This is a genomic window from Rhodopseudomonas sp., from assembly GCF_013377015.1.
GTDB lineage: Bacteria > Pseudomonadota > Alphaproteobacteria > Rhizobiales > Xanthobacteraceae > JARJEH01.
Window position 1 is genome coordinate 1668891 of sequence record NZ_JACABA010000001.1, and the last position, 55578, is coordinate 1724468.

General features: G+C 65.3%; 55 protein-coding genes and 1 tRNA gene (2 of these 56 running past the window's edge). 23 read left to right on the top strand and 33 right to left on the bottom strand.

All coding sequences use genetic code 11. The features are described 5' to 3' along the window. Positions 1–91 carry the 3' end of a phospholipase gene (locus HXX15_RS07980; protein ID WP_296514588.1) on the top strand. It extends 986 nt beyond the left edge of the window, so 91 of the gene's 1077 nt are visible here — the last part of the coding sequence; its start codon lies off the left edge, out of view; it ends in the stop codon at positions 89–91. Here the strand turns inward: HXX15_RS07980 and HXX15_RS07985 are convergent. Then, positions 48–455, bottom strand: a complete 408-nt coding sequence (locus HXX15_RS07985; RefSeq protein WP_296514590.1) for a hypothetical protein — start codon at positions 453–455, stop codon at positions 48–50. The genes HXX15_RS07980 and HXX15_RS07985 overlap by 44 nt on opposite strands. Positions 456–656: 201 nt before the next feature. Between HXX15_RS07985 and HXX15_RS07990 the strand changes: the two genes are divergently transcribed. Next, on the top strand, positions 657–863 hold the full coding sequence (locus HXX15_RS07990) for a hypothetical protein (protein WP_296514593.1): 207 nt from the start codon (positions 657–659) through the stop codon (positions 861–863). A 7-nt stretch (positions 864–870) separates the two neighbouring features. Here HXX15_RS07990 and HXX15_RS07995 read toward each other — a convergent pair whose 3' ends face one another. The 4 genes from HXX15_RS07995 to HXX15_RS08010 all read right to left on the bottom strand — a co-directional run bounded on the left by HXX15_RS07995 (position 871) and on the right by HXX15_RS08010 (position 3401). Further along, positions 871–1569: a DsbA family protein gene (locus tag HXX15_RS07995; protein WP_296514595.1), complete on the bottom strand. Its 699-nt coding sequence runs from the start codon at positions 1567–1569 to the stop codon at positions 871–873. Between the two features lie 125 nt (positions 1570–1694). Then, the gene (locus HXX15_RS08000) at positions 1695–2417 is read right to left on the bottom strand and encodes an LrgB family protein (protein ID WP_296514597.1); all 723 of its coding nucleotides are present in this window, start codon (positions 2415–2417) and stop codon (positions 1695–1697) included. Next, the gene (locus tag HXX15_RS08005; protein ID WP_296514599.1) at positions 2414–2800 is read right to left on the bottom strand and encodes a CidA/LrgA family protein; all 387 of its coding nucleotides are present in this window, start codon (positions 2798–2800) and stop codon (positions 2414–2416) included. The genes HXX15_RS08000 and HXX15_RS08005 overlap by 4 nt, the downstream gene beginning before the upstream one ends. Positions 2801–2894: 94 nt before the next feature. After that, on the bottom strand, positions 2895–3401 hold the full coding sequence (locus HXX15_RS08010; protein WP_296514601.1) for a hypothetical protein: 507 nt from the start codon (positions 3399–3401) through the stop codon (positions 2895–2897). Positions 3402–3579: 178 nt separating this feature from the next. Between HXX15_RS08010 and HXX15_RS08015 the strand changes: the two genes are divergently transcribed. Continuing rightward, the gene (locus HXX15_RS08015) at positions 3580–3834 is read left to right on the top strand and encodes a PsiF family protein (protein WP_296514603.1); all 255 of its coding nucleotides are present in this window, start codon (positions 3580–3582) and stop codon (positions 3832–3834) included. A 110-nt stretch (positions 3835–3944) separates the two neighbouring features. Then, positions 3945–5018, top strand: coding sequence for an AbrB family transcriptional regulator (locus HXX15_RS08020; RefSeq protein WP_296514605.1), 1074 nt, complete (start codon positions 3945–3947; stop codon positions 5016–5018). Here HXX15_RS08020 and HXX15_RS08025 read toward each other — a convergent pair. Continuing rightward, the gene (locus tag HXX15_RS08025) at positions 5015–5506 is read right to left on the bottom strand and encodes a disulfide bond formation protein B (RefSeq protein ID WP_296514902.1); all 492 of its coding nucleotides are present in this window, start codon (positions 5504–5506) and stop codon (positions 5015–5017) included. The genes HXX15_RS08020 and HXX15_RS08025 overlap by 4 nt on opposite strands. 218 nt (positions 5507–5724) lie before the next feature. On the opposite strand from HXX15_RS08025, the gene HXX15_RS08030 reads away from it, so the two are divergent. After that, a tRNA-Leu gene (locus HXX15_RS08030) sits at positions 5725–5809 on the top strand. Positions 5810–5979: 170 nt separating this feature from the next. Beyond that, positions 5980–7539, top strand: coding sequence for an acetyl-CoA hydrolase/transferase family protein (locus tag HXX15_RS08035; protein ID WP_296514607.1), 1560 nt, complete (start codon positions 5980–5982; stop codon positions 7537–7539). Between the two features lie 15 nt (positions 7540–7554). On the opposite strand, the gene HXX15_RS08040 is transcribed toward HXX15_RS08035, so the two are convergent. Together HXX15_RS08040 and HXX15_RS08045 are read right to left on the bottom strand one after the other, a co-directional pair. Continuing rightward, positions 7555–8538: a zinc-dependent alcohol dehydrogenase family protein gene (locus tag HXX15_RS08040; RefSeq protein ID WP_296514609.1), complete on the bottom strand. Its 984-nt coding sequence runs from the start codon at positions 8536–8538 to the stop codon at positions 7555–7557. Positions 8539–8617: 79 nt separating this feature from the next. Then, on the bottom strand, positions 8618–9676 hold the full coding sequence (locus HXX15_RS08045) for an acyltransferase family protein (RefSeq protein ID WP_296514612.1): 1059 nt from the start codon (positions 9674–9676) through the stop codon (positions 8618–8620). 254 nt (positions 9677–9930) lie between these two features. Between HXX15_RS08045 and hrpB the strand changes: the two genes are divergently transcribed. Both hrpB and HXX15_RS08055 read left to right on the top strand, forming a co-directional pair. Further along, a complete protein-coding gene (hrpB, locus tag HXX15_RS08050; RefSeq protein WP_296514614.1) occupies positions 9931–12468 on the top strand; it encodes an ATP-dependent helicase HrpB in 2538 nt (845 codons plus the stop codon). A gap of 133 nt (positions 12469–12601) precedes the next feature. Beyond that, positions 12602–13111, top strand: a complete 510-nt coding sequence (locus HXX15_RS08055; protein ID WP_296514617.1) for a TIGR02281 family clan AA aspartic protease — start codon at positions 12602–12604, stop codon at positions 13109–13111. Between the two features lie 20 nt (positions 13112–13131). On the opposite strand, the gene HXX15_RS08060 is transcribed toward HXX15_RS08055, so the two are convergent. From HXX15_RS08060 to HXX15_RS08080, 5 genes are all read right to left on the bottom strand, one after another. Continuing rightward, positions 13132–14601, bottom strand: coding sequence for a methyl-accepting chemotaxis protein (locus tag HXX15_RS08060; protein WP_296514619.1), 1470 nt, complete (start codon positions 14599–14601; stop codon positions 13132–13134). A gap of 2 nt (positions 14602–14603) precedes the next feature. After that, positions 14604–14951, bottom strand: coding sequence for a hypothetical protein (locus HXX15_RS08065; RefSeq protein WP_296514621.1), 348 nt, complete (start codon positions 14949–14951; stop codon positions 14604–14606). Between the two features lie 104 nt (positions 14952–15055). After that, a complete protein-coding gene (locus HXX15_RS08070; protein WP_296514623.1) occupies positions 15056–15925 on the bottom strand; it encodes an EamA family transporter in 870 nt (289 codons plus the stop codon). 188 nt (positions 15926–16113) lie between these two features. After that, positions 16114–16839, bottom strand: coding sequence for an acetoacetyl-CoA reductase (gene phbB / locus HXX15_RS08075; RefSeq protein ID WP_296514625.1), 726 nt, complete (start codon positions 16837–16839; stop codon positions 16114–16116). A 288-nt stretch (positions 16840–17127) separates the two neighbouring features. Next, positions 17128–18306, bottom strand: coding sequence for an acetyl-CoA C-acetyltransferase (locus HXX15_RS08080; RefSeq protein WP_296514628.1), 1179 nt, complete (start codon positions 18304–18306; stop codon positions 17128–17130). A 296-nt stretch (positions 18307–18602) separates the two neighbouring features. On the opposite strand from HXX15_RS08080, the gene phaR reads away from it, so the two are divergent. After that, complete coding sequence (phaR, locus tag HXX15_RS08085; protein ID WP_296514629.1) at positions 18603–19211, top strand: polyhydroxyalkanoate synthesis repressor PhaR; 609 nt, start codon at positions 18603–18605, stop codon at positions 19209–19211. 86 nt (positions 19212–19297) lie between these two features. Here phaR and HXX15_RS08090 read toward each other — a convergent pair whose 3' ends face one another. Further along, a complete protein-coding gene (locus HXX15_RS08090) occupies positions 19298–20962 on the bottom strand; it encodes a bifunctional diguanylate cyclase/phosphodiesterase (protein ID WP_296514903.1) in 1665 nt (554 codons plus the stop codon). 302 nt (positions 20963–21264) lie between these two features. Here HXX15_RS08090 and HXX15_RS08095 point away from each other — a divergent pair, with 302 nt between their 5' ends. Beyond that, positions 21265–21573, top strand: a complete 309-nt coding sequence (locus HXX15_RS08095; protein ID WP_296514631.1) for a hypothetical protein — start codon at positions 21265–21267, stop codon at positions 21571–21573. 43 nt (positions 21574–21616) lie between these two features. On the opposite strand, the gene HXX15_RS08100 is transcribed toward HXX15_RS08095, so the two are convergent. The 4 genes from HXX15_RS08100 to HXX15_RS08115 all read right to left on the bottom strand — a co-directional run bounded on the left by HXX15_RS08100 (position 21617) and on the right by HXX15_RS08115 (position 23754). Further along, a complete protein-coding gene (locus tag HXX15_RS08100) occupies positions 21617–22240 on the bottom strand; it encodes a hypothetical protein (protein ID WP_296514634.1) in 624 nt (207 codons plus the stop codon). Positions 22241–22444: 204 nt separating this feature from the next. After that, entirely contained in the window at positions 22445–22630 is a 186-nt protein-coding gene (rpmF, locus tag HXX15_RS08105) for a 50S ribosomal protein L32 (RefSeq protein WP_296514637.1), read from the bottom strand. A gap of 165 nt (positions 22631–22795) precedes the next feature. Continuing rightward, positions 22796–23461: a monofunctional biosynthetic peptidoglycan transglycosylase gene (gene mtgA / locus HXX15_RS08110; protein WP_296514639.1), complete on the bottom strand. Its 666-nt coding sequence runs from the start codon at positions 23459–23461 to the stop codon at positions 22796–22798. Beyond that, positions 23458–23754 carry a DUF1330 domain-containing protein gene (locus HXX15_RS08115; protein WP_296514641.1) on the bottom strand — a complete coding sequence of 99 codons (297 nt, stop codon included), beginning with the start codon at positions 23752–23754 and terminating at the stop codon, positions 23458–23460. Before HXX15_RS08115 ends, mtgA begins: the two co-directional genes overlap by 4 nt. Positions 23755–23855: 101 nt before the next feature. On the opposite strand from HXX15_RS08115, the gene HXX15_RS08120 reads away from it, so the two are divergent. After that, positions 23856–24782, top strand: a complete 927-nt coding sequence (locus HXX15_RS08120) for a polyprenyl synthetase family protein (RefSeq protein ID WP_296514644.1) — start codon at positions 23856–23858, stop codon at positions 24780–24782. 5 nt (positions 24783–24787) lie between these two features. Further along, on the top strand, positions 24788–25474 hold the full coding sequence (locus tag HXX15_RS08125; protein ID WP_296514646.1) for a DUF1345 domain-containing protein: 687 nt from the start codon (positions 24788–24790) through the stop codon (positions 25472–25474). Positions 25475–25485: 11 nt separating this feature from the next. Here HXX15_RS08125 and HXX15_RS08130 read toward each other — a convergent pair whose 3' ends face one another. Both HXX15_RS08130 and HXX15_RS08135 read right to left on the bottom strand, forming a co-directional pair. Then, complete coding sequence (locus tag HXX15_RS08130; protein ID WP_296514905.1) at positions 25486–25929, bottom strand: BLUF domain-containing protein; 444 nt, start codon at positions 25927–25929, stop codon at positions 25486–25488. Positions 25930–25957: 28 nt separating this feature from the next. After that, positions 25958–27610 (bottom strand): bifunctional diguanylate cyclase/phosphodiesterase, encoded by a 1653-nt coding sequence (locus HXX15_RS08135; RefSeq protein WP_366558567.1) that lies wholly within the window; start codon positions 27608–27610, stop codon positions 25958–25960. A 252-nt stretch (positions 27611–27862) separates the two neighbouring features. On the opposite strand from HXX15_RS08135, the gene HXX15_RS08140 reads away from it, so the two are divergent. Both HXX15_RS08140 and HXX15_RS08145 read left to right on the top strand, forming a co-directional pair. Then, complete coding sequence (locus HXX15_RS08140) at positions 27863–29470, top strand: Na+/H+ antiporter (protein WP_296514649.1); 1608 nt, start codon at positions 27863–27865, stop codon at positions 29468–29470. Between the two features lie 73 nt (positions 29471–29543). Then, complete coding sequence (locus HXX15_RS08145; RefSeq protein ID WP_296514651.1) at positions 29544–30791, top strand: hypothetical protein; 1248 nt, start codon at positions 29544–29546, stop codon at positions 30789–30791. A gap of 71 nt (positions 30792–30862) precedes the next feature. On the opposite strand, the gene HXX15_RS08150 is transcribed toward HXX15_RS08145, so the two are convergent. The 4 genes from HXX15_RS08150 to HXX15_RS08165 all read right to left on the bottom strand — a co-directional run bounded on the left by HXX15_RS08150 (position 30863) and on the right by HXX15_RS08165 (position 34292). Beyond that, on the bottom strand, positions 30863–31372 hold the full coding sequence (locus tag HXX15_RS08150; RefSeq protein ID WP_296514654.1) for a hypothetical protein: 510 nt from the start codon (positions 31370–31372) through the stop codon (positions 30863–30865). A gap of 57 nt (positions 31373–31429) precedes the next feature. After that, positions 31430–32725, bottom strand: a complete 1296-nt coding sequence (gene ispG, locus HXX15_RS08155) for a flavodoxin-dependent (E)-4-hydroxy-3-methylbut-2-enyl-diphosphate synthase (RefSeq protein WP_296514656.1) — start codon at positions 32723–32725, stop codon at positions 31430–31432. 51 nt (positions 32726–32776) lie between these two features. Next, positions 32777–33694 carry a DMT family transporter gene (locus tag HXX15_RS08160; protein WP_296514657.1) on the bottom strand — a complete coding sequence of 306 codons (918 nt, stop codon included), beginning with the start codon at positions 33692–33694 and terminating at the stop codon, positions 32777–32779. 88 nt (positions 33695–33782) lie between these two features. Continuing rightward, entirely contained in the window at positions 33783–34292 is a 510-nt protein-coding gene (locus HXX15_RS08165) for a Fur family transcriptional regulator (RefSeq protein WP_296514659.1), read from the bottom strand. Positions 34293–34504: 212 nt separating this feature from the next. Here HXX15_RS08165 and HXX15_RS08170 point away from each other — a divergent pair, with 212 nt between their 5' ends. From HXX15_RS08170 to HXX15_RS08180, 3 genes are read left to right on the top strand one after another with little or no spacing between them, the layout of a single operon-like run. Further along, positions 34505–34987, top strand: a complete 483-nt coding sequence (locus HXX15_RS08170; protein ID WP_296514661.1) for a MarR family transcriptional regulator — start codon at positions 34505–34507, stop codon at positions 34985–34987. Further along, positions 34980–36146, top strand: coding sequence for an HlyD family secretion protein (locus HXX15_RS08175; RefSeq protein ID WP_296514663.1), 1167 nt, complete (start codon positions 34980–34982; stop codon positions 36144–36146). The genes HXX15_RS08170 and HXX15_RS08175 overlap by 8 nt, the downstream gene beginning before the upstream one ends. A 3-nt stretch (positions 36147–36149) precedes the next feature. Further along, complete coding sequence (locus HXX15_RS08180) at positions 36150–37712, top strand: DHA2 family efflux MFS transporter permease subunit (RefSeq protein WP_296514665.1); 1563 nt, start codon at positions 36150–36152, stop codon at positions 37710–37712. A 57-nt stretch (positions 37713–37769) separates the two neighbouring features. On the opposite strand, the gene pcaF is transcribed toward HXX15_RS08180, so the two are convergent. Then, positions 37770–38978 (bottom strand): 3-oxoadipyl-CoA thiolase, encoded by a 1209-nt coding sequence (pcaF, locus tag HXX15_RS08185; RefSeq protein WP_296514668.1) that lies wholly within the window; start codon positions 38976–38978, stop codon positions 37770–37772. 174 nt (positions 38979–39152) lie between these two features. Between pcaF and mutS the strand changes: the two genes are divergently transcribed. Next, positions 39153–41873, top strand: a complete 2721-nt coding sequence (gene mutS, locus HXX15_RS08190) for a DNA mismatch repair protein MutS (RefSeq protein ID WP_296514671.1) — start codon at positions 39153–39155, stop codon at positions 41871–41873. 14 nt (positions 41874–41887) lie between these two features. Here the strand turns inward: mutS and HXX15_RS08195 are convergent, their stop codons facing one another. Together HXX15_RS08195 and HXX15_RS08200 are read right to left on the bottom strand one after the other, a co-directional pair. Beyond that, entirely contained in the window at positions 41888–42607 is a 720-nt protein-coding gene (locus HXX15_RS08195) for a GrlR family regulatory protein (RefSeq protein ID WP_296514909.1), read from the bottom strand. Between the two features lie 158 nt (positions 42608–42765). Then, complete coding sequence (locus HXX15_RS08200) at positions 42766–43692, bottom strand: peptidylprolyl isomerase (RefSeq protein ID WP_296514673.1); 927 nt, start codon at positions 43690–43692, stop codon at positions 42766–42768. Between the two features lie 342 nt (positions 43693–44034). On the opposite strand from HXX15_RS08200, the gene secA reads away from it, so the two are divergent. Beyond that, a complete protein-coding gene (gene secA, locus HXX15_RS08205; RefSeq protein ID WP_296514676.1) occupies positions 44035–46878 on the top strand; it encodes a preprotein translocase subunit SecA in 2844 nt (947 codons plus the stop codon). A 204-nt stretch (positions 46879–47082) separates the two neighbouring features. Here the strand turns inward: secA and HXX15_RS08210 are convergent, their stop codons facing one another. The 4 genes from HXX15_RS08210 to HXX15_RS08225 form a co-directional block, all read right to left on the bottom strand. Then, positions 47083–48564 carry a L,D-transpeptidase family protein gene (locus HXX15_RS08210; protein WP_296514679.1) on the bottom strand — a complete coding sequence of 494 codons (1482 nt, stop codon included), beginning with the start codon at positions 48562–48564 and terminating at the stop codon, positions 47083–47085. Positions 48565–48817: 253 nt separating this feature from the next. Continuing rightward, on the bottom strand, positions 48818–49780 hold the full coding sequence (locus tag HXX15_RS08215; RefSeq protein ID WP_296514681.1) for an acetyl-CoA carboxylase carboxyltransferase subunit alpha: 963 nt from the start codon (positions 49778–49780) through the stop codon (positions 48818–48820). A 165-nt stretch (positions 49781–49945) separates the two neighbouring features. Then, positions 49946–50902: a site-specific tyrosine recombinase XerD gene (xerD, locus tag HXX15_RS08220; RefSeq protein WP_296514684.1), complete on the bottom strand. Its 957-nt coding sequence runs from the start codon at positions 50900–50902 to the stop codon at positions 49946–49948. A gap of 16 nt (positions 50903–50918) precedes the next feature. Beyond that, positions 50919–51065, bottom strand: a complete 147-nt coding sequence (locus HXX15_RS08225; RefSeq protein WP_296514687.1) for a histidine kinase — start codon at positions 51063–51065, stop codon at positions 50919–50921. A 174-nt stretch (positions 51066–51239) separates the two neighbouring features. Here HXX15_RS08225 and HXX15_RS08230 point away from each other — a divergent pair, with 174 nt between their 5' ends. The 3 genes from HXX15_RS08230 to HXX15_RS08240 are packed head-to-tail and all read left to right on the top strand — an operon-like array spanning position 51240 to position 54329. Further along, the gene (locus HXX15_RS08230) at positions 51240–51860 is read left to right on the top strand and encodes a shikimate kinase (RefSeq protein ID WP_296514689.1); all 621 of its coding nucleotides are present in this window, start codon (positions 51240–51242) and stop codon (positions 51858–51860) included. Beyond that, complete coding sequence (aroB, locus tag HXX15_RS08235) at positions 51857–53005, top strand: 3-dehydroquinate synthase (protein ID WP_296514692.1); 1149 nt, start codon at positions 51857–51859, stop codon at positions 53003–53005. Before HXX15_RS08230 ends, aroB begins: the two co-directional genes overlap by 4 nt. 13 nt (positions 53006–53018) lie before the next feature. Beyond that, on the top strand, positions 53019–54329 hold the full coding sequence (locus HXX15_RS08240; protein ID WP_296514695.1) for an HlyC/CorC family transporter: 1311 nt from the start codon (positions 53019–53021) through the stop codon (positions 54327–54329). Positions 54330–54363: 34 nt separating this feature from the next. Here the strand turns inward: HXX15_RS08240 and HXX15_RS08245 are convergent, their stop codons facing one another. After that, on the bottom strand, positions 54364–54636 hold the full coding sequence (locus HXX15_RS08245) for a BolA family protein (RefSeq protein ID WP_296514698.1): 273 nt from the start codon (positions 54634–54636) through the stop codon (positions 54364–54366). A gap of 106 nt (positions 54637–54742) precedes the next feature. Between HXX15_RS08245 and HXX15_RS08250 the strand changes: the two genes are divergently transcribed. Further along, positions 54743–55402 (top strand): DnaJ domain-containing protein, encoded by a 660-nt coding sequence (locus HXX15_RS08250; RefSeq protein WP_296514701.1) that lies wholly within the window; start codon positions 54743–54745, stop codon positions 55400–55402. Positions 55403–55503: 101 nt separating this feature from the next. Here HXX15_RS08250 and HXX15_RS08255 read toward each other — a convergent pair whose 3' ends face one another. After that, positions 55504–55578, bottom strand: the final stretch of a protein-coding gene (locus HXX15_RS08255) for a superoxide dismutase family protein (RefSeq protein WP_296514704.1). 435 nt of this gene lie beyond the right edge of the window; the window shows 75 of its 510 coding nt (coding positions 436–510); the start codon falls outside the window, past its right edge; its stop codon occupies positions 55504–55506.

Below are 55578 nucleotides of genomic sequence, written 5' to 3' on the forward strand. Positions count from 1 at the left end.
GACCTTGCGCGAGATCGACGACCTCAGCCATTGCTACCCGCGCGAGATCAACGCTGCGTTGCTGGACTGGCTGGGCGCATCCGCCGCTTGATCGACCCGATCAACGGGATCAGCGGATTGCCCTTGTTCGCGACGTCGAGTTCGAATCGTTCGCTCAGCAGCACGATCGCGCAGCCCGCCGGGAGCGATTCCCTGCGGGCGAAGGCGAACGCCGAAGCCTTCAGCAGGAACAGGCCGCCGATGCTGTCGCCGGCATCGCGGGCGACCCAGAAACCATCTCGGTTGCGGCCGACGAAATAGACCGGGATCTCCTCGTTGAGGACGCCGCTGTCGGGACGGCGCAGCGTTTGATCCGTGGAATTCCTTGAAGGCGGCGCCAGCCGGAAGCTGTGGTTGCTGGTATTGGGATGGGTGGCGCTGGCATGGCCCGCGATCTCAATGGCGATGGCAGTCATGGAATCATTCCTCGATCGGATAGCGAGCAATAGATGCCGCTGTCGCCATATGAATTCGAGATCGAGCGGCGCGGCATCTTATAAGCGGCGCATAAAGGCCGCGGCCGGGTCTGCATCGATACGGGGACTTTGCCACGTTGCCGGCGCCGCCGGGAACCATTGCGGTCCGGGGCGCGTTGGTGGCGGTGATGGAGGATTGCGATGCGCTTGCTTCTAGGAATGATTTTGGGCGCAGCGATGCTGATTGCCGGCGTCTACATCTACGACTCGATGTCGACCTCGACGGTGGCGAACGGTCAGGGGGCGCAACCGGGGCGCACCATCGTCAACTGGGACGTCGCGGCGACCGACTGGGAAGCGCTGAAAGTCAGCGCCCAGCGCAATTGGGTCAAGATCTCCGAAAAGTAATCGTGCGCTATTTCTTCGCCGCGGCTTTGCGGGCGTCGCGGATCGCCAGCGCGAACTGCTCCTTGGTCAGCGGACCAGGTACCCGGAACTTGCCGATGATGAAGGCTGGCGTTCCCTGAAAGCCGAAGGCCTGTGCCTGATCGTCGGCTCGTTTCAGGATAGCCGCGATCGCCGCGGTATTGGTTTCGAGATCGCGCACGGCGCGATCGATGTCGATGCCCGCCTTGGCGAGGCGATCGCGGACACCGGCCTCGGTCAGCCGGACATCGAGCCCGATAAGCGCGTCATGCGCCTCGATGAACTTGTCCTGATATTTGGTCGCCAATGCGAGCCGCGAGGCATAGACCGAGACCGGTCCGAGGATCGGCCAATCCTTCAGCACCAGCCTGATCTTGCCGTCTTCGGCCACGACCTGATGCAGATCGGGCGCGAGCTTGCGGCAATACGGGCAGTTGTAGTCGAAGAATTCGACGATGGTGATGTCGCCCTTGGGGTTACCGGCGACTGGAATCTCCGGATCGCGCAGCACCTTGGCTTCGGTGAGGACGTTGCCGTCATCGCTCTGGGTCTGGCTGCGCGCCGCCACCGGCGCGATTTCGAGACCGAGCAGCACCGCGCTGGCGGCGAGCAGCCCTAGCGTTTCGCGCCGGCTGCGCCGATTGAACTGCGCACGCAGCGGGGCGGCCGGATCGGCGGGTTCGGTCATCGCAATCTCCAGGGAGCCCGAACGCGACGGTCGCTGTTCGGCATGGCGTCAGGTCGGGCCCACATATAGCCGGCCGGCGGGATATGGATAGGCGCAATGACGACGGCCGGGACGTAACTTCTGCGTCAGCGCAGCAGCAGCGTCGCCGCGACCGGAACCAGCAGCGAGGTCACCAGCGCATTCAGGCTCATCGCGATGCCGGCAAAGGCGCCAGCCAGCGCATCGACCTGAAACGCGCGCGCTGTGCCGAGGCCGTGCGACGCCAGCCCCACGGCAAAACCGCGGGCACGGAAATCCCTGATTCCAAGTGCGTTCATCAGCGGCGTCACCGCGATCGCGCCCATGATGCCGGTGATGATCACCGCCACCGCGGCGAGCGACGGGTCGCCGCCGAGCGATTCGCTGATGCCCATCGCCACCCCCGCGGTGACCGATTTCGGCGCCAGCGACAACACTACGGTCTTGGGCAGGCCGGCGGCCTCGGCCAGCAATACAACGGAGACGATCGCGGTGACGCAGCCGACCATCAGCGCTGCGATCATCGGCAGGATCGAAGCCACGATCACCTCGCGATTTTCATACAGCGGCACCGCCAGCGCCACGGTGGCGGGGCCGAGCAGGAAATGCACGAACTGCGCGCCGCTGAAATAGGTGGTGTAGGAGGTGCCGGTCAGCCACAGGAACACGCCGACGATCCAGATCGAATGCAGCACCGGATTGGCCAGCGCATTGCGGCCGGTGGCTTGCGACACCGCGTCGACCAGCGCGTAGACCAGCAGCGTCATGGTCAGCCACAGCAGCGGCGTCTGCGACAGATAGACCCACAGCGCGAAGGGATCGGCCTTCACCTTGCGCCCCGCAAGCGTGCGATCAGCCAGGCCGAGGCCAGGAAGGTGGCCACGGTCGCCAGCAGGGTGATCACCACCGAGGCTGCGAGCACCAGGGTGATTGCGACGCCGCGGTCGGCAATCAGATCGAGCTGCTGGACCACGCCGACGCCGGCCGGCACGAACATCAGCGACATGTGGCGCAGCAGGCCTCCGGCCGCTTCCTCGACGCCGTCATTGCGGAGCGGTCCGAATTCCAGAACCGACAACTGGTCACGCGCCAGCAACAACGCCAGCAGCAGCGCGAGGCCGATCACCGGCGCCGGCACCGGCGCGCCCAATCCCCGCACGATGGCCTCGCCGGCCAACTGGCACAGCAGAATCAGGCTCAGACTTGCGATCATCAGTCACCTCGCGTCGAACGACAGCGACCGATGCGGCGTATTCGCCCGCCTTGTCAATGTTGCGCAGCGGCCGGCGTTTCGCGGCGCGTGGCGCTCAGCCCTTCAGCTTCTTGTTGCACTCGCTCCAATAGCCGCCGCCCTTTTGAATCCAGCGCAGGCCGCCGGTGGTGTTGGCAGCTTTGTTGGTCTTCCAGCTTTCCGCGCAGGTGTGCAGCCGGGCCCTGGCCGCAGGCTCTTTGGCGAATTTCGCATCCACCGCGGTCGGGAACGTCGCGGGGCCGGCCGACGGTGGGGCCGCCACCGGCTTAGCGACGGATTTGGCGGCGGATTTATCCGGCTTGGCCTCGGATTTGGTTTCAGCCGTCTTCGGCGCCGAGGCATCCGAAGCGGCAGGCGCCGCCGCAGCGTCGGACCCGCATTGCGCCTTGCGGAAGTCGTTCCAGCTCTGGCCGCCAAGCGTGCCGGCGGTCTTGGCGGCCTGATATTTCGCACTGCACTCCTGCGCCGTCAGCGCGCTAGCCGACGACGACGCGCCGAACGACAGCAATCCTGCGGCCAACAAAGTTGTCGCGACGAGGGATGGGTGATTTCGGATCTTCATTGCGGCTCTCCCTGAACCCCTGAGAACGGAAGGGCCTCCATCCTAGCGAATCGCAAAGCCGAGACAATGCAATCCGCGGTTGCTTTCGTCGAAAAGATGTGGCGGACGTGCGGTATTCACCGGCGGTTAAGTATCCAGCCGCGAGGGTGGTGATCCCACCAACGACAAGGTCATTTCCATGAACATTTTGTCCCGCTGCGCCGTTGTTTCCGCCGTCGCATCGCTGCTGTTGACCGGCTCGGCCTTCGCCCAGGCCACCACGCCGGCGCCGAAGCCCGCCCCTTCGGCGATGGCGCCGGCCGAGAAGAAGGCCGAGAAGCCGCACACCGCGATATCGCTGGACTGTTCGAAGCAGGCCGATGCCCAGGGTCTGCACGGCAAGAAACGCAAGGCGTTCCGCAAGACCTGCATGAAGGACGCCAAGCCGAATTGAACCTCGCCAACCGCGCCAGTGCCGGACATCCCGGCGCTGGCGCCGCTGGGCGCATGGCCGCGCGCGCGGTGCGCATTTGTCGCACGCGACGGTATTTGCCATAACGGCGCGTGACCGAGAAAAACAAGCCTGCCGGCATTCAATCCAAAATCCTGAGCTTCATCGAGACCGCGCTGATCGGCATCGGCGGCGGCGCGCTGTTCTATTGGGCGCAATTGCCGGGCGGGTTGATCACCGGTGCGATGGTCGCGGTGGCCGCGGCTGGGCTCGCCGGACGCAAGATGGGCCTGCCGCAGCCGGTGGCGCATGTCATCCTGATGACGCTCGGGCTGTCGCTGGGCTCGATGGTCTCGCCGGAGATGATCCACAATCTCAGCGCCTATCCGGTGACGATCGCGCTGCTGGCAATCGCCACGGTTTGCTCCACCTTCGGCAGCAGCCATTATCTGCAATGGGTCCATGGTTGGGACCGCACCTCGGCGCTATTGGCCGGCAGCCCCGGCGCGCTGTCGCAAATCATCATGCTGGCGACCGAGCGCAAGGCCGACGTGCCGGGCATCGCGGTGGTGCAGATCATGCGGGTGATCATCCTGACCGGCGCGGTGCCGATGTTGCTGGCGGCCTCCGGCATGACGGGCCACGGCCCGCTGCCGTCGCGCGGAGCGGTGGCCTCGCCGCTGGTGCTGGCCGAACTGGCCGCGGTCGCGGTGGCGGCGGCGTTGCTGCTGCGCTGGCTGAATTTTCCCGCCGCCTGGATGTTCGGGGCGATGCTCGGCTCCTCGGTGCTGCATGGCGCCGGGCTGGTCGAGGGCACGCTGCCGCAATGGGCCTATGTGGGGGCGCTGATCGGGATCGGCACCTTGATCGGCTCGCGGTTCGGCGCGATCAAGCTGCGCACCATCGCCAGCCACATCGGCGCGGCGCTGGGGTCGTTCGCGGTGGCGATCGCGATCTCCTCGGTATTCGTCGCCGCGATCGCGCTGACCACCGCGGTGAAATTCAGCGACGTGGTGGTGGCGTTCGCGCCCGGCGCGATGGACGCGATGCTGGCGCTGGCGCTGACCCTGCACATCGATCCGGTGTTCGTCGGCGCGCACCATCTGTCGCGCTTCATCTTCGTCTCGATCGTCACCCCGGGGATCGTCCACCTGTTCGGCAAGGCGCGGGACGATCTCGACGATTAGTGCGAGGTCCTGCGCAGGCCCCAGCCGGCGATCGCCGCCATCAACAGCGAAATCAGCACGTTGTAGCCCGCCAGCGACAGCCCGAGAAAGCGCCACTGCACCTCGTCGCAACGCACCACCTTGACCGAATCGAGCTGCGCCAGCAGGCCGCCGGCCTTGCCGAGGCCAGTCTTGCCGAGATCGACGATCGGACCGCTGCACTCGGTCGGCCCCGCCCAAAACCCCCATTCGACACCTGCATGATAGGCGCCCAGTCCGGCGTTGCCGAGCGCGGCCAGCGTCAGGATCGCCAGGCCTGCCAGCAGTACGGCACGCGGAGCTCCCCAGTTCGCCGCCAGCGCGATCAGAAAGCCGAGCGGAAACAGCAGGTAATAAGCATAGCGCTGCTCCAGACAGAGCGGGCAGGGCACCAGCCCCTGCACCAGCTGGAAATACCAGGCACCGGCCAGCGTCGCCGCGGCGATGCTGGCGACGGTCAGCCCGGCCATTTGCGTCGGGCGCAATGAGGCGGCCGTGGCGCTTGATTTCAAGGTGATGTCGGCAGTCACGGCGATCTCCGGTTGGGATTGCGTCCTATCCCGCGACCATGGCGCTGTCGAGACGCCGGTCGATCACACCGAGGTGTAGGGCCGGCGCGGGTTGACCGGTGATCCCCGGCCGCTATATTCCGCCGGCTTCGCACCCCGACGTTCGGCGGCGGCGAAAAGCCCCTGTGGCGGAATTGGTAGACGCGCTCGACTCAAAATCGAGTTCCGCAAGGAGTGCTGGTTCGATTCCGGCCAGGGGCACCAGAAGCTCAGCGCGATCCCGACAACGCTCAGATCTCCGCCTTGCGCTGGCTCAACACCCGGCCGCGCGGCTTCGCCGATGGTTGCATGGGCCAATTCAAGCCAACCGATTACAGCTGCAAGATCAACCGGTTTGGCCCGGAACGGCCGGATCGCCAGCAGAGAGACCCACGATGTCGACCCCCTCCCGCGTTCTCGCTCCGCATCTCCGCTCCAAGATCATGTCGGCCGCCGAGGCCGCAGCGCTGATCCCGTCCGGCGTCCATGTCGGCATGAGCGGTTTCACCGGCTCCGGCTATCCGAAACTGCTGCCGGTGGCGCTGGCCGAACGCATCAACGCGCACCACGCCCGCGGCGAGAAATTCAAGGTCGGAGTGTGGACCGGCGCCTCCACGGCGCCCGAACTCGACGGCGCGCTGGCCAAGGTGGACGGGATCGAGATGCGGCTGCCGTATCAGTCCGACCCGACCTGCCGCGAACGCATCAACGCCGGCAAGATGGAATACATCGACATCCATCTGTCGCATGTCGCCCAGGACGTCTGGTTCGGCTTTCTCGGCAAACTCGATATCGCGATCGTCGAGGTCGCCGGCATCCGCGAGGATGGCACCCTGATCCCGTCATCCTCGATCGGCAACAACAAGACCTGGCTCGACCTCGCCGACAAGGTGATCCTGGAGGTGAATTCCTGGCAGGACCTGCGATTCGAAGGCATGCACGACATCTATTACGGCACCCAATTGCCGCCGCATCGCAAGCCGATCCAGATTCTCGCGACGCCGGACCGCATCGGCGAGAAGTATTTTCGCTGCGATCCGAACAAGATCGTCGCCATTGTCGAGACCAATCTGCCGGATCGCAATTCGGCGTTTTCCCCGCCCGACGAGATCTCCAACGCGATCGCCGGCCATATTCTCGAATTCCTCCAACACGAGGTGAAAATCGGGCGGCTGCCGGCCAGCCTGCTGCCGCTACAATCCGGCGTCGGCAACGTCGCCAATGCGGTGATGGCGGGACTGGAGACCGGCCCGTTCGAGAACATGACCGCCTACACCGAAGTGCTGCAGGACGGCATGCTGCGGCTGATCCGCCAGGGCAAGCTGACTTACGCCTCGGCGACGGCGCTGTCGCTGAGCCCGGCGGCCCATGCCGAGTTCATCCGCGACATCGAGTTCTACCGCGAGCGCATCGTGTTCCGGCCGCAGGAAATCTCCAACCATCCGGAGGTGATCCGGCGGCTCGGCGTGATCGCGATGAACGGGCTGATCGAGGCCGACATCTACGGCAACGTCAATTCCACCCACATCATGGGCACCAGCATCATGAACGGGATCGGGGGCTCCGGCGATTTCGCCCGCAACGCCTATTTGTCGTTCTTCATGACGCCGTCGGTGGCGAAGGGCGGCGCGATCTCCTGCATCGTGCCGATGGCCTCACATGTCGACCATACCGAACACGACGTCCAGGTCATCGTCACCGAACAAGGCCTCGCCGATCTGCGCGGGCTGTCACCGAAGGCGCGGGCCAAGGTCATCATCGAGAACTGCGCGCATCCGACCTTCAAGCCGGCGCTGCAGGAATATTTCGACCGCGCGCTGCAAGTGTCGCCGGGTCTGCATACGCCGCACATCATCGAGGAGGCGCTGACCTTCCTGCCGAACTGGATGGCCCACAAGGCCGCGCGCGAGGCCTGGCGCGAAGACTCGGTGGTGCAGGCCGACGCCTGGCGGTGACGGCGCGCCGCTGACTTACGGCACCAGCACCGCGGCGCCGAGCAATTCGCCGCGGCGCAGTCTGGCGATTACCTCGTTGGCCTCGGTGAGCGGAAACGCGGTGGTCTGGGTGCGAATCCCGGCCGCGGCGGCGACCTTCAGGAAATCCACGCCATCCTGCCGGGTGAGGTTGGCGACCGAGACCAGTTGCCGCTCGCCCCACAGGATGTCGTAAGGGAACGACGGGATGTCGCTCATGTGGATGCCGGCGCAGACCACGCGGCCGCCCTTGCGTACCGCGCGCAGCGCAGCCGGCACCAGTTCGCCCGCGGCGGCATAGATGATCGCGGCGTCCAGCAGCGCATCCGGCATCCGATCCGACGGACCGGCCCATACCGCACCGAGGCTGCGGGCGAAATTCTGCGCGGCGCTGTCGCCTTCTCGAGTGAAGGCGTAGACCGAGCGACCCTGCCAGCGCGCCACCTGCGCCACGATATGCCCGGCCGCGCCGAAGCCATAAATGCCGAGCCGTTCGGCGTCGCCGGCCATCACCAGCGAGCGCCAGCCGATCAGCCCGGCGCACAGCAGCGGCGCCACCGCAACATCGTCGCCAAGTTCGCCAAGCTGAAAGGCAAAGCGCGCGTCCGCAATGGTGTGGCTGGCGAAGCCGCCGTCCCGGGTGTAGCCGGTGAAGGTCGGGTGGTCGCAGAGGTTCTCCGTGCCGCCCTGGCAATAGCGGCAAACCCCGCAGGTCGCGCCGAGCCACGGGATGCCGACGCGGTCGCCGATCCGGTGGGTGGCGACGTCGGCGCCGAGCGCGTCGACGCGGCCGACGATCTCGTGGCCGGGAATGATCGGATATTTGATATCGGGCAACTCGGCGTCGAGCACATGCAGGTCGGTGCGGCACACCCCGCAGGCGCTGACCTTGATGCGGATCTGTTTTGCACCGGGGATCGGATCGTCGCGCTCGCGCAGTCGCAGCGGCGTGCCGGGCGCCTCGAGCACCATCGCTCGCATCATGATTCTCCAAAGCTGAACGCAGCGGAAGAACATAGCATGTCGGCCGGACGGCGCGGCAGGCAAGACGCAGCGGAGATTACTCCGCCGCCTGCAACGAGCGGCGCAGCTGTTTCGGCGCGATCCAGAACGCAGCGGGGCGCTCGAACAGGAAATTTGCGCCCGAACGCAGCGCCAGCCGCCAGATCGCCAGCGCGCCGGTGACGCCGACCGCGGTGACGATCAGCGAGATGGTGCCGATGTCGAGCAAGCCGGCGGCGAATTTCAGCAACGCCACCCGCGCGATCACCATCGGCAGGAAGAAGGCGAGATAGATCACGATCGAATGCTCGCCGCAGAACCGCAGCCCGTTCAGCCATTGTGCGCGCGCCAGCAGCGTGCCGGTGACGACGATGGCGCAAGCGCCGGCGATGCCGAGCGCGAGCGAGATCAGCGGCCATTCGCTGAGGTCGGCGGACACCAGCCCGGCATTGAGCACGGCCCACAGCGCGAGCCCCGCCAACGCCAGCGCCGGCTGCGCCCGGGCGCGATCGGACAGCGCGAACACCTGCGCGGCGAACAGATAGCCGGAATAGAAATAGACGAAGCGCGCAGCGAATTCGTCGATCACGGTTGAGCCGGTTGAGAGATGCGTCATCTCCAGCGCCGCGGCGACGGCCCAGATCGCCAGCGGCGGCAGCCGCCGCGTCGCCTTGGTGACAACGAAGAAGATCGGCAGCAGATAGATGAACCACAGCGTGCCGAACGGTTCGATGAAGGCTTGCAGATACAGCAACCCGACATGCGCCCAGCCCTGTTCGGCAGCGAAGCTCGGCGCCTTGAAGCCGAACTGGATCGTCACCCACAGCAAGTAGAAATAGGCGAAGTGCACCACCTTGCGGTCGAGATAAGTCCGCCAGTCGCGGTCGATCACGACGGCCAGGAACAGCCCCGAAAGCAGGAAGAAATCCGGCATCCGGAACGGCTTGGCGAACGCCACCACGAGATGCATGAAGCCGATCTGGCCGGCGGCGGCCTCGACGCCCAGCACCGAATGCATCATCACCACCATGACGATGCAGATGCCCTTGGCATAATCCACCCAGTCGATCCGCGGCGCTGGCGCGGGGCCTGCGGCGGATATGCCGTTTGCGGTCATCATTATCCCTTTTCGGCGCGGCTTCGGCGCAGTATCGGGCGAAACAGTTGCGTACTTGTTTCCGCGATCGAGGAATGTGCCGGTCTCATCGTTCACATCGGCGAGATCACAAGTTGGTTAAGGCGCGTTTATGTTTTCTGTTCACGCTGATGCGGCCCAGGATTCCTCCGTCGTCACCGGGTTTGACCCGCCTGCGGGGCCGAAGCCCCTTCGGCGCGACGAAGGCCCGGTGACCCGTCCTTCTTTCAAGAATGATGGATACGCGGGTCAAGCCCGCGTATGACGGCGTGCGAGTGATCAAATCGGACACAACTTTGCGCGCCTTCGATACCCCCCTGCCGATCGACGTGGTGCTTGATGAGCTGTCGCGTGCCCTCGAGCACAACAACGCCGCGGTGCTGGTGGCGCCGCCCGGCGCCGGCAAGACCACGAGGGTGCCGCTGGCGCTGCTCGACGCACCGTGGCTGGGCAACAAGAAAATCATCGTGCTGGAGCCGCGCCGGATCGCGGCCCGCGCCAGCGCCGAGCGGATGGCGAAGACGCTGGGCGAACGCGCCGGGGAGACGGTCGGCTACCGCGTCCGCTTCGGCTCGAAGATCTCGCGCGCCACAAGGATCGAGGTGGTGACCGAAGGCATCTTCACACGGCAGATCATGGACGATCCGGAACTGACCGGCGTCGCCGCGGTGCTGTTCGACGAATTTCACGAGCGCTCGCTCGACGCCGATCTAGGTCTCGCGCTGGCGCGCGATGCCCAACAAGGGTTGCGCGAGGATCTGCGCATTCTGGTGATGTCGGCGACCATCGACGGCGCCCGGGTCGCCAGCCTGCTCGGCGACGCCCCGGTGATCGCCAGCGAAGGCCGCGCCTTCCCAGTCGAGACTCGCTATCTTGGCCGCAAGCCGGATGCGCCGCTGGAGCGGCAGATGGCCGATGCGATCGCGATGGCGCTGCGCGCCGATCCCGGCTCGGTGCTGGCGTTCCTGCCGGGCGCCGCCGAAATCCGTCGCACCCAGACCTTCCTCGCCGAGCGGATTCACGATGCGGCAATCGAGATCGTGCCGTTGTTCGGCGCGCTCGACGCCGCGGTGCAGGACCGCGCCATTCAGCCGGCGCCGAAGGGCACCCGCAAGGTCGTGCTGGCGACGTCGATCGCCGAGACCTCGCTGACTATCGAGGGCGTCCGCATCGTGGTCGATTGCGGCATGGCGCGGGTGCCGCGCTATGAGCCGGACATCGGCCTGACCCGCTTGGAGACCGTGCGGGCCTCGCGCGCCGCAGTCGATCAGCGCCGCGGCCGCGCTGGCCGCACCGAGCCCGGAATCTGCTACCGGCTTTGGGACGAGCCGCAGACCGCGTCGCTGCCGGCCTATACCCAGCCGGAAATTCTCAGTGCCGATCTGTCCTCGATGCTGCTCGACTTGGCGCAATGGGGCGTCAGCGATCCGGCCACATTGGCGTTTCTCGATCCCCCGCCGGCGCCGGCGCTGAAGGAGGCGCGCAGCCTGCTGGGCGAACTCGGCGCACTGGACGGCGACGGCCGCATCACCGACGAGGGCAAAAGCCTACGGGCGCTGGCGCTGCCGCCACGGCTGGCGCGGATGATCGTCGATTCGCAACGGCTCGGCTCCGGCGAGGCGGCCGCGGAAATCGCCGCGATCCTCACCGAGCGCGGGCTCGGCGGCGACAGCGTCGATCTCGATCATAGGCTCGATCAGTTTCGCCGCGACCGCTCGCAACGAGCCACCAGCGCCCGGCAGATGGCGCAGCGCTGGGCGGCGCAGGTGGCTGCTTCTTCCTCGTCCTCTCCGCAAGGGGGAGCGGAGCTATCGACCGGCGTGATGCTGGCGCTGGCGTTTCCCGATCGCGTCGCCAAGAATCGCGGCAATGGCAGCTTCGTGCTCGCCAACGGTCGCGGTGCCGCGATCGACCAGACCTCGGCGCTGGCGCGCGCGCCCTATATCGCGGTGGCGGAACTGACCGGCACGGCAGCACAGGGTCGCATCTTGCTGGCAGCGCCGATCCGGCAGGACGACATCGAGCAGCGATTCGCCGACCAGATCGCTGACGTCGTCGACGTCAGCTTCGATCGTGCCGCGATGGCGCTGCGGGCGCGGCGCAAGCGCACGCTGCATGCGATCACGCTGTCGGAAGCGCCGCTGGCGGTGACGCCGTCGGTGCAGACCGCGTTTGTGCTGTCCGACGGCCTGGTCGCCGCCGGACTGGATAAACTGCCGTGGTCGAAGCCGCTCGCGCAATGGCGCGGCCGGGTGATGTTCTTGCGCAAAGCCGAAGGCGAGCAATGGCCCGATCTGTCGGATGCGGCGCTGGCCGAGCGGCGCGCACAATGGCTGGTGCCGGCGCTGTCCGATAAATCCTCCCTGAAGGAATTTTCCGCGGGCGATCTGTCCGATGCGTTGATGGCGCAGCTGTCGTGGGAACTGCGCGCGCGGCTCGACAAGGAGGCGCCGACCCATTTCGAAGCCCCGACCGGCACGCTACTGCCGATCGACTACGAAGCCGAACAGGGCCCCACGATCGCCGTGCGGTTGCAGGAATTGTTCGGCCTCACCACCCATCCTTCGGTGGCGCGTGGCGCGGTGCCGCTGGTGCTGGAACTACTGTCGCCGGCGCATCGCCCGGTGCAGGTGACGCGAGACCTGCCGGGGTTCTGGCGCGGCTCTTACGCGGCCGTGCGGTCCGATCTGCGCGGGCGCTATCCGCGCCATCCCTGGCCCGAGGATCCGGCGAATGCGCCGCCGACCCGCCGGGTCAAGCCGCGCGGCACGTGAGCCTCGGCGCCGCCGTTAAGACTTCGCTCACCCTTTTGGGCAAAACAGCAGGCGTGGCAGCGCGCGTTCATCGCGGCTTGCATCGCGACGTGGTCTGATTGCCGCGCCCGAACCATTTTCGACGAGTCCGCGTATGCGTCAGATCATGATCTTCGCCGCCATCATGGTGTTCCTCGGCACCGTGATGGCGCAGATGGCCGACCGGATGACGCCGGCGCAGGCCCGCGCCGTCGTGCCGGGCATAGCCAGCGCCGCATCGCCGACCGCCGGCGTCCGCAATGTCAGCATTCCGCGTGATGCCCGCGGTCATTTTCAGACCGACGGCCGGATCGACGGCCAGCGCATCGCCTTCATGGTCGATACCGGCGCCTCGGTGATCGCGCTGAACGAGAGCTCCGCCGCGCGATTCGGACTGCGGCCGCAGCGCTCCGACTACAACGCCACCGTCTCTACCGCTAACGGCACCGTCAAGGCGGCGCGGACGCGGCTGGCGATGGTCGATATCGGCGGCCTGATCGTGCGCGACGTCGACGCCATGGTGCTGCCCGACGAAGCGCTGTCGGAGAACCTGCTCGGGCTGTCGTTCCTGTCCAGGCTGAAGCGGTTCGAATACGCCAACGGCCAGATGGTGCTGGAGCAATAGGGCCGCAGAGTTGCGCGGGTCTACGCAGCACGCACCGATGTCAGAAAGCTGTCGACCTCGCCTCGGAGCCGATCCGACTCCGAGGACAATCCGGTCGCGGCGCTCAGCAATTTCGATGCGGCGTCGCCCGCTTCGCTGGAGGCTCGCGCAACGCCGGTGATATTGGTGTTCACCTCGCGGGTGCCGTCCGCGGCCTGTTGGACATTGCCGGAAATCTCTGCGGTGGCCGCGCCCTGCTGTTCGACAGCGGCGGCGATCGCGTTGGCAATCTCGTTGATCTCGGCGATGGTCCCGCCGATTCCCTGGATCGCCGTGACGGCCGCTCCGGTTGCGGTCTGGATGCCCCGGATCTGGGCGGAGATTTCTTCCGTCGCCTGCGCGGTCTGGTTGGCCAGCGCCTTCACTTCGCTTGCCACGACGGCAAAGCCGCGGCCCTGCTCGCCGGCTCGCGCCGCTTCGATGGTTGCGTTGAGGGCCAGCAGATTGGTCTGGCTGGCGATGCTCTGGATCAGTGTCACCACTTCGCCGATGGTTTGGGTGCTGGTGGCGAGCCCATCGACAACCGCGGTGGTGCGGCGGGCTTCCTCGGCGGCCTTGCCAGCGACTTCGGCGGAGCGCGCGGCTTGATGGGCGATTTCGGAGATCGAGGCCGTTAGTTGTTCGGCGGCCGAGGCCACCGTGCCGACATTGAGCGACGCTTGCGTCGAGGCGGTCGCGGCCGCGGAGGTCTGCCGTGCGGCTTCCGAACTGCTGCGACTCATGGTCGACGACATGGCCTGCATTTCGCGGGCGGCGACGCCGACGGCTTCGACAATATGACCGATCTTGCGCTCGAAATCGTCAGCGAGCCCGCGCAGGGCCGCATCGGATTGCACCTTGGCGCGCTTCTCGGCCTCGGCGCTCTCGGCGTGAGCGCGGGCCGCGGCGGCGCTGGACTCCTGCGCTTCGGCGGTTTTCTGCGCGGTCGTTGCGAACAGTTGTTCCAGCTGATGGGAAAGCCAGACCAGCACACTGGCTTCCATGATCAGGATCACGGCATGGAGGATGACCCGAAACAGATCGCCGCCGCCCGGGAAGATCGCTGCCGGAATAATGAAGTTCAGAACCAGATGATGCAGCGCGACGGCGACCGCGCCGATCGCGATCGGTCGAAAATCGCAGTACGCGACGAGGCAGGCCAGCGCTGCGAAGAAGTACATATGAATATCGATTTGCCAGGGATGGCCGGCAAGCTGATAGGTGAACACCGCAACGCCGCCGATCACCGCGATGGCGACAATCAGCCGGGTCGACAATTCATTGCCGGCGGAACGCCACGAGATTGTCGCGGCAAGCGCCAGCATCACGGTCAGCAGCGTCGGCAGAAGCCAGCCGGTGCCGAGCACCATACCGATTGTCATCGCGATCGGGACGTGCAACCAGAGCAGGGCGACCAGCGTCTTGCTGGCGACTTCACGCAGTGCGGCGAGGTCGCGGTTTTCGGTCGTCATGCTCAAATGTCCTTGGCGGGTAGGTTGAAGCAGGCGGCAATCGCCTGCGGGTCGATGGCGAGCCAGGCGCCTGCCTGATGGAGCCGCAGAATTCCTTCACGATCGTCCGGCCGCACCACCAGCACCGCCGGCAGGGCGGTCAGTCGGACAATTGCGGCATTGGCGGAGGCGGCGGCAACGATGACCTGTTGCGAGTTCCACCAGGGCGGAAAGGCTACCGCGACCACCTCGGCGCCCGGACGAACCTGCAGCGACATCGCCGCGATGGCGACCCAGCTCGCAACAAGCAGAACGGAGGGGTAGAACCACGCGGACGGCCGGGTTGGTTTGATGGGCGACGCTTGGTTCATTTGCAATTAATTATCGCGGTCATGCTAATTGTCGGTGAAGAAGAGGCCGCGTAGATTTACCAGGGGCTGGATTTAGTTGGTCACTGCGGCGATCGGTGCGTCTGTCAGCCGCGCTTCCAGATCATGTCCCGCGCCGCAAGCAGTCCACCGCCGGCGATCAATGTTGCCGCCAATGCCAAGGTCGCGGTCGGCTTGGCAAAGCCTGCGATGATCAGGAACGAGGTCGATAGCAGCGGGGTGGCGTAGGACGCCGCGCCCAGCACGCGGATGTCGCCGCGCTTCATGCCGATGTCCCAGGCATAGAACGCCGCCCCGACCGGACCGACGCCGAGCGCGACGATCGCCAGCCATTGCGAGACGCCGTTCGGCCACACCGTCACTTCGATCAAAAGATGCATAATCGCCGCGAGCAGCGCGGTCGCCATGCAGAATCCCGCCACCGCGTCGGTCGGCACCGCGCGCAGCCGGCGCGACATCACCGAATACGCCGCCCACACGAACGCTGCCACGAATGCCGCCGCCAGTCCTGGAACGAAGGCCAGCTCGAACCCGGCGGAATTGCCGACAAACAGCAACACGGTTCCGGCCAGCCCGAGCAGCGCGCCTGCGATGTGATGCGGCTGCAACCGCTCGCCCGGCAACAGCGATGAAAACACCACGATCAGCAGCGGCCACAGATAGTTCAGCAGCCCAGCCTCGGCCGGTGGCGCGAATCGCAGCGCCAGAAAATACAGGGCGTGATAACCAAACAATCCGCCGACGCCGACCGCCCAGGCGAGCGGCGATTGTCGCAGCGCGCGGAGCGCGCCCGGCCGCGCCAGCCAACCGATAGAGGTCACTAGCGCGCCGATCGCAAATGTCATGGCTGCGAGCTGAAACGCCGGTACCGCGCCGGTCGCCACGGTCAGCACCGCCAGCAACGACCACATCAGGATCGCGGTCAGGCCGATCAGTGTGGCGGTGCGCGGGGTCATTCGTTCCGACTTCGGACTACGCAATCAACCCAGCGCGTTTTGCGATTCTGAGACAAGGGACAAGCGACGTGATTGCGAGCGATCGGCCGGCGCGAAGCGGCGGTCGATCTGCGAAGCAATCCAGAAATCCTAAGGCATGGACGGGATTGCTTCGTCGCAAGAGCCCTTCCCAATGACGGCGACCTCGCTCAGATCATGTACTGGCCGCCATTGATCGACAGCGTCGAGCCGGTGACGAAGCCGGATTCGTCGGCGGCCAGAAACACCACCGCGCGGGCGATCTCCTCGGGCTCGCCGAGCCGGTTGACCGGGATCAGCGGCAGGATCGCCTTGTCCAGCACGTCCTTGGGCACCGCCTGCACCATCTCGGTGTTGATATAGCCAGGGCAGATCGCGTTGACGGTGATGCCACCACGGGCGTTCTCCAGCGCCAGAGCCTTGGTGAAGCCGATGTCGCCGGCCTTCGCCGCCGAATAATTGACCTGGCCGAACTGGCCCTTCTGGCCGTTGACCGAGGAGATATTGATGATGCGGCCGAACTTGCGCGCGCGCATGCCCTCGATCACCTGGCGGGTCATGTTAAACAGCGAACCGAGATTGGTGTTGATCACCGCGTTCCACTGCTCCAGCGTCATCTTGTGAAACGCGCCGTCGCGGGTGATGCCGGCATTGTTGACCAGGATTTCGACCGGTCCGAGTTCGGCCTCGACCTTCTTGACGCCCTCGGCGCAGGCGTCGAATGAACTCACATCCCATTTATACACCGGGATACCGGTTGCTGCCTTGAACGTCTCGGCGGCGGCGTCATTGCCAGCATAGGATGCGGCGACTTGGTAGCCCGCCGCCTTCAACGCCTTGCTGATTCCTGCGCCAATCCCCCGCGTTCCTCCGGTCACCAATGCAACACGCGCCATATCGGTACTCCTCCCCTTGCGCATGACTCACCAAAGCGTGAGCGGTGACGGTCAGATCATGCGGCATTCCAAAATCATGAACGCGATTGTCGCAATGCCATCCTCCTCCTCTTTCGTTGAGGATGCGTGGCTTGCTGATCGTGTCCGGCTTTTCTTATAGCCTCGAATTAATCTGGCCGCGTGACGAACATCAAGACAAAAACGCCCGGCTTTCGCCGGGCGTTTTGCTTATTCGTTGGTGCAGTGCAAACGACGAGCTGATGGCTCGCCGTCATTTGTCAGCGCGCGTCAATCGCGCGCGACGCACATCGCGATGCCCATGCCGCCGCCTATGCACAGCGTGGCGAGACCCTTCTTGGCGTCGCGCTTCTGCATCTCGTGCAGCAGCGTCACCAGCACTCGCGCGCCGGAGGCGCCGACCGGATGGCCGATCGCGATCGCGCCGCCATTGACGTTGACCTTCGAGGTATCCCAGCCGAGGTCCTTGTTGACCGCGCAGGCCTGGGCCGCGAACGCTTCGTTGGCCTCGATCAGATCGAGATCGTTGATGGTCCAGCCGGCCTTCTTCAGCGCGGCGCGCGACGCCGGGATCGGCCCGGTGCCCATGATCTTCGGATCGACGCCGGCCTGGCCCCAGGACACGATGCGGGCCAGCACGGTCTTGCCTTCCTTGGCGGCCTGCTTGGCGGTCATCAGCACCACCGCGGCGGCGCCGTCGTTGATACCGGACGCCGAGCCCGCGGTCACGGTGCCGTCCTTCTCGAACGCCGGCTTCAGCTTGGCCATCGCTTCGATGGTGGCGCCGTGGCGCGGATATTCGTCGGTATCGACGGTGATGTCGCCCTTGCGGGTCTTGATGATGAAGGGAACGATCTCGTCCTTGAACTTGCCGGCCTTCTGGGCGGCCTCGGCCTTCATCTGCGAGGCGACCGCGAATTCGTCCTGCTGCTGCCGGGTGATCTGGTACTGCTTGGCGACGTTCTCGGCGGTGTTGCCCATGTGATAGCCGTTGAAGGCATCCCACAGCCCGTCCTTGATCATGGTGTCGACGAACTCGACCGCGCCCATCTTGACGCCGCCGCGCAGATATTGCGCATGCGGTGCCATGCTCATCGATTCCTGGCCGCCGGCAACGACGATCTCGGAATCGCCGTTGAGCAGCGCCTGATAGCCGAGCGCCACGGTGCGCAGGCCGGAGCCGCACAATTGGTTGACGCCCCAGGCCGGGCTTTCGACCGGAATGCCCGCCGCGATCGAGGCCTGGCGCGCCGGATTCTGGCCCTGCGCGGCGGTGAGAATCTGTCCCATGATCACTTCTGAAACCCGCCCGGGCTCGATGCCGGCGCGTTCGAGCGCGGCCTTGATGGCGACGGCGCCGAGCTCATGCGCTGGCGTGGTGGCAAAGGCACCGTTGAAACTTCCGACAGCGGTGCGAGCAGCGCTGACGATGACGACATCGTCGGACATGGACATCTCCTGGGCTTGAGGTTCTTGGACGGCGGGCGCCGGGGTTGGCGAGCCGGTGTCGAGATCTATCCTGTTAACCCGACGGCGGCGTGTCAATCCGAGACACGGTATAGCTGGTCCCGAACCGCCAATAAAATCACCTCCGGGGCACCGTCGGAGGCAGCTTCTGCCGCCAAATTAACCCTGGCGCACAAAACGGTAGCCGAACCGGATTGGAAGTGCTTACTTTATTGCATTGCGTTCTGCCGGCCGCCGTGACTTCGGCGGGTCCCTTTCCTCCGTGCGTGTGGGTGCCCATGGCGAAATCAGACCAACCGACCACGATCAAGAAATACGCGAACCGGCGACTCTACAACACCGGCACCAGTACCTACGTGACGCTCGAAGACCTGGCCTTGATGGTCAAGGATGGCGAGGATTTTCTGGTCTACGACGCCAAATCCGGCGACGACATCACCCGATCGGTGCTGGCCCAGATCATCTTCGAGCAGGAGAACAAGGCCGGCCAGAACCTGCTGCCGACCACCTTCCTGCGGCAGCTGATCCGGTTCTACGGCGACAGCATGCAGATGGTGGTGCCGAAATATCTAGAGCAGTCGATCGATAGCCTGACCCGCGAGCAGGAAAAATTCCGCAAGCAGATGACCAATACGTTCAGCATGACGCCGTTCGCGCCGCTGGAGGAAACGGTCCGCCGCAACATGGAATTATTTCAGCAGACCTTCGCGATGTTCAAGCCATTCGTGCCGCCGCGCAAGGGCAGCGTCCACACCGCCGAAGCCGAAGAGGCCACACATGAGCCGGCCGGCGAGACCGGCAATATCGAGGATCTGCGGCGTCAGATGAAGGATATGCAGGAGCGCCTGGAGCGGATGTCGCTCGAGCAGCCCAAGAAGGACGAGTAGTTTTTCCAAACAGCAGGGTTGCAGCGGGTCGGTGTTTTCCGGCTGGCGCGGCGGTGAGGGACCTAGTTTCCGCGAGGAACCACCCCTCACCCCGCCGCCGTTGCGCTCTCCGTAGCCGCCAGGTCCCATGGCCGGTCCTGCGAGGCGAGCCCGATCAGCCGGCCCTGGATGTAGTCGCAGCCCCAGTCGCGCAGCAGGTCGGCTGATTCCTGGTCCTGCACCCATTCCGCCACGGTCTTGATGCCGAGTCGTCGCGCCAGATCGATCAGCGTCTGCACGAAGGCGCGGTCGTCGGCCGAACGCGCCATGTTCTGCACGAAGGCGCCGTCGATCTTCACAATGTCGACGCCGAGATTGCGCAAATTGCGGAACGAGGTGTAGCCAGCACCGAAATCGTCGATCGCGATCCGGGCGCCGAAATTCTTCAGCCTTGTGACGAAGCCGCGGACCTCGTTGAGGTCCTGGATCGCCACCGTCTCGGTGATCTCGACGATCAGTCGCTCGGCGACGCCGGGATGCGCCACCATCATCGATTCAATGCTCGCCCACCAGTCCGGGTCCATCGTGGTGTCGGGCGAGATATTGAGGCTGAGCTGCACGCTTGGCGAGGCCGCGAGTTCGGCGACCACCAGTTCGAGCACGCGGTGATCGACCAGGCGAATCAATCCGAGCTTTTCCGCCACCGGCACGATGTCGGGCGCCAGCAGGAACTGGCCGTCGGGCTGCTGCATCCGGACCAGGCATTCATGGAAGGCAGGTTGGTGCGAGACCGCATCAACAACCGGCTCATACGCCATCACGATGCGACGCTCGTTGAGGGCGGTGACGATTTCGTCGGTGACGCGGATGTTGACCCGGCGCTGGGCGTCGCGCTCGACGTTCGGGCGCCACATCGAGAACGAACCGCTGCGGCGGCTCTTCGCACTGTCGAGCGTCTCGTGGGCGCGGTTGACGGCTTCGTCGGCGCTGCGCGCATGGCGCGGTGCACCGACCGCGCCGATCGAGGCAGTCACCGAGACCGGGCCGGATTTGGTTGGCACGATATCATTGCGGATCCCGGCCAAAAATCGGTCGGCCGCGACATTCATGTCGTCGGCGGTGCAGTTCTTCAACACCAGGCCGAATTTGTTGCCCGAGAATCGGCCGAGTTGGTCGCCGGCGCGCAGCCGCGCGCGAATTCGCCGCGCGACCTCGCAGATCACTTCGTCGGCGACATCGAAGCCGAATGCGTCGTTGATCCGGGCGAGATGATCGATGCTGATCAGCATGAAGGCGAAGCTGGAGCGGAACCGTGCGGCCTCCTCGATGGTCTCGGCCAATGACGCCATCAGATGGGTGCGGTTGAGCTCTCCGGTCAGCGGATCGTGCCGCGACAGCTTCAACAGCTGTTCGTCGTGGGCGTGGCGCTCGTTGTTGACGCGGACGATGCCCTCGACACGGGTCGGCCGGCCGTCGGCGCCCGGAAACCAGCTGCCGCATTCCTCGATCCAGCACACCGGCGCGGTGGTCGAGGCGCGAACGCCATATTCGATCCGGTACGGCACGCTGCCGTGACCAGCCGCCACCGGGGTGCTCAACAGCGCGTCGGAGCGGATCTCGCGGGCGGGTTCGATCAGCTTGGCAAATTCGGCGCCGCGCGCCAGCGTCGCGGTGGGAATGTCCTGAAACACCGCCTCGGCGTGATCTGTCCAGACCATGCTGTCGCTGGCGAGGTCCCAGACGAATGCCGCCTGTCCCAGTGCGGCGAGGATCTTCGAAGGCTGGGGAGGGACGGGAAGCGGGCTAGCGGCGCTGGCAACCTGGGTCGAGGTTTTGGCATTCGCAAAATCGTAGGATGTCACGGTTGCCTCGTTATGGGACGCCTGCAGGTGATTCCCTGCGAGAGAATAGGGCGCCGGTGCTCCGGAACGCTAGGCAAAGTTGATAAACAATTCGGAAACCAAACATCCCGACCTCGTGGAACACCCAGGCGGCATCGGCATAACCCTTGCCATGGATATGTGACAGGGACCGTCAGCGTTCCGAAACGGCACAGATCAGGCAGGTCGCCATGATGAGCAACGGGATCAGCAGCGCTTTCGAACCGATCGAAACCGCCGGTCAGACCGACGCAACGGAGACGGTCGACTCTGCCACCACGATGGAGGTCGTCCCGGTCATGACCCGCACCCGATACACCGACCGCCTGGTTCGTCCGGATTCGACCTTCGTGGCGCATCTGATGGCGATCGATCAACAGTATCCGCAGACCCGCGAGTGGTTGCGGGCCGAACCCGCCCAGGCGATGGCGGCGTACCGGTCGGCCGTCGGACAAAATCATTCCGCCGCGCAGGCCGGCGAGCGGATGCGGCGCCATTCCTGACGCGCAACCGGCGCGACCAGACCAAGACCAGCAAGAACGAGGGTCAGCGCGGCGGGTCGGACGACGGATTTGATCCGTCGTCCGGCTGCAGGCCGGGCGATTGAATCCGCGGCGAGGAATCGGGCGATGTCGGTGCCGGCGTCACCGCGACCGGTTCCGGGCGGTCCAGCAGCACCGCTTCCGCGATCGATGCGGCGGCGGGGATCGCCGGCTTTGGCGCAGGGTCGATTGCCGGTTCGTCGTGCAGCTGTGGCATCTGGGCTGGCGGAGCGGGTTCGGCACGGGCGGCGCGCGGTCGCGGCCGGTTGCGCAACGCGATTCCGGCGAGGAAATCCACCAGCGCCAGCAAAGCAAGCATGAAGAAGGTCGAGGTGCCAAACTGCGGCAGCAGCCCGAATTCGGCCGCTGCGCCGGCGAACACCAGCAGCGACAGCAGATGATCGGTGACGTATTTGGCGCCGGGGCGGGCGCCCTTGATGACCTCGAGCAGCAGCAACAGGATGCCGAGACTCAGAAGCACGTCGCTGACGGTGAGCGCCCAACTCACGCCGGACGGCAGCCGCAGCGTTGCCAGCGGCGCCTCAAACGCCAAGCCCGGCATCAGAAACACGACGATGTTGCAGATCGCCAGTGGAATCAGCAGCAGCGGGAAACCGATTATGGCCATCGGCAATGCCTTCTGTCGTTCAGAACTACCGAGCGCGGCCGGGCGACCGCTCGGGCCTGACGTCAGCGCTCTAGTCCAACAGGTGGAGCAAACTCGGGCACAGAATATGTTGTCCGAATTGTTTCCCGGGGCTTGCGTCGCTCAACCGGCGGCGGTGTCAAATCACCACCGTTCAGGCGCGCCGTGACGGCGCGCCGTCGCTGGTCAGGATTCCTTCTTGGCCTTCAGCACCTGGCGGCCCTTGTACATCCCGGTCTTGAGATCGAGATGATGCGGGCGGCGCAGTTCGCCCGAATCCTTGTCTTCGGCGTAGGTCGGCTTCTGCAGCGCGTCCGCGGAACGGCGCATGCCACGCCGCGAGGGCGAAGTTTTTCTTCTCGGAACGGCCATATCGAAAGTCCTTGCAGGGATGTGTCTGGTTCGTCCGCGACGGACGGCCCGGCGCTTGCGCGCGAGCAAACTGCTGATAAGGCCGGGCTTATAACGGAAGCGCGGCAGCAAAGCTAGGGTGGCCGCAGGCCAAAATCGCGCGAAAATGCCTCAGGAGCTGCGATTCTAGCGCCAGCAACGCCCAATTTCCGAGGCCTGCGCCCGGGCGACATATTTCGCCGCCAGCCGCTGTACCCCACGGCCGGGGTTCCGGGCGCTGCGGCTGACCGGATTGGGCAGGATTGCTGCCAGCAGCGCCGCGTCGCGTGGCGTCAGCGACGACGCCGAGCGGCCGAAGGCAAATTGCGCCCCGGCTTCGGCGCCGAATTGCCCGGCTGGACCCCATTCGGCGATATTCAGGTAGATTTCCAACACTCGCTGTTTCGACAGCACGAGGTCGATCCAGAGCGCCAGCGGGAACTCCAGAGCCTTGCGCACCACGCTGCGGCCCGGCCACAGGAACAGATTCTTCGCCACCTGCTGGGTGATGGTGGAGCCGCCGCGGGCAGTGTCGCCGTCCTGCAGGTCGTCGAGCACGTCGCGCACCGAATCCCAGTCGATGCCGTGGTGGCTGCAGAATTTGGCGTCCTCGGACCCGACAACGGTACGCGGCAGCGCCGGTGAAATGACGTCGAAATCGATCCACTGCCGCGTCACCGGCGCGCCGGATAGCCAGCGCCACGCCATCAGCGCCGAGACCGGGTGGCCGGCTCGATAAAAGGGGGTCAGCAGGTAAGGGAATGCCAGCAGCGCCAGCACGATCAGAATGGCGGCACGGAGCAGCCGTCTCATGCGGTGTCGAGACCTTCGACGCTGACCAGTCGGGCCGAGCTGACTTCGTCGCGGATCTGCTTCAGGCCCTGATACACCGGCCCGTTGTAAAATGTTTCCCAGGCCGCGACCGAAGGGAATTCGAGAATAACGATCCGGCGCGGGGTCCAGTCGCCCTCGTAGACCTTGTGGGCGCCGCCCCGGGCTAGGTACCGCGCGCCGGCCTGCTGCAGTGCCGGTTTGACCTGGGTCATGAAATCCTGATAGCGCGCGGGGTCCCGGATCTCGACGTCGAAAATCACATAGGCGGACATTTTCGGTCTCCGGTGGTGGCTACGGGCCGCTCCGAGCGCAGAATTGACGAAGCCGGTGCCATGATGAATGGTCCCGCCGACATTACCTGGAGCACTTCTGAATGGCCATCGGCACTTCCTCGATCGACTTTGCCAAGCGGCTCGATGCCACCGCTGACGACACCGAAGCCCTGCTTACCCGCCTGCTCTCCGACGATTTGCTGCCCGACGAAACCGCGCGTCCGCCGCGGCTGATGGCGGCGATGCGGTATTCAAGCCTGGGTGGCGGCAAGCGGCTGCGGCCGTTCCTGGTGGTCGAGAGCGCGGCGGTGTTCGGCGTTACCCGCGAGGCCGCGCTGCTGGTCGGCGCCGCGCTGGAATGCATCCACTGCTACTCGCTGATCCATGACGATCTGCCGGCGATGGACAACAGCGATTTGCGGCGCGGCCGCCCGACGCTGCACAAGGCCTATGACGACGCCACCGCGATCCTGGCCGGCGACGCGCTGCTGACGCTGGCGTTCGACATCATCACCCGCGACGAGATTCATCGCGATCCGATGGTGCGACTGCTGCTGACAAGGGCGCTGGCGCGGGCCTCCGGAATTGGCGGCATGGCCGGCGGACAGATTCTCGATCTGGCCGGCGAAGGTCGGTTCGGCGACCGCGAGCCGGTCGACGTCGCCCGCTTGCAGCAGATGAAGACCGGGGCGCTGCTGCGGTTCGGCTGCGTCGCCGGTGCCATCCTCGGCCAATCCTCGCCCGAGCAATACAAGGCGTTGGAGAATTACGGCCGCGCGCTTGGCGAGGCGTTCCAGATCGCCGACGACCTGCTCGATGTCGAAGGCGACGCCGAAGCGTTGGGCAAGCCGGCCGGAGCAGACGCGGCGCTGGGCAAGACCACCTTCGTGACCCAGCTTGGCATCGACGGCGCCAAGCAGCGGATTGCTGATCTGTTGGCGCGCGCCGATCAGGCGCTGTCGATGTTCGGCGCCAAAGGCGACGTGCTGCGCGCCGCCGCGCACTTCGTCGCCGCGCGGAAGAACTAGCACGCATGGCCGGGCAGGAGATCGACGACCCGCATCTTCGGCGCTTCCGCAAGCTGCCGCGGCTGGTTCGCGTCGTCTATGCGCGGCCTCGGCTGTTCATTTCGATTCTGATCGGAATTGCCGCGTTATTGCTGCTGCCGGGGTCGCTGCGGTTGGTGACCCGGCTGCTGATCGGCTGGGACGTCTCGATCGCCTTCTATCTGACGCTGGCCTTCGCGATGATGTATCGCTGTGGCATTGCCTATATCCGCCGCAGCGCGATCCTGCAGGACGACGGCCGGTTCCTGATCCTGATGGTGACGGCGATCGGCGCCTTCGCCAGCATCGCGGCGATCGTCGCCGAACTCGGCGCGTCGCATCGCGGCGCGGCCGAACTCGCACTCGCGACCGTGACGATTGCGCTATCCTGGGCGGCGGTGCACACCACCTTCGCGCTGCACTACGCGCATGATTATTACCGCGGCCAAGCGCCGGGCGGTCTGCAGTTTCCCAGCGGCGACCAGCATGAGGATGCCGACTACTGGGACTTCGTCTATTTCTCGTTCGTGATCGGGATGACCGCGCAGGTTTCCGACGTCGGCATCACCGACAAGACCATCCGCCGCACCGCCACCGCGCATGGTGTGGTCTCGTTCATCTTCAACACCGCGCTGGTCGCGCTGATGGTCAATATCGCCGCCAGCGCGATCTGAACGCCCCGCGGTCAGGCGGCGCGGGCCTCTTCCTCGAGGGCGATCGTACGGATGATCTCCAGCAAGCGCTGACCCTCGATGCGCGCCGTGCTGAAGCCGGTGTCCCGGCCGATATGGCCGAACATGTTCTGGTCCTCACGCGATTGGCCGAGGAATGCCATCGACCAGTTCGGGAACACCCGTTCCGCCGCCTTGTTGAAAGCCAGCACCTGAACGTCGCCATGGCGCGGGTCCTGCTGGATCCGTTCGAACACCGTTTCGACGGCTACACCTCTGCCCTCGAGCGCCTGGGCGAAGATTCCGCGGTTGAACACCAGCGCTCCGGTAATGCCGCAGTGCGGATTGTTACGGCGCGACGCGGCCAGGATCGAATCGATCTCGGTTGCGATTCGCTCGGGCCCACCGGCAATCCGGTTCTTGCTGAAGTAGACGAGGCGGTAAATGGTGTCCGGCATCGGTGAGGTCCTGCGGGAATGTCGGGTGTCAGCCGCGATCGCTTGCAAGCGCCGCGGTGTCGTGGAAGGCGAGGAATTCCGTGATCTGCTCCGGCGGGATCGGTCGGCTGATCAGGTACCCCTGTACGTCGGTGCAACCATCGGCGACGATCCGCGCCAGCTGGTCGTCGGTTTCGACGCCTTCCGCGACCGTCGCCATGCCGAGGCTTTCTCCGAGCGAGGCGATCGCGCGCACGATCGCCCGGCTGCCCTTGTCGCCCGGCATCCCGCGAACGAACGACTGATCGATCTTGATTTTGTCGAATGGAAAGCTGCGCAGATAGCCGAGCGAGGAATAGCCAGTTCCGAAATCGTCCAGCGAGACGCGCACGCCCATGCCGCGAAGCTGCTGCAACACCCCCAGCGCCGCGCCTTCCGCGTCAAGCATCACGCTTTCGGTGATCTCGAGCTCCAGTCGCCACGGGTCGAGGCCGCTTTCGCCGAGCGCCGACAGGATCGTCAGGACGAGGCCCGGGTTGGCAAACTGGATCGCCGAGACGTTGACGGCGACGGTGCGTTGGCCCGGCCAGCTTGCCGCCTCGCGGCAGGCGGCCCGCAGAACCCAATCGCCGATCGGCGCGATGATGCCGGTCTCTTCCGCCAGCGGGATGTAGTCGAGCGGAGACACCGTGCCCCGGGACGGGCAGTTCCAGCGCAACAGCGCCTCGAACCCGGTGATGGCGCGCGATTTGAGATTGAATTGTGGCTGGTAGGCCAGCGAGAATTCGCGCAGCGCCAGGGCGCGGCGAAGATCGACTTCGAGATTGCGGCGCCCCTGCAATCTGTCGTCCATCTCCGGCTCGAAGAAACGGAACGAACCGCGGCCCTGCTCCTTCGCCAGATGCAGGGCCATGCCCGCATTCTTCATGGTCTGGTCGCAGTCGAGATTGCTGGCGGACGGCAGGGCGATGCCGACGCTTGCCGCGACATCGATCAGTTGACCATCGAGCAGATAGGAGCGGCCGAGCAGGTCGACCAGCCGCGCTGCCAGCGTCGTCGCCGACTCCGGCTGCGGCGTCGCGGTCTGAATGATACCGAATTCGTCACCGTGCAGCCGCGCCACGATGTCGTTGGGTCCAACGGCGGACAGAATCCGTTTGGCCACAAGGCAAAGCAACGCGTCGCCGATATGGTGGCCGAGCGAGTCGTTGACGGCTTTGAAGCGGTCGAGATCGACGGTCAGGACCGCCGATCCTTCGGCGGGCTGGGGATTAGCCAGCAGTTCGATGAGCCGCTCGCGGAACATCACCCCGTTGCCCAGTTTCGTCAGATTATCTGTGCGAGCCCGGGTCAGCCGATCGGTCATGTCGAAGGCGCTAACCAGCCAGCCATCGTCCATGGTGATGGCCTCGACCCGGAACACCCGGCCGTCGGGAATCGCGATCTGGCAATCCTGCCACTGGTTGCCATAAATGCGTTCGATCAGCCCGCAGTTGCTGAACAGCTCGTCGAACATCAAATTCTGCATCAGCAGCTTGCCGTCGGAACCGACGATGGCGGCGGCCCGCGACATGCTCATGAAGGCGTTGAACGCCACCGTGGCTGCGCGGCTGGTGGTGGCGCGGCCGACCGAATCGTCGCGGCACCGGGCCTTCGCAGTCCTGGTAGCAATCCGTTCCGGCGCTCTTGCTGTGGTAGCCATAGCAGCACGAAACCACGCCGAGCATTGCCAAGGTATGAATTGGCCGCTTCAGCGTCGCGGAGAATAGACCGAGAGTAAATCGAGTATTAGCGGATCAACGTTCGGTAAGACTTACGGATTAAGCCGAAATGCGGATGTTCGTCGCGACCCGGAACCGTGTGGTCGCCCAGCGCGCATGGCCGGTATTACTTGACCTCCCACCCTGGCCGGGCGATTTCATGAACTGGTAATTCGACAACGATTAGGGCGGCCGTGGAAGCCAACTTTCAGATCTTCCTGACCTTGCTCGCGGTGCTGGCGGTGACCGCGCTGCTGGCGCGCCGGCTCAATGTCGCGCCCGCGATCCTGCTGCTGTTATCCGGCATCGGACTCGCATTCGTACCCGGCATGCCCGGTATTGAATTGCCGCCAGAGCTGATTCTGCTCGTGGTGCTGCCGCCGCTGATCTATTCCGCCAGCGTGGCGATGAGCTGGCGCGAGTTCCGCGCGAATTTGCGACCGATCGCGCTCTTGGCCATCGGCTGCGTGATCTTCACCGCCTGCGCGGTGGCAATTGCGACGCACTACCTGATCGGGCTGCCCTGGAGCATCGGCTTTCTGCTCGGCGCCATCGTGGCGCCGCCGGATGTGGTGGCGCCGCTGGCGATCGCTCGCAAACTTGGGCTGCCGCGGCGCATCCTGGTCGTGCTGGAAGGCGAGGGACTGGCGAACGATGCCACCGCGCTGATCCTGTACCGCTTCGCCGTGGTGGCGATCACCACCGGCGCGTTCTCGCTGCCGCAAGCGTCCGGCACCTTCGTCGCCATTTTGGCGGGCGAGCTGGCGTTCGGCGTCGCGGTGGGCTGGCTCAGCCTGCGGGTTCGGCATTGGGCGCGCGATCCACAGGTCGAAATCACGCTGTCGCTGCTGACGCCCTATATCGCCTACTGGATCCCCGAGCATCTCGGCGGCTCCGGGGTGATCGCCACGGTGGCGTGCGGGCTGTACATCAGCTGGAACGGGCCATTGCTGATTTCATCAGCGACCCGGCTGCAGGGAATCTTTTTCTGGGATCTGGTGATCTATCTGATCGAAGGCCTGCTGTTCCTGCTGACCGGTTTTCAGTTGCGGGCGCTGTTCGAGAAATCGAAAGAGTTTCCGCTGCACGATATCGTCTTTGCGACCCTGCTGGTCGCCGCGATCGTCATCATCGCGCGCTTCGCCTGGGTCTATCCGGCGACCTATCTGCCGCGGCTGCTGAGCAAGCGCTTGCGCCTGCGCGATCCGGCGCCGTCGTGGCGCGCGGTGTTCGTGCTTGGCTTCACCGGCGTGCGCGGCGCGGTGTCGCTTGCCGCGGCGCTGGCGCTGCCGTTGGCGTTGCCGTCGGGTGACGGCTTTCCGTATCGCGATCTGATCCAGTTCGTCTCGTTCGGCGTCATCCTGATCACGCTGCTCGGCCTTGGCCTGACTTTGCCGGCGGTGGTTCGGTTGCTCGGCGTCGCCAAGGATGGCCGCAACGAGCACCGGGCCGAGCGCGAGTCCGAGATCGCGGCGCGGCGCGCGGCGCTGGCGGAAGCGTTGCGATCGCTCGACGCCATCACCGACGATCGCGAATTGTCCGACGAAGTGGTGACGCTGCTGCGGGCCCGGCACGAGACCCGCGCCAATTCGCTGCCGTCATCATTCGACGACGAGGCGCGGGAGATATCGGCGACCGGAATCGCGCTGGTGCGCGAACTGATCGCGATCGAACGCCAGTTCATCCACGCCCAATTGCGTGACGGCAACATCACCGACGAAAGCCGCCGCCGGATCGAACGCGATCTCGATCTGGAAGAGGCGAGCCTAGCGAACCGGGAGTTTCGCACCGGGCCGCTGTAGTCGATGGGGCCGAATTGAGAATCCTTGCGCGAGGCCAATTTGCAGCTGCGCGTTAGCGGGTCTAAACGGATGCATGGTCGATCGCGGTCCACGGATCCTGCTCAGCGAAGGCTCGAGCCTGTCGGCGCGCGAAGCTGTCACCGCGCTCGGTCTGGCCGGGCACCGCGTCGAACTGGTTTCCAGTGATCCGCTCTGCCTGGCGCGGTTTTCCCGATTCGTCAGCCGGGTTCATCCGGCCCCACCCTCCGGCAGCGATCCCGACGGCTATCTCGCCGCGGTCCTCGATGTCGTTGCCGCCCGTTCGATTGACGTGCTGCTGCCGGTGCATGAACAGGCCTACCTGTTCGCCGCAGCGCGTCACCGCCTGCCGAACACGCTCGGCGTTGCGCTTGCGGATTTCGCGGCGTTCGAACAAGTGCAGAGCAAGACGGCATTGGCGAGGTTGTTGACGCGGCTCGACATCCCGCAACCCAGTACCGAGATCGTGCATTCGCCGGAGACCTTCGCTGCGGCGCGGCCGTTTCCATTCTTCGTCAAGGCGGCCTTTGGCACCGCGAGCTCCGGAGTCTGGCGCATTGACGACGCGGCGCAACGCGAAGAGTTGGCGGGCGAATTGTTTCAACGGGGCGCCTTCAACGAGGGCGTCGTGGTGCAGACCGCGGCCAATGGACCTCTGGAGCGGACTCAGGCGGTGTTCGACCGCGGCCGGCTGGTGGCCTGTCATATCTATCGGCAGATCGCCGCGGGGCCGGGTGGTGGGGACGTGCTGAAGCGGAGCATGCGGCGGCCGGAGGCGCGCGCCAGCGTAGAGAAAATCGGCGCAGCATTGAATTGGCATGGCGCACTTTCGTTCGACTACATCGTCGATGACGCCAGCGGGGCGCCGCTGTTCTTCGACGCCAATCCGCGGCTGGTCGAGCCGATGAATGGCTGGCTGAGCGGCGTCGATCTCGCCGGCGCACTGCTCCGTGTCTCACTCGGTGAAGCGCCGCCCACTCAACATGACGGCCGCGAGGGTGTGGTCACGCGGTTGGGGCTGATGGGTCTGATGGACGCGGCGCGACAGCGCGGAAGGCGCGGCGACGTCCTGTATGAATTGTCGCTGCTGGCGCGCAACGCCGGACGTTATGTCGGATCGATTGAGGAGCTGGTTCCGCTGCGCACCGATCCATGCTGCATCGTCCCGCTCGGCGTCGTGCTGGGCAAACTAGTGATCTCGCCCGCCGCCGGCGCAGACCTGTCGCGCCAGACCGTCGAAGCCTACAGCCTGACGCCCGTCGCGATCGAACGGCTGCGCGCGTGGAGCAAGCAAGACGAATAGCCACTTCGCCGCAGGCACCATCTGCGGCGCACCGGGCTTGGAGCCCGCGCCGTTCGCTCACGCGGCGGTGTTCACTTGCACTCGAAATAGACCGATGTCGTCACCAGGCTCGGCGTGTTCTGCTTGCGGCCGCGTTCGTCGCGGTAATTGGATTGCTTCAGGGCGGTCACCACCGCGACCTTTTTGTTGTCGATGGTCTCGACATGCCAGATTTCGGTGGCCTGCCAGCTTGAGCCTTCGCCGCTGCAGGCGAGTTCGGCCTGCGCGTTCACCTCGATGCGGTCGCTGGAATTCAGGTGGCGCAGCGGCTTGACCGACGTGAGCTTGCAGTTGGTCTCGTAATAGGTGACCGTGCCGGGGGCCACGCTCATCACCCGGTCGATTGCAATATCGTTCTTCTCGTCCTTGATGTCGTCCTTGCGGCATTGATTGCCGGAGGCGCCGGCGGCGATCCAGAATCCGGAAAATTCCGCCGGCAGGTCGGCTGCGCGCGCACCGGTAGCAAGCGGCACGGCGAGCGTGGTCACCACCGCAGCCATAAGCGATTTGATCCTGAAGGCGGTCTTCACCGTCGCTCTCATGCAATCGCTCTTACCGAAAAGCCCCGGCAGGGCGCACGATCAGCGACGGAGCGGCAGCTACTCCGCCGCGGGCACCATCTGTGGCGCGCCGGCCTTGGCGTTGGCGCCGTAGCGCTGCTCGATATAGTCGATCACCAGCGCCTTGAACTCGGTCGAGATATTGGCGCCGCGCAGGGTGCGGAATTTCTGGCCGTCGACGAACACCGGCGCCGCCGGGGTTTCGCCGGTGCCGGGCAGCGAGATGCCGATGTTGGCGTGCTTGCTCTCGCCGGGGCCGTTGACGATGCAGCCCATCACCGCGACGTTGAGATTTTCGACGCCGGGATAGCGGGTCTTCCAGCCGGGCATTTCGGTGCGGATGAAATCCTGGATCGAGCGCGCCAGTTCCTGGAACGTGGTCGAGGTGGTGCGGCCGCAGCCCGGGCAGGCCGCCACCAGCGGCACGAATGTGCGGAACCCCATGGTCTGCAGCAATTCCTGCGCGACCTGGACTTCCAGCGTGCGGTCGCCGCCGGGTTCCGGGGTCAGCGAAATCCGGATCGTGTCGCCGATCCCCTGCTGCAACAGGATGCCGAGCGCGGCCGAGGAGGCGACGATGCCCTTGGAGCCCATCCCGGCCTCGGTGAGGCCGAGATGGATCGCATAGTCGGAGCGTTCCGCCAGCGTCTGGTACACGGCGATCAGATCCTGCACCGCCGAGACCTTGGCCGACAGGATCATCTTGTTCTTCGGCAGGCCGATCTCTTCCGCCCGCGCCGCCGACAGCAGCGCCGACTGCACCATCGCCTCGCGGGTTACCGCGCGAACGTCGCGCGGCTGCGCCGAGGCGGCGTTCTCGTCCATCAGCTTGGTCAGCAGTTCCTGGTCCAGCGAACCCCAATTGGCACCGATCCGGACCGCCTTGTTGTTCTTTAGCGCGATCTCGACGATGTCGGTGAACTGGGTGTCGCGCTTGTTCTTGAAGCCGACATTGCCGGGATTGATCCGGTACTTGTCGAGCGCCTCGGCGCAGGCTGGATAGTCGGCCAAGAGCTTGTGGCCGATGTAATGGAAATCGCCGATCAGCGGTACCGCGATGCCGCGCTTGCGCAGCCCGTCGCGGATATGCGGCACCGCGGCCGCGGCCTCGTCGCGATCCACCGTGATGCGGACCATTTCCGAGCCGGCGCGGGCCAAGGCCGTCACTTGGGCGATGGTGCCCTCGACGTCGGCGGTGTCGGTGTTGGTCATCGACTGCACGACGATCGGCGCACCGCCACCGACGGCGACTTCGCCGACCATGACCTGGGTGGTCTTATGCCGGGCGCTGGGGCCGGCGACGTCGTTCTGCAGCGGGTTTTCGAGCTTGTTCATGGGGTCTCGAATATCAGGTTTTTGTGACATCCGGCAATCGATCAATGGTCGTCACCGGGCCGGGGCCGGCCGGTTGACCAGATACAGTCCGGCGATCACCAGCAGCGCGGCGACGCCGAACGCGGGGGTCAGCGGGTCGTGCATGATCAAATAGCCCGCCGCCACCCCGAATAAAGGGGTGAAGAAGGTAAAAGCCGACAATTTGCTGGCGGAATAGGTCTTGATCATCCCGAACCACAGCAAAAACGTCAATCCAACCACCCAGAACGCCTGATAGGCCAATAATCCCAATGCGAAGCCGCTCGGAACCCCGGGCAGCGTCTCGCCGGCGAGCCAGGAGGCCGCGCCGAGGATCGGAACCGACAGCGCCACCTGATAGCCCAGCGCCTTTTCCGGCGGCGCCTTCAGCAGCGCCGTCGCCTTCACCACCAGCGTGGTTGCGGCCCACAGCGCGCCACCGCTCACCACCATCAGATCGCCGAGCAGCACCCGGGCATCGACGTCGGGCTGCGGCACGCCGAACGCGCAGGCGACCCCGGCAAAGCTCAGTGCCAACCCACCCCATTGCGCCGGGCGCAGCCGTTCGCCGAGGAACTTGTAGGATCCCAGTGCCACGAAGAACGGCGCAGTATAGAGGAACACCACGGCGCGCGACGCGGTGGTGAATTCCAGGCCGTGAAAGATCAGCACGAATTCAAGCCCGAACAACGCGCCGGCAAATAGCCCGGCGCCCAATGTGCCATCGCGTTTGAACAGCTTGACGCCGCGGACGGCGGCGATCAGCAGGATCACCAGCAATCCGCCGGCGGAACGGATCATCGCCTGCAGATAGGGCGGGATCTCCGGCAGCAAAAGCTTGATGGCGATCTGGTTGAAGCCCCAGCTCAGGCAGCACAGCAGCATCAGCGCGATCGCGCCGGCGCTGAGCGAAGGGGCGGCGGGCCTGCCGCTCACGTGATCGGAAGACATCGATGCATCGGGGTCATGAGGGCTCCGGCTTGTCGCCGTGTTGTTGGGGAAGTGATCCCGAAGCATGGTCTTCCGAGGCTCGGAAGGATCATGCCGATAGACTTTGTCCGGCGGCTTGGCAATGGGCACAGATCCCGGTGATTTCCACCACCGACAGCTTCGGCGCAAAGCCGGTCAGGCGCGCGGCCTCGTTCAGCGCCTGGGCCACCGGCGCGGCAGGAATTTCGCCGACCGAGCCGCAGCTCTCGCAGATCAGGAACGCCACCGCGGCGGCGTCGTCGTGGTCGTGCGCGCAGGCCAGGAAGGCGTTGCGGCTTTCGATGCGGTGCACCAGCCCGTTCTGCATCAGGAAATCGAGCGCGCGATACACCGTGATCGGGGCCAGCCGCGGCATCACTCGCGCCAACTCGTCGATCACCTCATAGGCGCCGAGCGGGCGGTGGCTCGACAGCAGCGCCCGCAGCACCTGGCGCCGGATCGGCGTGAAGTTCTGGGCACGGCCGGCGCAGATCTGCTCCGCATGCGTAATCGCGTCTGCGGTGCAGCGGTCGTGGTCGTGGCCGGGCGCGGGGAATGTCGGCTTCGCGGCTGTCGTCATCGATCTAACCTGTCAGGCGGCGGGCGCAATCCCTGCGGCGGCCGGCACGTTACACCGGGCAATTTATAGCACGGCGGCGCACAAGTCGCGCGGGTTCCATTGCCGCAGCGCGAAGAGCCATGCACGGAGGGCCTGCGTCCATGCAACGAATCGCGATCGCGAAATTCATAAGCTAGCTTACCTTATCGCAAGCTCAGGGAGTGAAACGACCCATGCCGCGCGGTTCCGTGGACGCCAATTTCATGTTTACGCTGGCGGAGGTGCAGCGGCTGCTGCGGGCCTATGCGGACAAGCAGGCCGCGCGTCACGGCATCACCCGGGCGCAATGGGCGGTGCTGGCCAAGGTCGAGCGCGCCGAAGGCCTGAAGCAATCCGAGCTCGCCGAACTGATGGAGATGCAGCCGATCACGCTGACGCGACTGATCGACCGGTTGTGCGAGCGTGGCTGGCTGGAACGCCGCAGCGACGACAGCGACCGTCGGGTCAAGCGGCTGTATCTGCGCAAGGCGGCACGGCCGCTGCTCGGCAAGCTCGCCGGCCTGCGCTCCGAAATCACCGCCACGGCGCTCGCTGGCATCAGCCCCGCCGATACCCACCGGCTGCTGACCCAACTGGAAACCATCAAGGAAAATGTCCGTTCGGCGATCCAGCTGGCGAACGGCGAACTCGCACGGAAGGAGCAGCGTTATGGCTGATCCGGTTTTGAAATTCGCGCCGGAGCAGAAGGCGGCGTCGGACGTTCCAGCGCAGCCGCTTGCCAGGGCGCCGCGGCGTCGGCTGCTGGCCGGCTTGCGCAAATATCGACGGCCGCTGCTGCTGGTCGTGCTGCCGTTGATCGCTCTGGTTGCCGGCTTCGCTTTTTATCTGACGGGCGGTCGCTACGTCACCACCGACGACGCCTATGTGGGCGCCCAGAAAGTGCTGATCACCCCTGACGTCGCCGGCAAGATCATCAGCGTCGCGGTGAAAGAGGGTCAGCAGGTCGCGCCCGGCGACGTGCTGTTCCAGATCGACCCGGTGCCGTACCGGCTGGCGCTAGCCCAGGCCCGCGCCAAGCTCGCCGACGCCAAAACCAGCCACGACAATTTGATCGCCAACGTCGAGCTCTACGGCCAGACCGTCGAACTGGTGAACGCCGGGATCGCGCTGAAGCAGCGCGACGTCGAGCGCAAATCCTCGCTGGTGAAGAGCAATGCCGGCTCGCAGCTCGATCTCGACAACGCCGCCACCGCGCTGGTCACCGCGCAGGCGCAGTTGCAGCTGATCAAGCAGCAGCGTTCGACCGCGCTCAATCAATTGCTCGGCGATCCCGTGCTGCCGCTGGAGCAGTTTCCAGCCCATATGCAGGCCAAGGCGGCGCTCGACGACGCCCAGCGCAATCTCGATCTGACCACGGTGCGGGCGCCGATGAACGGCACCGCGACGCAAGTGGACAACATCCAGCTCGGCCGGTTCGTCACCGCCGGCACGCCGGTGTTCAGCGTGATCGACACCACGGCGCCGTGGGTCGACGCCAACCCGAAGGAAAGCGACTTCACCTATGTGGCGGTCGGCCAGCCCGTCACCGTCGATGTCGATGCCTTCCCCGATCACGTCTTCAAGGGGATCGTTACCTCGCTCAGCCCCGGCACCGGCGCGCAATTCGCGATCCTGCCGCCGCAGAACGCCACCGGCAATTTCGTCAAGGTAGTGCAGCGGGTGCCGCTGCGGATCGCGCTCGATCCCGCCGATCCGGCGGTGCGCAGGCTGAAGGCCGGGATGAGTTCATTCGTCTCGATCGACACCCATCATCGCCGCTCGCTCGCCAAAATGTTCGGCTTTGAGCCGGCGGTCGCGGCGCAGGATCGGGACTGAGCGATGCCGGGCGCCGCCGCAGCACCGATCGTCGCCCCCGGCCTGCGCCGCAACATGGTGACGATCTGCGCCATGACGGCGACCATCATGCAGGCGCTCGACACCACCATCGCCAACGTCGCGCTGCCCTATATGCAGGGCTCGCTGTCGGCGTCGCAGGACCAGATCAACTGGGTGCTGACCTCCTATATCGTCGCCGCCGCGATCATGACCGCGCCGGTCGGCTGGATCGCCAACCGGTTCGGCCGCAAGCGAATCTTCATCATCTGCTCCGCCGGCTTCACCATCGCCTCGGTGATGTGCGGGCTGGCGCAGGACATCAACCAGATGGTGCTGTTCCGGCTGCTGCAGGGCGTGTTCGGCGCGGCTTTGGTGCCGCTGTCGCAGGCGGTGATGCTCGACTCCTACGCGCTGCATGAGCGCGCCAAGGCGATGTCGATCTGGGGCATGGGGGTGATGATGGGGCCGATCATGGGGCCGTCATTGGGCGCGTGGCTGACCGAAACCTATTCCTGGCACTGGGTGTTTTTCGTCAATCTGCCGTTCGGCATTTTCACCGTGCTGGGGCTGCTGGTGTTCATGGACGAGACCCGCAAGGACCATGAATTGCGGTTCGACTGGTTCGGTTTCATGGCGCTCGCGATCGGGATCGGCGCGATGCAGCTGGCGCTCGACCGCGGCGAGCAGCTCGGCTGGCTGGAATCCAATGAAATCATCGCCGAGGCGATCGTCTCGGTCATCGGCTTCTACTACTTCTTCGCGCATTCCTTCACCACGGCGAAACCGTTCATCCAGTTCGCGATCTTCAAGGACCGCAATTTTATCGGCGGTTGCGTGTTCATGGCGGTGATGGGGCTGGTGCTGTTCTCCACCATGGCGCTGGCGTCGCCCTATCTGCAGAACGTCACCGGCTTTCCGATCATGACCGCCGGGCTGTTGCTGGCGTCGCGCGGCTGCGGCACCTTCGTGGCGATGATGCTGGTGGGGCGGCTGATGCGCTATATCGAGGCGCGCACGCTGATTGCGTCCGGCCTGACGCTGACCTGCGCGTCGCTCTATGTGATGACCGGCTGGACCGACCAGACCGCGGTCGACAGCATCGTGGTGATCAGCATCGTCCAGGGGTTCGGCTTCGGCCTGGTGTTCGTGCCATTGTCGACGGTGGCGTTCCTGACGCTACCCGGCCAGCTCCGCACCGACGGCACCTCGATGTTGACGCTGGTGCGCAACGTCGCCAGCTCGATCGGCATTTCGGTGGTGATCGCACAGCTCACCTCGGGCACGCGCGATGCTCACGCCGTACTGGCCGAGCACATCACCCCGTTCAACAACGCAATGCAGATGCCGAACGTCACCGGTACCATCGACATGGCGACCACCACCGGCCGCGCCATGATGGACGCCATCGTCACCATGCAGGCACAGATCATCGCGTTCTCGCGCGACTACCAGCTGGTGATGTTCGTCACCGCCTGTGCGATCCCGCTGGCGATCATGATCGGCTCGACCAAGGCGGCGCTGCGAAAACAGTCGCAGGCGCCGGAACATGCGGCGGTGATCGAGTAACGCGTTCGGAAGCGATCGCGCGAAATATCCCTCCCCACAAGGGGAGGGATAAGAAAGTTAGTTCATCTTTTCGATCGCCATCGCGACGCCCTGGCCGACGCCGACGCACATCGTCGCCAGCGCGAGCTTGCCGCCGCGCTTCTCCATGCCGTGCACCGCGGTCATCGCCAGCCGCGCGCCGCTCATGCCGAGCGGGTGGCCGAGCGCGATCGCGCCACCATGCGGATTGACGAAATCGCCGTCGTCGGCGACGCCGAGCTGGCGCAGACAGGCGAGGCCCTGCGAGGCGAAGGCTTCGTTGAGTTCGATCAGGTCGAAATCGCTGATCTTCAGTCCAAGCCGTTCCATCAGTTTTCGCGTCGCCGGCACCGGGCCGATCCCCATGATCCGCGGCGGCACCGCTGCCGAGGCGAGGCCGAGAATCCGCGCCCGCGGCGTCAGGCCATGCTTCTGCACCGCGGCTTCGGAGGCAAGGATCATCGCCGCCGCGCCGTCATTGACGCCGGACGCATTGCCCGCCGTCACGGTGCCGGGATTGCGCACGATCGGCTTCAGCTTCGACAGCCCTTCCAGCGTGGTTTCGGGGCGCGGATGCTCGTCCTTGTCGACCATGATCGGCCCGGCCTTGCCGCCGGGCGCTGCCACCGCGACGATTTCCTCGGCGAAATAGCCCGACGCAATCGCAGCTCCCGCGCGCTGCTGCGAGCGAATTGCGAAGGCGTCCTGGTCGGCGCGGGAGATCTGGAACTCCTCGGCGACATTTTCGCCGGTCTCCGGCATGGCGTCGACGCCGTATTGCGCCTTCATCAGCGGATTGATGAAGCGCCAGCCGATCGTGGTGTCGAAGGTCTCCAGTGTGCGCGAAAACGCCTCCGATGCCTTGCCCATCACGAACGGCGCCCGGGTCATCGATTCAACGCCGCCGGCAATCGCCAGATCGATCTCGCCGGCGCGGATCGCGCGGGCCGCGGCGCCGACCGCGTCGAGCCCGGAAGCGCACAGCCGGTTCAAGGTCAGCCCCGGTACCGAATCCGGCAGTCCGGCCAGCAGCAGCGCCATCCGCGCCACATTGCGGTTGTCCTCGCCGGCCTGGTTGGCGCAGCCGAAATAGACTTCGTCGACCGCGGCCCAGTCCATTTGCGGATGTTTGGCCATCAGCGCCTTGATCGGCGCGGCGGCGAGATCGTCGGTGCGGATCTTGGCGAGCGAGCCGCCGAACCGGCCGATCGGGGTGCGAACCGCGTCGCAGACAAACACATCGGCCATATCGATCTCCCAAGAGTTGTGCATCCGGGCTTCGGCGCCGGAATTGAGCGCGAGTTTTAGGAAGCCGGATCGCCGAGGTCAAATGCGCGGACCGCAGGTCGCACTTCGGAATCCGTGTATTGCGGCCGCGAAGCGGTAGGAACGGCCCCCCGAATTTTGCTAGTTTGCGCCGCGATGACAACCCAGAGCGCCATTCCCTCGTCCGAACCCGCCGTGCCCGCGGAAGCATTGGCGCGCGTCTCGCCGATGATGGAGCAGTACCACGAGATCAAGGCCGCCAATCCCGGCTCGCTGCTGTTCTACCGGATGGGCGATTTCTACGAATTGTTCTTCGAGGACGCCGAGATCGCCTCGCGCGCGCTCGGCATCACGCTGACCAAGCGCGGCAAGCACCAGGGGATGGACATCCCGATGTGCGGCGTGCCGGTGGAGCGCTCCGACGATTATCTGCACCGGCTGATCGCGCTCGGCCACCGCGTCGCGGTGTGCGAGCAGACCGAGGACCCGGCTTTGGCCCGCGCCCGCAAGAGCGTGGTGCGCCGCGACGTGGTGCGGCTGATCACGCCGGGCACGCTGACCGAGGACACGCTGCTGGATGCCCGCGCCAACAATTATCTGCTGGCGATTGCCCGTGCCCGCGGCTCCTCCGGCGCCGACCGCATCGGCCTCGCCTGGATCGACATCTCCACCGCTGAATTCATCGTCACCGAATGCGCCACTGGCGACCTCGCTGCTACCCTGGCGCGCATCAATCCCAATGAGGTGATCGTCACCGACGCGCTGTACAGCGACCCCGAACTCGGGCCCTCGTTGCGCGAATTGCCGGCAGTGACGCCGCTGACCCGCGACGTGTTCGACTCGGCCACCGCCGAGCGGCGGTTGTGCGATTACTTCGCGGTGGCGACGATGGACGGCCTCAGCGCGATGTCGCGGCTGGAGGCGACCGCCGCTGCCGCCTGCGTCACCTATATCGACCGTACCCAGCTCGGCAAACGCCCGCCGCTGTCGCCGCCGTCGCGTGAAATCTCCGGCGCCACCATGGCGATCGACCCGGCGACGCGCGCCAATCTCGAACTGACCCGCACCTTGAGCGGCGAACGGCGCGGCTCGCTGCTCGACGCGATCGACTGCACCGTCACCGCCGCGGGCTCGCGCCTGCTGGCGCAGCGGCTGGCGGCGCCATTGACCGACGCCGCGATGATCGCGCGTCGGCTCGACGCGGTGGCGAGTTTCGTCGCCGAGCCGGCGGTGCGTGACGACATCCGCGCGGCATTGCGGGCGGCGCCCGACATGGCCCGCGCGCTGGCGCGGCTGTCGGTGGGACGCGGTGGCCCGCGCGATCTCGCCAGCCTGCGCGACGGCATCCTGGCCGCCGATCAGGTGCTGGCCCGGCTGGCGCTGATCGACAGCCTGCCGGCAGATATCGCCGCCGCGATGGACGCGCTGCGCCGCCCCTCGCGCGATCTCGCCGGTGAATTCGCCCGTGCGCTCGCCGACGATCTGCCGCTGCAAAAGCGCGACGGCGGTTTCGTGCGCGAAGGTTATGACGCGTCGCTCGATGAAACGCGAAAACTGCGCGACGATTCCCGGCTGATCGTCGCCGCGATGCAGGCGCGCTACGCCGACGAGACCACCGTCAAAGGCCTGAAAATCCGGCACAACAACGTGCTCGGCTACTTCGTCGAGGTCACCGCGCAGCACGGCGACAAGCTGATGGTGCCGCCGCTCAATGCCACCTTCATCCATCGCCAGACCCTGGCCGGGCAGACCCGCTTTACCACCGCCGAACTCGGCGAGATCGAGGCCAAGATCGCGAATGCCGGCGACCGCGCGCTCGGGCTTGAACTGGAGATCTTCGAGCGGCTGGCGGCAATGGTCAGCGTGGCCGGCGACGATCTGCGCGCCGCCGCCCATGCCTTCGCGCTGCTCGATGTCGCCACCGCTCTGGCGAAGCTTGCAGTCGATGACAACTATGTCCGCCCGGAAGTCGATGGCTCGCTCGCTTTCGCCATCGAAGGCGGCCGGCATCCGGTGGTGGAGCAGGCACTACGCCGCGACGGCCAGCCGTTCATTGCGAACGCCTGCGATCTGTCGCCGGGGCCGGGGCAGCAATCCGGCCAGATCTGGCTGATCACTGGTCCCAATATGGCCGGCAAGTCTACCTTCCTGCGGCAGAATGCGCTGATCGCGCTGCTGGCGCAGATCGGCTCCTTCGTCCCAGCCACTCGGGCGAGAATCGGCATCGTCGACCGGCTGTTCTCGAGGGTCGGCGCGGCCGACGATCTGGCACGCGGGCGCTCCACCTTCATGGTCGAGATGGTGGAGACCGCGGTGATCCTCAATCAGGCCAGCGAGCGCGCCCTGGTGATTCTCGACGAGATCGGGCGCGGCACTGCGACCTTCGACGGGCTGTCGATCGCTTGGGCGGCGATCGAGCATCTGCACGAGAGCAACCGCTGCCGCGCGCTGTTCGCGACGCATTATCACGAGCTCACCGCGCTCTCCGCCAAGTTACCGCGGCTGTTCAATGCTACAGTTCGGGTCAAGGAGTGGCACGGCGACGTGGTGTTTCTGCACGAGGTGCTGCCCGGCTCGGCGGATCGTTCCTACGGTATTCAGGTGGCGAAACTGGCGGGATTACCGCCGGGCGTGATCGCGCGGGCGAAATCGGTACTGGCCAAGCTCGAGGCGCAGGATCGCGGGCAATCCGCACGCGCGCTGGCCGAGGACCTGCCGCTGTTCGCGGTCACCGCCCGTGCCCCGGCTGAAGCCGCGCCGCCGTCGGAGGCGGAGCAATTGATTGCGGCGCTGGCTGCGATTCATCCCGACGAATTGTCGCCGCGCGAAGCGCTGGAGGCGCTCTATGCGCTGAAAGCGAAATCGCCGAAGCCGTAGAACGGCTGGCGCGGTCAGGCGGGGCCCGCGTCGAACGGCCGGATCAGCTTCAGTGTGGCGGCGAAACGGATGCTGCGCTTGCCGGCCAACGCGGTGGCTTCCACTTCGGCGGAGGCGGCGTCGCAGCGCCCGGAAAAACCGATCCCGACTTGGTAACCGCCGAACAACGGGCGCTCGCTCTTGGCCGGTGTGTGTTCCTGGTTGACGAACTCGCCCTTCCAGCGGCCGTTCGCCGAACTGTAGGAGCCCTGGTAATAGAAGAATGCGTCGCCGCCGAGAATGCGCCCGTCATGCAACAGCATCACGCCGGTATTGCCGCCGTCGACGCCGTCGAGCATCCGGATCGCGACCGAGTAGAGTCCGCTAACGATGCCGCCGTCGCCGACCGCGCCGGGCGGCGGCATATCGTCGTCGCCGAGCGGCGTCATCGTCGCCCGAAACACCGTGCCGGGCTCCTGCGCCACCTCACCCGCGAAGCGATAGACCTCGCCGACCGGCCAGCCACGCATCCGAATCGTGACGTCGTCGGAGCGCAGCAGCGTCCTGAATTCCAGGCTTGGGCTGTGTCGTTTGGTGCGGATCTCAGCGACGATCTCGCCATCGACGTCACGGTAGCTGCCGAAATGGGCAAAAGCGGTATTGCCCCCGAGCATCATGCCGGCGCGCGCGTATAGTACGCTGCGGCCGGTGCCGTCGTTGATCTGGTATTCAACCTTGTAAAGCCCATCCACCAGCGGCCGTGCTCCGGCGCCATCCCGGGACGACCTTAGCGGTCTTGCTGGGCCTGCGGAAGTTATCGCTAGGTCGAGAACCAAATGACAGTTTTGCGACGTGCGTTACCGCCGCGCCGGCTGCCCTCAATATTTGCTGGTCGAGGGCAGCCGTTCGACGGTTACTTCTTCGCCGGCGCCGCCTTGGAATCGGCCGGCTTCGCCGCTTCGGCGGGCTTGGCGGCGTCCGCCGGCTTGGCCAACTCGGCCGGCTTGTCCATCCGCTCGACCTTCGCGGTCTGGCGCAACTGGGTGACGTAGTCGGACTGCGCCTTGCGGGCCACATAGGTCTCGATCTGCGCTTTGACCTGATCGAACGACGGCGGCTTGCGGTCGCGCTTTTCCTCGACCTTGATGATGTGCCAGCCGAATTGCGACTTCACCGGGTCAGAGATCTTGCCGGGCTCCAGCGCGAAGGCGACCGCGGAGAACTCCGGCACCATCTGCTCCTTGGTGAAGAAGCCGAGGTCGCCGCCATCGGAGGCGCCCGGATCCTTGGACTTCTTCTTCGCCAGTTCGGCGAAATCGGCGCCCTTCTTCAGTTCCTCGGCGACCGTCTTGGCCTCATCCTCGGTCTCGACCAGGATGTGGCGGGCGTGGACTTCCTGCTCGCTGGCGATCTGCTTGGAGGCGTCGTCATAGACCTTCTTCATCGCCTCGTCGGTGGTCGCGGCCTTGCCCTCGACCGCCAGCAGATTGTCCATCAGCAGCCGGTTGCGCGCGAAGGCGAGCTTGGTCTTGAAATCGTCGCGGTCGGCGATCTTCTTGTCCTCGGCGGCCTTGGCGACGATCTTCATGTCGATCAGGAACGCCAGCACGTTGTCCTTCTTGGTCGCCGGGTCCATCTGCGCCAGGCTGGGGCCGAGTTCCTCTTCGGCCAATGTCACGTCGCTCTGGCGTATCTCGGCACCGTTAACCTTGGCGAGTACCGGATTGGCATCTTCGGCGCGAACCGGGAGGCCGGCGAACAGCACCAAAGCAAGGCAGCCGGTCGCGGCGGCAAAGCCGAAGCGCGGGCCGGGTTTGGGTGGCAACGACACGGAGGTCATGGAAAATCCTTATCTTCGGGGAAATGGTGCTGTTTCGGGGCGGCGGGACAGTTGCCCAACCGTGCAGCCTTGGCAACGCGAAAACTTGGTCAAAATCATGAAATCGCCGTCCGGTTGGCGCGTTGACAACCCCCTGAGCCAGCCATATCTCTGCCCGGATAGGTGAGGTGCGACGGTATCGACCGGCCGTCGCTCGGCCGCAGACCTCGGATTGCTGGATTCCCATTCATTTCGCGCGAGCTTCCGATCCGGATGCCAGCCTCCTGCGTCACGATGAGTTGATAGCTGTCGGTCGAATGGTGTGACGGCGGCGACGCCGAACTGCAAAGACAGGATTTTGGTATGCTCGGCGCGCTCGCTCGCAAATTCTTCGGCTCCGCCAACGACCGTCGGGTCAAGGCCTATCAGCCTCGCGTCGATGCCATCAACGCGCTTGAGCCGGAAATCGCCGCTCTTTCCGACGAGGCGCTGAAGGTCCGCACCGCGCAGTTCCGCCAGCAGGTCGCCGACGGCAAAACCCTCGACGAGCTGCTGGTTCCGGCCTTCGCCACGGTGCGCGAGGCGGCCAAGCGGACGCTGGGCCAGCGGCATTTCGACGTGCAGCTGATCGGCGGCATGGTGCTGCATGAGGGCGACATCGCCGAGATGAAGACCGGCGAAGGCAAGACCCTGGTCGCTACGCTCGCGGTCTATCTCAACGCGCTGGCCGGCAAGGGCGTCCACGTCGTCACCGTCAACGATTATCTCGCCAAGCGCGATTCCGAGTGGATGGGCCAGATCTACAGCTTCCTCGGCATGACCACCGGCGTCATCGTCCACGGCCTCGACGATTCCGAGCGGCAGAAGTCCTACGCCTGCGACATCACCTACGGTACTAACAACGAATACGGCTTCGACTATCTACGCGACAATATGAAGTACCGGCTCGAGGACATGGTGCAACGCGGCCATTCCTACGCCATCGTCGACGAAGTCGACTCGATCCTGATCGACGAGGCGCGAACGCCCTTGATCATCTCCGGGCCGCTCGACGACCGCTCGGAATTCTATAATACAATCGATACCTTCCTGCCGAAGCTCGACAAGAAGACCGACTACGAGGTCGACGAGAAGCAGCGCAGCGTGACGCTGACCGAAGCCGGCATGGAGAAGATCGAGACGCTGCTGCGCGACGCCGGCCAGCTCAAGGGCGATTCGCTGTACGACGTCGAGAACGTCTCGGTGGTGCACCACATCAACCAGGCGCTGCGCGCGCATTCGCTGTTCCAGCGCGACAAGGACTACATCGTCCGCGACGACGAGGTGATCATCATCGACGAGTTCACCGGCCGCATGATGCAGGGTCGGCGCTATTCCGAAGGCCTGCACCAGGCGCTGGAAGCCAAGGAGCACGTCAGCGTCCAGCCGGAAAACCAGACCCTGGCCTCGATCACTTTCCAGAACTACTTCCGGATGTACGACAAGCTCGCCGGCATGACCGGTACGGCGCTGACCGAAGCCGACGAATTGTTCGACATCTACAAGCTCGAAGTGGTGGAGATCCCGACCAACCTGCCGATTGCACGTCTCGACGAGGACGACGAGGTCTACCGCACCCAGACCGAGAAATATGCCGCCATCCTGGCCGAGGTTGAGCGCGCCAACAAGCGGCTGCAGCCGGTGCTGGTCGGCACCGCCTCGATCGAGAAATCCGAGGTGCTGGCGGAATACCTGCTCAAGAACGGCTACAAGCAGATCGATTTCGCCGATCCGAAGGGCATGGACAAGCTCTATGCCGCCGCCCGCGCCGGCAAGCCGGCGAAGCTGTTCGCGGTGCTGAATGCCCGCTTCCACGAGCAGGAGGCTTACATTGTCGCCGAAGCCGGCGTGCCGGGCGCGATCACCATCGCCACCAACATGGCCGGCCGCGGCACCGACATCAAACTCGGCGGTTCGCTGGAAATGCGGATCCAGCACGAGACCGCGGGCATCACCGACGAGGCCGAGAAGGCCGCCAAGATCGAGCTGATCAAGGCCGATGTCGAACGCTTCCGCGCCCTCGTGCTGCAGGCCGAGGACATCGTCGAGATCGAGCCGACGAAGGGCAACAAGCCGGCCAAGACCGTGAACCGTCCCGGCGGGCTCTATATCATCGGCTCGGAACGCCATGAATCCCGCCGGATCGACAACCAGCTGCGCGGCCGCTCCGGCCGTCAGGGCGATCCTGGCCGGTCGAAATTCTTTCTGTCGCTGGAAGACGATCTGATGCGGATCTTCGGCTCCGATCGGCTCGACACCATGCTGACAAGGCTCGGCCTGAAGGAAGGCGAGGCGATCATCCATCCCTGGATCAACAAGGCGCTGGAGAAGGCGCAGCAGAAGGTCGAGGCGCGCAACTTCGACATCCGCAAGAATTTGCTGAAATTCGACGACGTCCAGAACGACCAGCGCAAGGTGATCTTCGACCAGCGCGTCGACCTGATGAAGGAGGACAACGTCAACGAGACCGTGACCGATATGCGTCACGCCTTCGTCGAGGATCTGGTCGCCAAGCACGTGCCGGAACACGCCTATGCGGAGCAGTGGGATGTCGCCGGGCTGAAGGAAGAACTCAGCCGCGTGGTCGGGCTCGATCTGCCGGTCGAAGCCTGGGCCAAGGAAGAAGGCATCGCCGACGAGGAATTGCTGGCGCGGCTGGAGAAGGTGTTCGACGAGCACATGGCGGCCAAGGTGGCGCAGTGGGGCCCCGAGGTGATGCGCTACGCCGAGAAGAGCATCCTGCTGCAGACGCTGGACCATCTGTGGCGCGAGCATCTGGTGATGCTGGATCATCTGCGCCAGGTGATCGGGCTGCGCGGCTACGGCCAGCGCGATCCGCTGCAGGAATACAAGTCCGAAGCGTTCAGCCTGTTCGAGGCGATGATCGCGCATCTGCGCGAGGCGGTCACCGCGCAGCTGATGCGGGTCGAGATTATCCCGCCGGAGCAGCCCCAGGAGCTGCCGCCGATGGAAGCGCACAAGCTCGATCCCAACACCGGCGAGGACGAGATGGCGTTCGCCAACGTCTCGCTGGCGCCGGCCGACAACGCCGACAAGAGCGCCCGCGACCCGAACCGCCCCGAGACCTGGGGCAAGGTCGGCCGCAATGAGGACTGCCCCTGCGGCTCTGGCAAGAAGTACAAGCACTGCCACGGCCGGTACGCGTAAGTTGATCGCGTAGCGGCGTAGATCGCAGTCATTCCGAGAGCGCTCGCGTCGCGCGTGACGACGGCCGTCGAGCAGGCAAAGGTGAGCTTGCGCGTTTCCCAAGCGGATGACGCGCGATCTTGCCGGTGTGCTCGCTGCGTCGAGCCCGCGCTGCGATTTCAAGCTCCGATCAGATTGAATCCTGGAGGCTTAGGCTGCGCAGACTCACCGCACTGCGGAGAAGCGGCTTTCGAACGAGTTCGCCGAGACCACCGGCGCGGCGCCCGCCATGGTGCTGCCGGACGGCGCGGCGGCGCTGTCGGCGCCGAGCGAGGGCTTCAACTGCGGCTTGGCTGTCGCCTGCCGGGTTTCGGCCGGCTTCGGCACCGTTGCTTGGGGCCGCGGCGGCGGTTCGCTGGCTCTCAGTGCGGGCTTGGCATCGCCGCCCTTGGCGGTGACGACTTTCGGGCTGGCGCTGACCGGCGAGGTTGTCGCCGTCGTTTCGGATCCGCCGATTCCGACCTTGCGGGCCAGGCTGCTGAAGAAACTGCCGGAACGGTCGTTTGGCGTCGCGGCGGCGACCCGGGTCGGCGGCGCGGTCGCGGCCACCGCAACCACTGGCTCCTGCGGCGTGTTTTGCAGCAGGGCATCAGACGGACGGGGCGGATTGACGTGCGAAGGAATCGTGCCCGGGGCCGGGGTCAGCGAGGCCAGCGCAAGCCCCTGGCCATCGCCGCCTTCCGACAGGCCGGTCGAGGCATCGGGCAGCTTGGCGGCGAACACCCGGTTCATGCCTCCGTCGATTCCGGTATGCAGCCGCGCCACCGGAACTCCCTTGGAAATCAGCTCGGCGGTCTTGACCTGGTCGGCCTCCTGCTTTTCGCGCACCGCGTCGGCGATCTCATCGGGGATCACATAGGCCGGGCACTTGCCGGCGGCGTTGAACGCCAGCGGCCGCGACACATTCGGCGGCTGCGCCGGGTCGAACACATACTTCTTCTCGCAGAATTCGACCTTCGGCTCTTGCCGCGTCACCTCGAAATGGTCGTTGCCTTCCTTCAGCATCTTCCAGAACGGCATGTTCGGGTTGTTGCGATGCTTGGCCATATTTGCCGGCGTCATCCGGAACGGATAGGCCTGAAACTGGAACGCGCGCTGGCCGCCGAAAAACGATTCACGGCCGAGCGAATAGATCTCGGCGATCTGTTCGTCGGTCATGGCGTAGCAGCCGCGCGACGAGCAGTCGCCATGGACCATCAGCTGCGAGCCGGTGCGGCCGAGCGCCTTGTCGAAGGCGTTCGGATATCCGGTGTTGAATGACAGGTAGTAGGCCGACTGCGGATTCATCTGGCCGGGGCTGATCGAATAGAACCCTTCCGGCGCCTGACGGTCGCCTTCGCGGACCTTGGGTCCGAGATCGCCGGACCAGCGGCAGATCGGATAGGTCTTCAGCAGCGCGAACTGGCCGTTGCGATCCTGTTTCCAGACCTCAAGCTCGGCCTCCTGCTTGAACAGCCGGACCAGCATCGGCGACTGCAGGTCCATGTTCTTGGTCTGCATGTCGGCGACCAGCCTGGGAGGTACCGGCTGGTTGGCCTTGGCATTGTTCGCCAGCGAGATCTCGTCGCTGTTGCAGCCGGCCAGCACCAAGCCTGCCGCAAGCACAGCCGAGGTGACAAGCGCGCGAACCAGCGGGCGATTGATCAAAGTGAGGCTCCGCAGCCGATGGGCAAATTCAGTCCCCAAATGCCGACATTTATGCCCATAAGAGCAATGAAATATTAGCCTTAAGCCCCCCGGCTCGCAAGCCGATCGGGCCGGCGCGCGGGTTCCATGCTCCGCATGGTCAATGGACATTAAATATCCAGGTCAGGGCCAAACTTGGGCCGAACCGGAGAATGCTGCGGAAAAGGTCAACGAAAGCTTACGCTACCCGGCGCGTCACCTGAATCCCGCCGAATCAGGCCAGTTTGCGGCCGATATCGAGGAATTTCTGCCGCCGCTGCTTTCGGATCGCATCCGCATCGAGGCCGCTCAATTCACCGATGGCCTGTGCGACGGCCTCGCCGGTGGCGGCGATCATGGCCGAGGGATCGCGGTGGGCGCCGCCCACCGGCTCCTTCAGGATGCTGTCGATCACGCCGAACCGCGCCAGATCCTGCGCGGTGATCTTCATCGAGGTCGCGGCTTCCTGGGCCTTGGCGGCATCGCGCCACAGGATCGAGGACGCCGCCTCCGGCGAGATCACGCTGTAGATCGCGTGCTCAAGCATCAGGACGCGGCTGGCGGTAGCGATCGCGATAGCACCACCGGAGCCGCCCTCGCCGATGATGACGGCGACATTGGGCACGCCGAGCGACAGGCAGGCGTCGGTAGAGCGAGCGATTGCCTCGGCTTGGCCGCGCTCCTCGGCGCCGATCCCCGGATAGGCGCCAGCGGTATCGACCAGCGAGAGCACCGGAATGCCGAAGCGGTCCGCCAGCTCCATCAGCCGCACGGCCTTGCGGTAGCCCTCGGGCCGCGCCATGCCGAAATTATGCTTCAGCCGACTCTCGGTGGAAGCGCCCTTCTCCTGGCCGATCACGCAGATGCTTTCGCCGCGGAAGCGGCCGAACCCGCCGACCAGCGCTTCGTCCTCGCCGAACTTGCGGTCGCCGGCCAAGGGGGTGAATTCGGCGATCAGACCCTCGATGTAATCGAGGCAATGCGGCCGTTGCGGATGCCGCGCCACTTGCGTCTTTTGCCACGGCGTCAGCGTTGCATAGAGGTCGTGCAGCGCCTGGCCGGCCTTTTCCTCGATCCGCGAAATCTCCTCGCCGATGTCGCTGCCCGAAGCAGCTAACGCGCGTAGCTCGTCGATCTTGGAATCAAGTTCCGCGACCGGTTTTTCAAAGTCGAGATAGCTGCGGATGTGATCGGACATTGTCACTATATGGGGGCATCGAGGGGCTGCCGATAGCGGCTTGGCTGGCTTTTCGAGCCAACCGCCTGCCGAGTCAAGCGGTCGGCTCAATAGGTAATTCGAATCAACACGTTGATTTCCGGGCGCGGTCCGCTCCCGGTGGATCAAAGAGGCTCCGCGCCGCCGTTATGTCTCCGCCAGCGGATGCAGGTCGCGCACCAGGCTCTTCAGTCGCTCCTCGACCACATGAGTGTAGATCTGGGTGGTCGAGATGTCGCTGTGGCCGAGCAGGGTCTGCACGATGCGCAAATCGGCGCCGTTGTGCAGCAGATGGCTGGCGAAGGCGTGCCGCAGCACGTGCGGGCTGACCAGTCGGGGCGGCAGCCCGGCTGCGAAAGCGAGATCCTTGAGGTCGCGAGCAAAATGCTGGCGGGTCAGATGGCCGCTTTCGCCGGAGGAGGGGAACAGCCATTTCCCGGCGCTGGCGTTGTTCTTCTTCTCTTTCCGCAGCGCGTCGGAGGCGGCGAGATAGCTCGCCATCGCCTGTTTCGAACTCTCGTTGAGCGGCACCAGCCGCTCCTTGTTGCCCTTGCCGCGCACCACGATCATGCGGGCGTCGCGCCGCGCCGCCGACACCGGCAGCGATACCAGTTCCGAAACCCGCAGTCCGGTGGCGTACAGAACCTCGAGCAGGCAATACAGCCGCGCCGCGCGCTGCCGGGCCTGGGTCGCCTCCGCCGCCTCGGCGGCTTGCCGGGCGCAGCCGAGCAGGCGGTCGACGTCGGCGATCGACAGCACCTTGGGCAGGCCGCGAGCGCGTTTCGGCCCCGACAGGATCGCGGCCGGATCGTCGGCGCGGATACGCTCGGTCAGCAAGAAACGGAACAGGTGCCGCAGCGCCGACAGCTTGCGCGCGACGCTGGAGGACTTGAAGCCGCGGGCGTCGAGATCGGCAAGGTAGTCGCGCAGCGCCTGGGTGTCGGCATCCGCAAAGCCGCTGCGGCGGTGCGCCAGGAATTCGGAGAAATCCGTCAGATCGCCGCGATAGGCGTCGAGCGTGTTGCGGGGCGCGCCCTGCTCGGCCGCGATCATGTCGAGGAACAGGTTGGTCAGTCGGGCATCTGGGGCGGAACTGGTGGCCATCTCCCGAACCTAGCCGCTATTTCTTGAGAAATTTGTCGGGCTGGACGGTGACGGTCATTTCCCGCGGCTTCGGGTCAACCAAATTCGCCAACGCGAAGATCGCGCCATAGATGATACCGCCGATCACCGCGACAACCGTCAGAAAGCGGAACAGAGTGGGCATACAACAGTCTCGGGCGCCAATGGTTGACCATTGACTGGCGGCGGTGAAGGCCCTGACTACGACCATGTTCGCCGGCCGGTTGCAAGAGACTCTGGCAACCGCCTTCGCCGGGGTAGTATAAGCAGCGCTGGTAACGCCGCCATGACCTTGCTGTTGTTTTTGGGTGCCTGATCGATGTCCGAGACCGTGTCGCCGGCCGCTGCCAGCGCCTCCCTTGAAGCCGAGACCGTCGCGGCGCTGGGGCAGCGTCCGGTCGTGCTGGTCGGGATGATGGGCGCCGGCAAGTCGACCATCGGCCGGCGGCTGGCGATGCGGCTGGGGCTGCCGTTTCTCGACGCCGACACCGAGATCGAGACGGCGGCGGCGATGACAATCCCGGAAATCTTCGAAGTCCATGGCGAGCCGCATTTCCGCGACGGCGAGGCGCGGGTGATCGCCCGGCTGCTCGACGGAGGCCCCAAGATCCTGGCCACCGGCGGCGGCGCCTTCATGCGGGCCGATACCCGCGACCGGATCCGCTCCAAGGCGATCTCGATCTGGCTGAAGGCTGATGCCGACGTCATCATGCGGCGGGTCAAGCGCCGCGCCGATCGCCCGCTGCTGCGCACCGCGGATCCCGCCGCGACCATCGACCGGCTGATTGGCGAGCGTCACCCGGCCTATCAGACCGCCGACCTGACCATTGCGTCGCGCGACGTGCCGCACGAAAAAATCGTCGACGAATGCATCGCGGCGCTGCACGAGTATCTTTGCCGCGCCACCGCCGCTGCTCCAACCATGAGCGAATCACCATGACCGCCCCGCTGAAGCATTCCGCCCCGATCACGGTCGAGGTCGCACTCGGCGATCGTGCCTACGACATCATCATCGGCCGCGACGTGCTGCAAACGCTCGGCGACCGCATCAAGGCGCTGCGGCCGGGCGCGCGTACCGCGATCGTATCCGACAAGACCGTCGCCAAACATTGGCTGGCGCAGACCGAAGCTGCCCTGGCCGCGGCCGGCATTACCAGTTCGCGGATCGTGGTTGACGAGGGCGAGGGCTCGAAAACCTATGCCGGGCTGCAGACCGTCTCCGAGGCGCTGATTGCGGCGAAGATCGAGCGCAACGACCTGGTCATCGCGCTTGGCGGCGGCGTGGTCGGCGATCTGGCCGGCTTTGCCGCGGCGATCCTGCGCCGCGGCGTCGATTTCGTGCAGCTGCCGACCTCGCTGCTGGCGCAAGTCGACTCTTCGGTCGGCGGCAAGACCGGGATCAATTCGCCGCGCGGCAAGAACCTGCTCGGCGCGTTCCATCAACCGGTGCTGGTGATCGCCGACACCGCCGTGCTCGACACCCTGTCGCCGCGCCAGTTCCGCGCCGGCTATGCCGAAGTGGCGAAATACGGCGCGCTCGGCGACGAGGCGTTCTTCGCCTGGCTGGAAGCCAACCACGCCGATATCTTCAGCGGCGGCAGCGCCCGCGAACACGCCATCGCTACCTCCTGCCGCGCCAAGGCGGCGATCGTTGCGCGCGACGAGCGCGAGACCGGCGAGCGCGCGCTGCTCAATCTGGGCCACACCTTCGGCCACGCGCTGGAAGCCGCCACCGGGTTTTCCGACCGGCTGTTCCATGGCGAAGGCGTCGCGGTCGGCATGGTGATGGCGGCGGAGTTTTCCGCCGAGCTCGGCATGCTGCCGCCGGCCGACGCCGCCCGGCTGTCGCATCACCTTGCCGAAGTAGGCCTGCCTACCCATTTGCAGGATATCGCAGGCTTTGCCCAGGAAGGCCTCGGAGATGCCGATGCGCTGCTGACCTTGATGGCGCAGGACAAGAAGGTGAAGCGCGGTAAGCTTACCTTCATCCTACTGCAGGCGATCGGCCGCGCCACGATCGTCGACAATGTCGAACCCGCGCCGGTGCGGGAATTCCTGGCCCGGCAACTCGCGCGCAAACCCTGAGCATCGATACATTATGGACTGGCTTACCCTCGGCATCGTGCTTGCCTGCCTGTTCGGCTCGGCGTTCTTCTCCGCCAGCGAAACCGCGCTGACCGGATCGTCGCGCGCCAACATGATGCGGCTGGCGAAGCAGGGCAATCGCGAAGCCGGCATCGTCGGTCAGCTGTTCGCGGCGCGCGAACGGATGATCGGCGCGCTGCTGCTCGGCAACAATATTTTCAACATTGGCGCCTCGGCGCTGGCGACCGGGTTGTTCACCGCCTGGTTTGGCGATGTCGGCGTGCTCTACGCCACCGGGGTGATGACGGTGCTGGTGGTGATCTTCGCCGAGGTGCTGCCGAAGACCATCGCCATCAATGCGCCGGACCGGGTCTCGCTGCTGGTGGCGCATCCGATGAAGCTAATGGTTCTGGTGCTGGCTCCGCTGCTCAAGGTGATCGAGGCCATCGTCCGGATCCTGATGGGCGTGCTCGGCATCAAGATCGGCCACAACCAGCCGCTGCTATCGCCGACCGAACGGCTGCGCGGCGCGGTCGAATTGATGCATCACGAGGGCGGCGTCGCCAAGCAGGACCGCGATATGCTCGGTGGTCTGCTCGATCTCAGCGAATTGCAGGTCTCCGACGTGATGGTTCATCGCACCGAAATGGTGATGATCAACGCCGACCTGCCGCCCGAGGAATTGGTGAGCGAGGTGCTGGCCACCGAATACACCCGGATTCCGCTGTGGCGCGACAAGCCGGAAAATATCATCGGCGTGTTGCACGCCAAGGATCTGTTGCGCGCGATTCGCGCCGCCGACGGCGAGACCGACAAGATCGACGTCACCACGATCGCGCTGCCGCCGTGGTTCGTGCCGGAGATGCGTTCGGTGTCGGAGCAGCTCAAGGCGTTCCGCAGCCGCAAGACCCATTTCGCGCTGGTGGTCGATGAATACGGTGAAGTCGAAGGCATGGTGACGCTGGAAGACATCCTGGAAGAAATCGTCGGCGACATTTCCGACGAGCACGACGTCGTGGTGGCGGGCGTCCGGGTCCAGCCCGACGGCTCGGTGGTGGTCGACGGTTCGGTGCCGATCCGCGATCTCAACCGCGCGATGGACTGGCACCTGCCCGACGAGGAGGCGACCACGGTAGCCGGGCTGGTGATTCACGAGGCGCGCTCGATCCCGGAGCGCGGCCAAAGCTTCACCTTCCACGGGTTCCGGTTCCGGGTGCTGCGCCGCGAACGCAATCGTATCACCGCGCTGCGGATCTCACCGGTGCCGCGCGAAGCCGAGGCCGAGCTGTTGGAAAAGAAGTCGCGCGCCGGCACGGCGTTTTAATGTGACTTTGCAACGGGAAGCGGGGACCGCCGCGTCAGCCGGCCTCGCCCGGGGCATTGGCCTTGATTGCCAGCGCATGCACCGAGCCGGCGAGTTCCTTGGCCAGCGTTGCGTTGATCATGCGGTGGCGGTCGAGCCGGCTCTTGCCCGCGAACGCGTCCGACACGATATTGACCCTGAAGTGCGTCTCGCCGCCCGGCTTGTGGCCGGCATGGCCTTCATGAAGATGTGATTCGTCGACCACGTCGAGGCTTTCGGGTCCGAAAGCTTCGTGCAACTTCTGTGTGATAGTGTCTCGTGCGCTCATGATCTGCCACATGTCCGTCAAACAATTCCGTCAATCCATATCAACCCGGGGGCTATTCGCAATGTCAAGACTTGAAGCCCGCCGCGTTGCGTTGTCATAGTCTGCCATGCCCATCGATTCATCCAAGTTCTTCGACAGCATCCGCATCAAGCCCAACAAGCTGAGCGCGAAGCAGCAAGCCGCTGCGCGCGAGGAAGCGATCATGTGCGAGGCGCCCGGCTGCAAGGCCAAGGGCGGGCATCGCGCGCCCAAGGCGCGCGGCGCCGAGAAGGAATACTGGCACTTCTGCCTGAACCATGTGCGCGAATACAACCAGGGCTACAATTTCTTCCAGGGCATGGCCGCCGACGCGGTGGCCCGCTATCAGAAGGACGCGCTGACCGGGCATCGGCCGACCTGGAAGATGGGCGCCAACGGCACCAAGACCAAAGGCAAGGGCGGCGAGGCCGATCTCGACGCCGCCAATGATCCGTTCCACATGTTCAGCGAACTCAACGGCCGCGGCCGCTGGCGGCCGGGACCGGGCGCGCAGGCCGAGGAACCGAAGGCCGAGGTCCGCAAGGTGTTCAACGCCGAGCGCAAGGCGCTGCAGGTGATGGGTCTGGGGTCCGACGCGACGCTGGAAGTGGTGAAGGCAAAATACAAGGCGCTGGTGAAGCAGCATCATCCAGACGCCAATGGCGGCGACCGCTCCACCGAGGATCGCCTGATCGAGATCATCAAGGCCTATAATTATCTGAAGACCGTGGTCCGCGGCGCGAGCTGAACTCGCCCGGGTCCGGATATCAATTGCGTCATGGCCGGGCTTGACCCGGCCATCCACGCCGACGGCCCTTGCCGTCGTTGTCGCGGCCCCGCTGTTCGCCGCTATTCGATCACGCCGCAGGCGATCCGGCCGCCGGCATTGCCGGTGGGATCGGTCTTGTAGTCGTCGGCTGCGGC

Excerpts from the sequence above, each read along its gene's own strand:
- HXX15_RS07985 (WP_296514590.1), bottom strand. The coding sequence starts at position 455 with ATGACTGCCATCGCCATTGAGATCGCGGGCCATGCCAGCGCCACCCAT.
- HXX15_RS07990 (WP_296514593.1), top strand. The coding sequence starts at position 657 with ATGCGCTTGCTTCTAGGAATGATTTTGGGCGCAGCGATGCTGATTGCC.
- HXX15_RS07995 (WP_296514595.1), bottom strand. The coding sequence starts at position 1,569 with ATGACCGAACCCGCCGATCCGGCCGCCCCGCTGCGTGCGCAGTTCAAT.
- HXX15_RS08005 (WP_296514599.1), bottom strand. The coding sequence starts at position 2,800 with ATGATCGCAAGTCTGAGCCTGATTCTGCTGTGCCAGTTGGCCGGCGAG.
- HXX15_RS08010 (WP_296514601.1), bottom strand. The coding sequence starts at position 3,401 with ATGAAGATCCGAAATCACCCATCCCTCGTCGCGACAACTTTGTTGGCC.
- HXX15_RS08015 (WP_296514603.1), top strand. The coding sequence starts at position 3,580 with ATGAACATTTTGTCCCGCTGCGCCGTTGTTTCCGCCGTCGCATCGCTG.
- HXX15_RS08025 (WP_296514902.1), bottom strand. The coding sequence starts at position 5,506 with ATGGCCGGGCTGACCGTCGCCAGCATCGCCGCGGCGACGCTGGCCGGT.
- HXX15_RS08035 (WP_296514607.1), top strand. The coding sequence starts at position 5,980 with ATGTCGACCCCCTCCCGCGTTCTCGCTCCGCATCTCCGCTCCAAGATC.
- HXX15_RS08040 (WP_296514609.1), bottom strand. The coding sequence starts at position 8,538 with ATGCGAGCGATGGTGCTCGAGGCGCCCGGCACGCCGCTGCGACTGCGC.
- HXX15_RS08045 (WP_296514612.1), bottom strand. The coding sequence starts at position 9,676 with ATGACCGCAAACGGCATATCCGCCGCAGGCCCCGCGCCAGCGCCGCGG.
- hrpB (WP_296514614.1), top strand. The coding sequence starts at position 9,931 with ATGGATACGCGGGTCAAGCCCGCGTATGACGGCGTGCGAGTGATCAAA.
- HXX15_RS08055 (WP_296514617.1), top strand. The coding sequence starts at position 12,602 with ATGCGTCAGATCATGATCTTCGCCGCCATCATGGTGTTCCTCGGCACC.
- HXX15_RS08060 (WP_296514619.1), bottom strand. The coding sequence starts at position 14,601 with ATGACGACCGAAAACCGCGACCTCGCCGCACTGCGTGAAGTCGCCAGC.
- HXX15_RS08065 (WP_296514621.1), bottom strand. The coding sequence starts at position 14,951 with ATGAACCAAGCGTCGCCCATCAAACCAACCCGGCCGTCCGCGTGGTTC.
- HXX15_RS08070 (WP_296514623.1), bottom strand. The coding sequence starts at position 15,925 with ATGACCCCGCGCACCGCCACACTGATCGGCCTGACCGCGATCCTGATG.
- phbB (WP_296514625.1), bottom strand. The coding sequence starts at position 16,839 with ATGGCGCGTGTTGCATTGGTGACCGGAGGAACGCGGGGGATTGGCGCA.
- HXX15_RS08080 (WP_296514628.1), bottom strand. The coding sequence starts at position 18,306 with ATGTCCGACGATGTCGTCATCGTCAGCGCTGCTCGCACCGCTGTCGGA.
- phaR (WP_296514629.1), top strand. The coding sequence starts at position 18,603 with ATGGCGAAATCAGACCAACCGACCACGATCAAGAAATACGCGAACCGG.
- HXX15_RS08095 (WP_296514631.1), top strand. The coding sequence starts at position 21,265 with ATGAGCAACGGGATCAGCAGCGCTTTCGAACCGATCGAAACCGCCGGT.
- HXX15_RS08100 (WP_296514634.1), bottom strand. The coding sequence starts at position 22,240 with ATGGCCATAATCGGTTTCCCGCTGCTGCTGATTCCACTGGCGATCTGC.
- rpmF (WP_296514637.1), bottom strand. The coding sequence starts at position 22,630 with ATGGCCGTTCCGAGAAGAAAAACTTCGCCCTCGCGGCGTGGCATGCGC.
- mtgA (WP_296514639.1), bottom strand. The coding sequence starts at position 23,461 with ATGAGACGGCTGCTCCGTGCCGCCATTCTGATCGTGCTGGCGCTGCTG.
- HXX15_RS08115 (WP_296514641.1), bottom strand. The coding sequence starts at position 23,754 with ATGTCCGCCTATGTGATTTTCGACGTCGAGATCCGGGACCCCGCGCGC.
- HXX15_RS08120 (WP_296514644.1), top strand. The coding sequence starts at position 23,856 with ATGGCCATCGGCACTTCCTCGATCGACTTTGCCAAGCGGCTCGATGCC.
- HXX15_RS08125 (WP_296514646.1), top strand. The coding sequence starts at position 24,788 with ATGGCCGGGCAGGAGATCGACGACCCGCATCTTCGGCGCTTCCGCAAG.
- HXX15_RS08130 (WP_296514905.1), bottom strand. The coding sequence starts at position 25,929 with ATGCCGGACACCATTTACCGCCTCGTCTACTTCAGCAAGAACCGGATT.
- HXX15_RS08135 (WP_366558567.1), bottom strand. The coding sequence starts at position 27,610 with ATGGCTACCACAGCAAGAGCGCCGGAACGGATTGCTACCAGGACTGCG.
- HXX15_RS08145 (WP_296514651.1), top strand. The coding sequence starts at position 29,544 with ATGGTCGATCGCGGTCCACGGATCCTGCTCAGCGAAGGCTCGAGCCTG.
- HXX15_RS08150 (WP_296514654.1), bottom strand. The coding sequence starts at position 31,372 with ATGAGAGCGACGGTGAAGACCGCCTTCAGGATCAAATCGCTTATGGCT.
- ispG (WP_296514656.1), bottom strand. The coding sequence starts at position 32,725 with ATGAACAAGCTCGAAAACCCGCTGCAGAACGACGTCGCCGGCCCCAGC.
- HXX15_RS08160 (WP_296514657.1), bottom strand. The coding sequence starts at position 33,694 with ATGTCTTCCGATCACGTGAGCGGCAGGCCCGCCGCCCCTTCGCTCAGC.
- HXX15_RS08165 (WP_296514659.1), bottom strand. The coding sequence starts at position 34,292 with ATGACGACAGCCGCGAAGCCGACATTCCCCGCGCCCGGCCACGACCAC.
- HXX15_RS08170 (WP_296514661.1), top strand. The coding sequence starts at position 34,505 with ATGCCGCGCGGTTCCGTGGACGCCAATTTCATGTTTACGCTGGCGGAG.
- HXX15_RS08175 (WP_296514663.1), top strand. The coding sequence starts at position 34,980 with ATGGCTGATCCGGTTTTGAAATTCGCGCCGGAGCAGAAGGCGGCGTCG.
- HXX15_RS08180 (WP_296514665.1), top strand. The coding sequence starts at position 36,150 with ATGCCGGGCGCCGCCGCAGCACCGATCGTCGCCCCCGGCCTGCGCCGC.
- pcaF (WP_296514668.1), bottom strand. The coding sequence starts at position 38,978 with ATGGCCGATGTGTTTGTCTGCGACGCGGTTCGCACCCCGATCGGCCGG.
- mutS (WP_296514671.1), top strand. The coding sequence starts at position 39,153 with ATGACAACCCAGAGCGCCATTCCCTCGTCCGAACCCGCCGTGCCCGCG.
- HXX15_RS08200 (WP_296514673.1), bottom strand. The coding sequence starts at position 43,692 with ATGACCTCCGTGTCGTTGCCACCCAAACCCGGCCCGCGCTTCGGCTTT.
- secA (WP_296514676.1), top strand. The coding sequence starts at position 44,035 with ATGCTCGGCGCGCTCGCTCGCAAATTCTTCGGCTCCGCCAACGACCGT.
- HXX15_RS08215 (WP_296514681.1), bottom strand. The coding sequence starts at position 49,780 with ATGTCCGATCACATCCGCAGCTATCTCGACTTTGAAAAACCGGTCGCG.
- xerD (WP_296514684.1), bottom strand. The coding sequence starts at position 50,902 with ATGGCCACCAGTTCCGCCCCAGATGCCCGACTGACCAACCTGTTCCTC.
- HXX15_RS08225 (WP_296514687.1), bottom strand. The coding sequence starts at position 51,065 with ATGCCCACTCTGTTCCGCTTTCTGACGGTTGTCGCGGTGATCGGCGGT.
- HXX15_RS08230 (WP_296514689.1), top strand. The coding sequence starts at position 51,240 with ATGTCCGAGACCGTGTCGCCGGCCGCTGCCAGCGCCTCCCTTGAAGCC.
- aroB (WP_296514692.1), top strand. The coding sequence starts at position 51,857 with ATGACCGCCCCGCTGAAGCATTCCGCCCCGATCACGGTCGAGGTCGCA.
- HXX15_RS08240 (WP_296514695.1), top strand. The coding sequence starts at position 53,019 with ATGGACTGGCTTACCCTCGGCATCGTGCTTGCCTGCCTGTTCGGCTCG.
- HXX15_RS08245 (WP_296514698.1), bottom strand. The coding sequence starts at position 54,636 with ATGAGCGCACGAGACACTATCACACAGAAGTTGCACGAAGCTTTCGGA.
- HXX15_RS08250 (WP_296514701.1), top strand. The coding sequence starts at position 54,743 with ATGCCCATCGATTCATCCAAGTTCTTCGACAGCATCCGCATCAAGCCC.